Raw genomic sequence first — 55052 nt, 5'->3', positions numbered from 1 at the left:
ATTCGGGCGCCAGCGCGTCCTACTCCGGTAACGTTACAGTCGGGGGCACGCTCGGCGTTACTGGACAGGCGACATTCACCCTGCGCCCAGTGTTTGGCGCGAATACTCCGTGGGATAGTGGGAATTTCAATCCCTCGACTAAGGCGAATCTTTCGGGCGCGAATGCGTTTGATACACGCCCGACATTTGCCGGAAAAACTCCATGGGATAGCGGAAATCTTCCAAGCCCACAAGCGGCCCTTGGCTACACACCTATCAACAAGGCGGGCGATAGCGGAATTGGAGCGCTGAACGTCAATTCAATAACCACCGCTAACTACATAGTCGGCGGTGGCGGTGTGCTGCTTATGTACGATAACGGCGGCACAGGGTCAATTGGGTTCCGTACAGGTGGCCCGTACAAGTACTTTTCGCTTGACGCAGGCGGCAACGGTACCGCGCTGAACGGTTCGTGGGTAAATGGCTCAGATGCGCGCCTGAAGACCAATATCGAAACTATTGACGACGCGCTTTCCAAGGTGTGTTCGATGCGTGGGGTGTACTACGAAAAAAAGGACGCTCCCGGCGTCCGTTGTGTGGGTGTCATCGCACAGGAAGTCCAGGCGGAATTCCCTGAGGCTGTGCATTCCATAAAAAGTACTAGACCCAACACCGAAGGTCCGGTACAGCCTGTGGAGGATTATTTGGGCGTCTCATACGGAAACCTGGTTGGACCGTTGATTGAGGCGGTCAAAATTCTCACGAGCCGCGTCGAGGAACTTGAAGCAAGGGGGCGCACGTGACGATCTCCGCGGATGTTCAACAGCTCGAGCCCGGCTTTCTCATCGAGCTATTCGAGGTGGACTGCACGGGTATAGGCGGGGATATGCTTCGCTTCCATGGCCACCTGCAATCGACGTCGATCTGGTGGCAGGGAAACGAGTACAAGCCTTGGCCGATTCAGGCATCGGGCTTCAAGAGAACGACGGATTCTCAGCAGCCGACGCCGACGCTCACGGTGGGCGACATCAACGGCACGATCTCGGCACTTTGCGTTTATCTGGCCGATCTAGTAGGCGCGACGGTGCGCCGCCGGCGCACGCTCGCGAAGTACCTCGACGCGGTCAACTTTCCGGACGGCAACCCGACGGCGGATCCGACTGCCGAGATGCCGGCGGAAATCTGGCGCGTGGAGCAAAAGACCAACGAGCAACCCGGCCTGCAGGTCGAATTCACGGTTGCGTCGCCGCTCGACTTCGGCGGCCAGCAGCTCCCAGCTCGCCAGATCGTTAGCATCTGCCAGTGGAAGTATCGAGACGCGAACTGCGGCTATACGGGCACCGCGTGTTTCGACGCGAACGACCAACTAGTGACCGATCCGGCGCTCGACCGCTGCAGCATGAGAACGAGCGGCTGCCAGTGCCGCTTCGGCGCGAACAATCCGCTGCCGTTCGGCGGCTTCCTTAGCGACACTCTTTCCTGAATGAACGAAACGACGAAGGCCGCGATCGCCGCGCACGCGATTGCGGAGTACCCGCGCGAATGCGTCGGGCTGGTGGTGCTCGTCCGGTGCGAGGAAACGTACATGCCGTGCGCGAACTGGGCGGCCACGCCGAGCGAGCAATTCGTTCTGGCTGGCGACGACTATGCGCGTGCCGAAGAGGCGGGCGAGATCCTCGCGCTAGTGCACTCGCATCCGGGCGCGCCAGCGCGTCCGAGCGCTGCCGACCGGGCGATGTGCGAGCAGGGCGGTATTGCGCGCTGGGTGATCGTCTCGCTTGGCGTGCAGGTCGACGGCTCGATCGCTGTCGATGACTGGTGCGAGTTTGGCCCGAGCGGCTATGTCGCGCCGCTCATCGGGCGCGAGTTCGCGCACGGCGTGCACGACTGCTACGCGATCGTGCGCGACTGGTATCGCTTCGAGCTCGGCGTCGAGCTGCCCGACTTCGAGCGTCGCGACGACTGGTGGGACGACGGTCACTCGTCGCTCTACGTCGACAACTATCGGACCGCGGGCTTCGAGGACGTCGGTGCTGACGCCGAGCTGCAGCCCGGCGATGTGCTGCTGATGCAGATCCGAAGCCGCAATGGCGTGCCGAATCACGCGGGTGTCTATCTCGGCGACGGGCAGTTTTTGCACCACATGCACGGTCGCCTTTCCGGCCGCGCCGTGTGGGGCGGCATGTGGGCGCAGTGCCTTCGCACGGTGCTGCGATACAGGGGGAGTGAATGAGCGAGCAACTGCGCACGATCAGGCTGTACGGCGTGCTCGGCGCGCGCTTCGGGCGCGTGCACCGGCTTGCGGTCAAGTCGACGTCGGAGGCGATGCGCGCGCTCGGCGTCGTGCTACCGGGCTTCCGTCAATACATGGCGCGCTCGCGCGAGCAGGGGCTGACCTTCGCCGTGTTCGTCGGCAAGCAGAACCTCACACGTGACGAGCTCGAGTATCCGGTCGGCGCTGATGAAATCCGCGTCGCGCCGGTGCTGCTCGGCAGCAAGCGCGGCGGACTGTTCCAGACCATTTTCGGCGCTGCTCTGGTTGTGGTTGGTGCAGTTGCGTCGGCATATGGCCAGGCATGGGGCGCGCAGCTGATCGGGCTTGGCGTGTCGATGGCACTCGGCGGCGTCGTGCAGATGCTCAGCCCGCAGACGGGCGGCCTCGCTGGCGTCACGGATAACGGCACCTCGTACTACTTCAACGGGCCTGTGAACAGCTCTGCGCAGGGTGAGCCCGTGCCGATCGTGTACGGGCGCATGGTGGTTGGTTCGAAGGTGATCAGTTCTGGCATTTACGCCGAGGATCAAAGCTGATGCGAATTTCAGGTGCAAAGGGCAGCAGTAGCGGCGGCTCGCCGTCGGAGTCGCCGGATAGCCTGCATTCGATCGCCTATGCGAAGGTGCTCGACCTCATCTCGGAAGGGCCGATTGTCGGCTTGGTCAACGGACTGCAATCCGTCTTTCTCGACGGCACACCGATCCAGAATAGCGATGGCTCGACCAACTTCTCGAACTATTCGGTCGACACGCGCGTTGGCACGCAGGATCAGGATTTCCTGAGTGGCTTCCCGTCGGTCGAGAACGAGACGTCAATCGGCGTCGCGCTCACGAGCGACGCGCCCTGGGTGCGCCAGGTCGAGAACACGCAACTCACCGCGGTGCGCATCCGCTTCGGCGTGCCCGCGCTTGAGCAGACGAATACCTCGACGGGCGACGTGACCGGATACCGCATCGAGTATGCGATCGACATTGCGGTAGATGGCGGGTCGTATGCTCAGGTCCTGTCCGGCGCCTTCGACGGCAAGACGACGTCGCTGTACGAGCGCAGCGCGCGCATTGAGCTGCCGGCTGCGACGACGGGATGGCTGGTGCGCGTGCGGCGTCTCACTGCGAACGCGCACAACACCTATATTCAGGACACGGTCAACGTCGAGGCGATCACCGAAATCATCGATCGCAAGCTGCGCTATCCGATGAGCGCTCTCGTCGGCATGCAGTTCGACGCGCAGTCGTTCAGTTCGGTGCCGACGCGCTCGTTCGACGTGAAGGGCCGCATTATCAGCGTGCCGTCGAACTACGATCCGGAGAGGCGCACGTATTCGGGCACGTGGGACGGCACTTTCAAACAGGCGTGGACGAACTGCCCGCCGTGGGTGTTCTACGACCTCGTGCAGAACGATCGATACGGCGCCGGCAAGTTCGTCGACGCGTCCTCGCTCGACAAGTGGTCGCTGTATGAGATCGCGCAATATTGCGACGTCATGGTGTCGGACGGCAAGGGTGGTCAGGAGCCGCGCTTCACGTGTAATTGCGTTATCCAGTCGCAGTCAGATGCATTCAAGGTTCTGCAGGACATTGCCGGCATCTTTCGCGGACAGGCGTACTGGGGCGCAGGCAACGTCGTCGCGACGGCCGATATGCCGTCCGATCCGGTGCACGTGTACACGCAGGCGAACGTCGTTGGCGGCCAGTTTTCATACGTCGGATCTGAGCGCAAGTCGCGCTACACGGTCGCGCAGGTGAGCTGGAACGACCCGGCAAACCAGTATCGGCAAGCCGTCGAATATGTGCCTGACGACGACGGTCTCGCGCGCTACGGCGTCGTCAAGGCGCAGATCACAGCCTTCGGGACGACGTCGCAGGCGCAGGCGCATCGCCTTGGCCTCTGGACGTTGCTCACGAGCCGCTTTGAGACGAACACCGTGTCGTTTCAGGTCGGTCTCGACGGCACGCTGTGCACGCCAGGGGAAGTGATCGCTGTCGCCGATTCGAACAAGGCGGGACGCCGTATCGGTGGCCGCATCCGCTCGATGAGCGGCCGCACGGTTGTGCTCGACAAGGCGCCGACGGCGGCGGCCGGCGACACGCTGACGGTCATCATGCCAGACGGCATAGCGCAGGCGCGCAGCGTGCAGTCTGTGAACGGCGATACGTTCACGATGACGGCGGCGTTCGACGAGGATGCTGTGCCGGGTGCCGTGTGGATGCTGGAGAGCTCTGACCTCGTGTCGCAGCTTTTCCGAGTGACGGGCGTCGAAGAGGTCGACGACAACGGCCAGATCACCTACACGATCAGCGCAGCCCAGCACGAGCCGGGGAAGTACGCGGCGATCGACAACGGCGCGCAGATCCAGCAGCGTCCGACGACGGTCATTCCGCCGTCGGCGCAAGTGCCGCCGGCGAACGTGCGCATCTCGACGTATTCGTTCACCGATCAGGGTATCGCCAAGACGAACATGGTGATCGCATGGGATGCTGCCGACAAGGCGGTGAGCTACATCCCTGAATGGCAGAAGGACAACGGCGAGTGGGTGGCGGCTAACCAGACGGGCGGCCTGCAAGTCGAGGTGTCGGGCATCTACCAGGGCGACTACATCGCCCGCGTGCGTGCGCGGAATGCGTTGGGCGTGACGTCTATCCCGGCGTACAGCGTCCAGACGGCACTCACGGGCAAGACGAGCCCGCCGCCGGCGGTGACATCGCTAACGACGACGACGCAGGTTTTTGCGATCCAGCTCGATTGGACGTTTCCAGCGAATGGGTCGGCCAACGATACGCAACGCACCGAGATCTGGTACAGCAAGACGCCCGCACGCAGCGACGCCGTGAAGCTGTCCGATTACGCGTATCCGCAGGCGCGCGCGAACTTGATGGGACTTGCCGCGGGGCAGTCGTTCTACTTCTGGGCGCGCCTGATCGATACGTCGGGCAACATCGGGCCGTGGTATCCAGACGGTGCGGGCGTGAACGGGCAGAGCAGCAGCGACGCGGACGAGATCCTGTCGTACCTCACTGGCCAGATCACTAGGACGCAGCTCGCGCCCGAAGTACTCGGTCCGATCGACGAGATTCCCGGCCTGCAGCAGGACGTAGAAGCGACCGCCGCGGCGATCACGAACGAGCAGCAGGCGCGCATCGATGGCGATACGGCGCTTTCTACGCGGCTCGACCAGGTGAGCGCGCAGGTGCTCATACCGGATATGGCCGGCGACGATGGAGGCTATGCAGGCTCGACTCAGGTGTACGCGGGCGTCTGGTCTGAGCAGTCGGCGCGCGCGGCGGCCGATGTGGCGCTAGCGCAGGACATCCAGACGACCACGGCGCAAATGACGTCGACTAGCGCGACGCTTCTCGCTGCGGTGCAGACGGAAACGCAAGCGCGGACGGATGCGGATAGCGCACAAGCCCGGCAGATTACGACCGTGCAAGCGCAAGCCAATGACAACGCGGCAGCGGTGCAAACTGTTGCGCAGTCGTACGCGAACCTCAACGGCCAGTTGTCGGCGTCGTACACGATCAAAACGCAGATCACGACGGGCGGCCGCACGTACGTTGCCGGGATCGGCATCGGCATTGACAACAGCAGTGGCGTCGTCGAGTCGCAGGTGCTCGTCGCGGCGCAGCGCTTCGCGATCCTCGACAACACCGGGTCGGCAGTGTCGTCGCCGTTCATCGTGCAGGGCGGTCAGGTGTTCATCAGCCAGGCCTTCATTGGCACGGGCTGGATCCAGAACGCCATGATCGGCGACGTGATCCAGTCGACGGCCGTTGGTGCGAACGGGCAACCGCGCTGGAAGCTCGACAAGAACGGCACGCTGACGCTGAACGGCGCGAACGGTGGGAATGGCTATATGACACTGAACGATTCCACGTTGCAGGTCTACGACAACAACGGCACGCTGCGCGTGCGCCTGGGGCTCTGGTAATGGCTGCTGGTCTTCAAATCTTCGACGCGAACGGCAACATCGTTCTCGATGCGACCTATCGCGTGATGCGCATTATCGGCGCACAAAACCTAAGCCTTGGGCAGGCAGGGAGTGTGACGGACGATCGGTTCTTGCAAGGCGGCTGGGCTTCGTTTCAGCCGTCTGTAATGACCGGTCAAGGCTATCTGTCAGGTGGGGTGATCGCGCCGCGCTTTTCCATCTCGGGCAATGTGCTCTCCTGGTCGTATGCGGCGAAGAACAACAGCACATATGACATTTACCAAGATGGCATCTTGTTTTATGGAGCATCTTGATGACGGCCGGATTTCAGGCATGGACCGATAGTGGTCTTGTGCAGATAGATGGCGTGACACAGAACTACGCCCTGCGTCAGTCGTTCAACGTGACAACGGGGGCCGGCAGCCTGAACGCAGGGAAGTCGAACGCTGGCACGCAGTACACGTTCACGGCAAACGTGGCGACGTTCACGTTCTCAGCGAACCAGCCGCTCATCGCGCTCTATAGTCCGAGCGCCTACGTGACGATCCTCCAGTGCATCAACAGCAATGGGACGTGGACTGTTCAGATATGGTCGAACACGGCAACAACGGTAACGGTGTATGTGTTTGATCAGTCGCTTGCCGCTGCTCCGTCGGGCGCGGGCTACGGCCTTCAGGTATTTGATGCAGGCGGAAGGCTGGTCGCCGATGGGCGCCAACGCTTGGCCCGCATTCTTGACACGCAGAGCGGCAACATCCAGGGCGCCGGCCCAGGGTGGGGGCAATTCAATCAGGTCGACACTCGCACTTACTCATGGTCCTACACCGGGGTGAGCAAGGTCGGCGTGGCCGCCATCGGCACGGCTTGGGTGTCGTCACCAACCGGCGGCAATAACAACGGCTGGTACGACATCAGCGGTCTGCAGACATCCGGCAATACCGTCAATTTCTTGTGGCAGTACTACTCCGTCGGGAACACCTCGCATCCCGGCAACAACAATTGTTTTGGATCGCAGTATGACTGGCGGTTCATGGCGGTCGATCTGAGCAACATCTAACTGGAGGGCATTCGATGCCGATCAAGAAGGACTACGAAACGCCGTCGACTGGCGCCATCGCGAGCTACCACGTGGCGCAGATGGTCACGCTCGACAAGATCTCGAAGGGGACGTCGGTCGCGCTGTATTCGTATCTCAGCGCGGACGCGTGCGCAGCCGGAAAGGCACCCATGTATCAGCAGCAGATCATGATTACTGCGCTTCCCGATTCCGGTGCCGATGCGTTCGCCTTCGCTGAGCAGGAGATTGTCGCAGTGCCACCGACCGATGAAGCAGCATCGCTGAACCTGTCTCGATACGCGTTCGCTGGAGCCGAGATCGTCGCCTGATCGACGCCAAGAAAAGATGCACCTGCCGCCCTTGAGGCGGCTTTTTTATTTCCGGGGGAAATGGATGCGAGTCAGTGCAAGCGAGGCAACGAGTTATGCGGGGAGCGCTGTGTCGCTGGGCTCCGCGCTGACGCTGACAGACATTGGCGTGATCGTCGGTATCGGCACAGCGATTCTGACGTTCGGGCTCAACGCCTACTTCATGTGGCGCAAGGATCAACGCGAGCAGCGCGAGTCGGATGCACGCTTGCACGAGATGGAGGAACACGATGGCTAGTGCTTCGAGGAAAACACTGGTGGGTGTCGTAGGGGCCGCGTCTGCGGCCCTTTTGCTTTCTGTGGTGCCGCGCTTCGAGGGCGTCGTCTATCAGGGCTATCGCGATCCGGTCGGCATCCCGACGAAGTGCATGGGCGACACACACGATGTCGTGGTCGGGAAGCGCTACAGCGAGGCCGAATGCCGCGAGTCACTCGAAACGCAGCTCATTGCGCACGCAGAGCCGGTGCTTACGTGCACGCCGACTCTCGCGGGCCACGCGTACCAGCTCGCGGCCGCGGTGAGCTTCGCCTACAACATCGGCGCCAGCGCGTATTGCGGCAGCTCGACGGCGCGTCGCTTCAATGCGGGCGACTGGCGCGGCGCGTGCCGGGCAATCAATGAATCGGACGCAGGGCGTCCGCAGTGGGTTACCTCGGGCGGCAGGGTGCTGCCCGGTCTAGTGAAACGGCGCGCCGACGAGCGCGCGTTATGCGAAAGGGGGCTGTGATGCTGAAGGCTTTGATTCCGTACTTGATCGCTGCGCTGCTGGGCGCGGCGGCCGGCGCCGAGGTGGCTCACCTCATCGGCGCGCGGCAACTCGCTGCCGAGCAGGCCGCTCGAGCGAAGGACAACGAGCGGCACGCGAACGACATGCTGAACGTGTCGCGGGCGGCGCTGGAGGGCGAGGAACGCGCGATCGACGCGCACAACGTGGCGCAGGACGCGCTAGCCGCGGCGGATGCCGCAATTACACAGGAGAAAGATGCTCATGAAGCTGACAACCGCAACTATCGCAACGCTCTCGCTGCTGGCACTGAGCGCGTGCGCGTCGCAGTGCGAAACTGCGCTGCAACCGGTGACAACGCCGTCGCCGGATCTCCCGGCGCCGCCGGCGTGGGCGATGGTGGCGCCGCCGTCGCAGACCTCGACCCAGCGGTTGCAGAGCGCGTTTTCCGGGTGGCCGGAGACGACCAGCATGAAATCGACAAAGTGAAAGCGCTGCAGGCATACGTCTGCGCGGTGCGTCCGAAGACGCCCGGCTGTTCGTAAGAAATGCGTAAACATGTGTAAACTTTAGGGGCGCCTTGAGAGGGCCGCTTCTACAAGAATCCGAACCGGGGAACACAAGAATGAAAAAAGCACTTGCGGCAGCTCTTCTTTTCGCAGTCGGCCTGGCTGCTTGTGGTGGCGGAGGAGGCAGCGGCGACAGCTCGAAGCCGGCGGCCAAGGCGCTCACGATCTCAATGTACGGCAAGCCGATCGTGTCCAGCTCGACGAGCACGGTCGCGCACGCGCGGTTCAGTCTGATCTCATCTGCAATGGCCGCCGACACGCCGAGTGCCGCATCGGATGCACAGACAACCGTCAAGTCGCTGACGGATGCACTCGCCGAGCGGGGCGTGACGGCGAACATCACGACGCAGGTGATCGACGGCACTGCGCTGCACCAGATCGTCACGACCGAGTACAACGGCAAGTCGCCGACGCCCGATCAGTTCAAGACTGATCCCGGCGAATGGATGATCGTCAACTTCCAGCTCGACGACATGGTGACGCCAGCGACGGATCCGGCGCAACAGGCGGCGACGGCACAGTTCACGGCTGACCTTCTCGTGTTCTCGCAATGGGCGGCGGTGGCCGGCAAGGCGGTTTTCGTCGTGATGCCCATTCAGACATGCGACACACACTATTCGGCGTCGAACGGGCTATATACGGCAATTCTGAATGCGTTCAACAGTGGCGCGCCGATCCGCTTTACCGGCGCAGTGCCAACTGGGTTTGGCTTTGACACAAACGGGAAGGCCGTCCCCACCGTCGGCACTGACCTCGCGCACTACGGCGCTGATTGCCGCACGCCGGACGCCTACCTGCAGAATGCACAGCTCGACTCGATCGCTGGCGACATCGCAAGCGCATACAAGGAAACGGGCAGCGCGGGCGGCGCGAGTGACGCATTTGCCGCGTCGGCCGCTTCTGCAGCACGGTAATCGAAGAAAAGAGGCCGCCGATTCTGAGCGAAAGCGGCGGCCTTAAGCATTGTCCAGCTTGGGAGGCGCTGGAGGTTGCGGGGTCTGGATGCAACCTTCATGTAAGGTATCAGTAATGTATTCCGCCGTCTATATCGTGCAACGCTTCAATAGCAGGACACACCGATAGCCCCAAATACCGTACCTATGACAAATAGGGCGAGTGCGCCGACTGCGCAGACAACTGACCAGTCGGGGCCTCGGCGAATCTCCTGATTCCAGTCAGCTATAGCTGCTGCCATGTCGACCGGACCAGCGCCTTTCCAGCCTTTCTCGAGCGCGCGCTGGAACGATTGGAAATGAGAGTCGAGCGTTAGATAGCGCAGAAGATAGGCGATCGCTGTAGACACATTCGCGATCATGAATGCTGCAAATGCTGCCAAGAGCCAAGGCGAATGCGATCTGGTTGCACCAATGAATCCCAGCGTTGCCGCAACCCCGCCAAGATTTAACAAGCCGAGGAACTTGAGTCCCTCGGTTGCCGCCTCGGCGATGAGTCGATTGAGGTGGTACGTGTGCTTGTCGGCAAACTCTCTCCAGAGCTTCACTTGCTCGGCGAGATCGGCTGCTCTTTGAGGATCGTTCACGGATGGCCCTCCAGGTGCGGATCGCCGCGATTGTACCCCCAACAGGCGGTCAGCTTTCGCGCGGCCGATTCAGCACTTTGTCGACCATGGCCTGCTGCCGTTGAGTCGGCTTGTCACTCAAGCACGGCTCCGCATCAAGCTCCCGCATGAAGCACCCCCACACCGACGATGGCACGACACCGTGCCCATTGGCCCCGAGGAAGTGGCGAATCTGATTCGCGCGCGAAATCGTCGCGCGCAGCCGGTGGATCTCCCAGAGCAGCTCTAGCACGATGGGTTCCGGATACTCGTCCCATATCTGGGCGAGGCGCTTGGCGGTGAGTGGAGGGCGGTGCGGCATGCTAGTTCACTTACTGTATAAACGTACAGTAGTCTAGCGTGGCTTTCGCGCCATGCGGGCCGCCGAAACAAAAAAGGCCCCGCTTAGCGGAGCCAATTTCGGTGCTGCAAACGTACGACCGCGAAGCTCAAGTAGCACACTATGGGGCGCTTCTGATCGAGCTGACGTTGCCAATTTGTCCCGACGCTGCAGCCTGATGCGCAAAGTTTGCCAATCGACCACTAAATGTCTTGGCATTCGCTAGCGCTTGTTTCGCGTCGTTCGCAGTAACCGTTTGGTGTATATCGTAGTCTGCACGATGTCTTGCACCTTTCATCGATTCGAGCACGTAGCCGATCGCCTGTGCGTCCTTATCTGGCGATGCGCGGAAACGCTTGCTCAGGCGATCGTGGTCACCCATTCGGACATTCGCATTCGGGTCGGGGCAATGGGCTACTGCAACGGGGAGTGCCGCATGATACACGCCATAATATGCGCGACTGACACAATTGCGGAAATTGATCTCAGTACCGCCGCCATTACAGGTGGTCGCAAACGCCAAAAAATCAGCAGAAGATACGCTCATGCGTGAACCTCGCTCCATATGTCTGTCGAGCGAGGTGCGCCAGCATACGCGTGCACGGACATCGTCACAAAATCTACCGCAGTGTCGTCAAACTTCTGCACCAAAGCGTCTGCAACGACAAAATTCAACTCGGCGCAGGCCTCGATGTCTGCGCCAACATGAAATTCAAGCGCAAGACTACTTGGTTGCGTTCCCTTCAGTTGAATCACAAAGACATTCTGCTTCGCGTCTCGAAGCGCATCGATCGCGCACTGCGCGCGCGCTCGGAGTGCGCTTGCGGAGTACCCCATATCCTTTGCGTGTGCGGCGAGACTACGAAGGCGATCCCCGCGGATGGAAATCATTTCACGCTCGGCTGCATCGGTGACGAGTTTGAGCATAGTTTCCTGACAGTCTGCAGAAGCATCGAAATCGAGCGCGTCGACCAATACGCTACTCACTTGTTCGAGCACTTCGACGTGGGAATGGAACCGCTTGGCTACGGCTAAAGCGTGACTGTGCGCGAGGTCAAGCTCGCCCATATTGCTAAACAAGATCACCGCATTCGCCGCAACGAACTCTGCGTAGCCGCCAATTTGTAGGGCATTGCAGGCGTAACGTTTTGCCTCAGCGTGATCGCCAAGTCCGAAGTTGATCATCGCCAAGCCCATTTGACATGCTGCGTAGTCAATGTTGCCAGACTTGCCGTTGTAGATCGCGTCGAGCTCGGCATGCAGTTGCGCGAGGGCAGAATCCACATTCTCCTCGCGCTGCCGTAGCAAAAGAGCGACGACGTCGTTGAAGATGCGACCTTCGGCAGTAGTCTGTTCCGCCAGGAGTGCTGTCATTTTTTTGCTTGTTTCCGCCAATCATTCATGCCATCGACGATCGCAACGGGCATTCCTATTGTCGGCAATGTACAGCACAACTTTAGGAGACGCACGGAATGCGTCTGTGCGGTGGCATACGAACCTAGGCCGAGGCACGGGATAGGTCGTGGTGAATCGTCCGGCCGATTATAAGGTATCGATCGCGGGGCGGAATTGAATTTGCCTATCAGTTTGATCCGCAGCGTTGCGTCGCACAAACGACGATGCAGGAGCAATCAACTGAGGCCAAAGAAAAAGCCCGCAACGGTGTGCGGGCTTCATTCCGAAATTCTCAATTTCGTTCCGAATTTTGCAATGTGCAATTTGCGGTAGCGACTAAGCGCTTGATCTTGCTGAATTCTTTGGGGTGGCTGATGGGACTCGAACCCACGACGACAGGAATCACAATCCTGGACTCTACCAACTGAGCTACAGCCACCGCTGTTTTCCTCAACTAACGCTGCTTCGAAAGCGGCGTCAATCGAGAAGCAAGATTATATACATACCAAAGCTGGCTTGCCTAGCCCTTTATTCAAGAATTTCGTCCGGAATGCGCAGATATTCGCGGGCCTCGTCGAAGATCGCGAGATCTGCCTTCGCGAGCTTGCGGCTGTCCGAGAGGATGCGGCGCCAGCCGCGCGCGCCGGCCACGCCGCGATAGAGGCCCAGCGCATGGCGCACGATCGCGCCCAGGTAAGTGCCGCGCGCGATTTCGCTTGCGCAGTACTCGATGAGCCTCGCTTCCACTTCCTCGCGCGTGAGCGCAGCATCGGTTGCGCCATAGAAGCGCGCATCGACGTCGGCGAGCACATAGGGGTTGTGGTAAGCCTCGCGGCCGAGCATCACGCCATCGACATGCTGTAGATGCTGCTCGACTTCGTCGAGCGTCTTGATGCCGCCGTTGATGATGATCTCGAGCTGCGGGAAGTCGCGCTTGAGCTGGTACGCGTAGTCGTACTTGAGCGGCGGGATCTCGCGGTTTTCCTTCGGGCTCAAGCCCTTCAGGATCGCGTTGCGCGCATGGACGATGAAAACCTCGCAGCCCGCTTCGGCAATTGTGCCGACGAAGTCGCGCACGAACGCATAGTCCTCCACCGTATCGACGCCGATGCGGTGCTTGACCGTCACGGGCACCGATACGACGTCGCGCATCGCCTTCACACAGTCCGCTACCAGTTGCGGTTCGTTCATCAGACACGCACCGAATGCGCCGCGCTGCACGCGCTCGGATGGGCAGCCGCAGTTCAGGTTGACCTCGTCGTAGCCCCATTGTTCACCGAGCTTCGCGGCGCGCGCGAGGTCGTCGGGTTCGCTGCCGCCCAGCTGAAGCGCAACCGGCGCCTCGGCCGGCGTGAACGCGAGATGGCGCGGCACGTCGCCGTGGATCAGGGCGCCCGTCGTCACCATCTCCGTATACAGCCACGTGTGCCGGGAGATGAAGCGATGCAGCGAACGGCAGTGGCGATCGGTCCAGTCCATCATCGGCGCGACGGATACGCGGCGGGGGCTGGCTTGACGGTTGGCGGACATGGCAATGGGAAACCGATGAGTAACGGCTGGCGTGGAACAACCTTGCATTTTAACGCATACGGGCCTGGCTCTTCGTACCCTTTGCGCACTGCGTCAATTTGCCGGATACACAAGCAGGAAGTGCGCCCGATGGCCATTTTCGGCCGAAAAACCCTACGCACGTTATGTAATCCGCCTGCAATTTGCTGCAGCGCGCAAATTTTTTTGAGCGCACTTTTAGGGTCTGTTCGTCGCTGAGTCCCGCCAGAACTGCCTGACAGGATTGTTGTGAAACGGAGAATAGTAAATTCGGATTATCGCGATTATTTTCCGATAGTAGGTGTATACACTGAGTTTCGTTGACGCAGCTCGTGGGCACTGACCTCCCAGGCGCGGCGCCTTCCCGATCCGCAACTGAACCTGATATTGGAGTCCACCATGAAGACCAAACTCATCGCAGCGCTGCTGGTCGCAGCTACCGCTTCTGTTGCCGCTCCGGCGTTCGCCAGCGGCTACGGCCCGGCACCGTTCTATCGCCCGGACGTCGGCGCGCCCGCTTCGCAGCGTGGCCAGAGCGTCCAGACCGTGGCCGCCGAACGCGTCCAGGAACAAGGCGCCCAAACGGCTTACGGTGGTGTCGCCGGCTCGGCTTCGCAGTCGGGCAGCCACGCGAAGGCCACGGGCCCGCAATCGGTTTTCTTCGGCCAGTAAGTCGCGCCGAAGTTTCCGATTCGTTGCTGAGCCGCCCGCGAGTCGGGCGGCCTGAAAGCCGGATGTCGTTGCGACGTCCGGCTTTTTGCATTTCTGCGCCCGATCTAATTTGGGCCTCGGGCGACGCTCAGGACGCGGCGCGCACGCGCTTGTCGATCGCTTCGCGAATGCGATCGAAGGCCGCGTCGAAGGCGTTGTCCTGGGTCGGAAAGCGGCCAGCGGCGATGCCGTCGACCGGCACGTTGGCGTTTTCGGCGTCCGTGAGGCTCTGGATGATCTGCGTCGAGACGAAAAAACCGGCTTCGTGATCGCCGTCCACGCCGGCTGTCATGTCAAAGCCCATATATTCGTAGCTGCGTCGGTTTTCCATGCCGATTTCTCCTCGTAGGCGCATGTGCGGATTCTGGCACGTCTGTCGCCGAGCGGCGCCGCGACCGCCGCGGCGCATTGCGCCACTTGCGGAAGAAAGCGGCCGTATTCTGCAACTCCTGAAAAAATTCCCGCGCCGTGGTAGTTTCGGCGCTCCCCAACCGAACTGATGGACGACGTTTCCATGGAATACCGCACACTCGGCGATACCGACGTCAAGGTGAGCCTGATCGGGCTCGGCACGATGACGTGGGGCGAGCAGAACACGGAGCGCGAGGCGCACGCGCAGATCGACTACGCGCTCGACCAGGGCGTCACGCTGATCGATGCCGCTGAAATGTACCCCGTGCCGCCGCGGCCGCAGACACAGGGACAGACCGAGCGCTTCATCGGAACGTGGCTCGCGCAGCATCGCGCGGCGCGCGAGCGGATCGTGCTCGCCACCAAAATTGCGGGCCCGGCGCGCCAGCCGCACAATCCGCAGCACATTCGCGGGCCGCAGAACCAGTTCGACCGCAAGAATCTGACCGAAGCGCTCGACGGCAGCCTGAAGCGACTGCAGACCGACTACGTCGACCTGTACCAGCTGCACTGGCCCGATCGCAGCACGATGACGTTCGGCCGCAGCATGTATCCGTATCTCGACGATGCGTACACGGTGCCGATCGAGGAAACGCTAAGCGTGCTCGCCGATTTCGTGAAGGCGGGCAAGATCCGCCATATCGGCGTGTCGAACGAAACGCCGTGGGGCGTCGCGCAGTTCTTGCGCGCCGCTGAAAAGCTCGGGCTTCCGCGCATCGTCAGCATCCAGAATCCGTACAGCCTGCTCAACCGGACGTTCGAAAGCGGCCTGTCCGAATTCGCGCACCGGGAAGCCGTGGGCCTACTCGCGTATTCGCCGCTCGCGTTCGGCTGGCTTTCGGGCAAGTACGAGGGCGGGGCGCGTCCGGAAGGCGCGCGCATCACGCGGTTCGAGCGCTTCAAGCGCTACAGCAAGCCGGAATCGGTGGCCGCGACGACGCGTTATGTGGAACTCGCCCGCACCCATGGCTACACGCCCGCGCAGTTCGCGCTCGCGTTCGTCAACAGCCGCCCGTTCCTGACCAGCAACCTGATCGGCGCGACCTCGCTCGAGCAGTTAAAGGAAAATATCGCCAGCGCCGACGTCAAGCTCACCCCCGAACTGCTCGCGCAGATCGACGCGCTGCACGAGCAGCAGCCTAATCCGGCCCCTTAAAGGTAAAGCGGGATACCCCGCGGTCCCTTGCCGGGCCGCGCGGCGCCGCGCGAGGCATCAACGCAGCAAAATCGTTGGCGATTCGCAAGGCATACACTACGATCCAGCATGCGCCGCCCGGGGCGCCATCACGCCTCGCGTGAGGGCGCCGCGTCGGCCGTCCATACGCTCAATCCCGGAGAATTTTTACAATGACGAGCGCACGTCCAGCGCCATCGCCCCCGTCTTACGGCTGGCCCATTTTCATTTTGCTGGCGGTGGCCGGCCTCTTCTACGTGAAGTGGTTCCCGTACTATCACCGCGCGTTCACCGCCGAGGAAACCCACTCGATCGGCAAATCGATCTTGATGGGCGGCTCGGCAACGGCCCCCGATCCCTCGCTCTCCGCCGCGCTCGATTACGCCTATGCCTACGGCAAGGCCATCTGGCAGGCCATGGTGCTCGGCCTGCTGCTCGGCTCCGGCGTGCAGGCGCTCCTGCCCGTGCAATGGGTCGCGCGCGTGCTCGGCCGGCGCGGCTTCGGCAGCGTGGCGGCGGGCGGCCTGCTCGCGGTGCCCGGCATGATGTGCACCTGCTGCGCCGCGCCCGTGGTCGTGGGCCTGCGTGCACGCAATGCGTCGGCGGGCGGCGCAATTGCGTTCTGGCTCGGCAACTCCGTGCTCAATCCCGCCACGCTCGTGTTCATGGGCTTCGTGCTCGGCTGGCAGTGGAGTGCGCTGCGTCTCGCGCTGGGCCTGCTGATGGTGTTCGGCCTCGGCTGGGTCTGCAACTGGCTCGTGACACCCGAGGAATCGCGCGCCGCCGACGACCGCCTGGCACAACTCGCCCAGCAGCAGGCCGAAGGCGGCAACGTCTTCGTGCGCTGGGCGCGCATCTTTGCGCGCATGGCCGTGCGGCTGGTGCCGGAATACATCGTGCTGGTGCTGTTGCTCGGCGCGGCGCGCGCGTGGCTGTTCCCGCATATCGGGCCGGAAGTCACGAGCAGCCTTGGCTGGATCGTGACGTTTGCGGTGGTCGGCATGCTGTTCGTGATCCCCACGGCCGGCGAGGTGCCCATCATCCAGGCGATGCTCGCGCTCGGCATGGGTGTGGGTCCTGCGGGCGCGCTGCTGATGACGCTGCCGCCCGTGAGCGTGCCTTCGTTCGCGATGCTGGCGGGCTCGTTCCGGCCGCGCATGCTCGCCGTCGTGGGCACGACGGTGGTGTTCTTCGGCATCGCCGCCGGGCTCGCGGCGGTGGCCCTGGGCTTCTAGGGACGCCGGGACGAGGCAGGCGCCATGCGCTCAGCGTTGGCGTTCTTGTAATACGCGGGCGGTTCGCCGTCCGCCACGGAGCGGGCCGCGGCCCGAAAACCAGCATGGCAAAGCAAAAAACCAATCCGAAACTCGAGCAGGCGCTCACGCGCGGCGATCTCGCCATTCGCCAGGCCAATTCGGCCCGCGCCACGGCGGTGCTGCGCGCCCTCGGCAAGATGATCGTCGAGGCTTCGGCCACCATCGGCGTCGAGGCGGATACCTCGATTCCCGACGGCGATCGCATCTACGACCCGGCCGATGGTCTCTGGCCGCAGTCTTTGCTGGTCTCGCTCGATGGCCCGGTGGAGGAGTCGGATCCCGAAGAGATCCGCACGGTGCGTTTGCTCGCCCAGACCCAATCGACGATGTTCCGCGTGGAATGGCATCGCGCCGACGGCAAAGTCGGCCGCCAGGAAGGCGGCCCGTTCGCGACGGTCGCGTTCATTTCGGACGTCGATATTCCCTGGGGCGACGACGAGGACTGAACGCCTCGCGTGCGGTTTCAGCGCATCATGCGCCGGCGAAACAGCACGGACGCGATCGCGAACGGCACCACCACGTAGATCGCGAGCACCAGCAGGTGCAGGCCGGCCTGCTCGACAGGCCGGTCGAGCAGGGCGGGGCGGATCAAGGCAACGGCATGCGCGAGCGGCAGCATCAGCGTGATATGCTGCGCGGCGGCAGGCAACTGCGCGATCGGAAAGAACACGCCGGAGAGCAGCAGCATCGGCGTGAGCACGAGCGTCTGATAAAACATGAAGAAGTCGTAGGACGGCGCGAGCGCCGTGACGATCATCGCGCAGCTCGCGAATGCGAGGCCCGCAAGTGCGATTACGGGCAGCGCGAGCAGCATGGAAGGAAAGCTCGCGTAGCCGAGCAGGCCCGCCACCACCATGATCGCCACGCCCGAGAGCATCGACTTGCTCGCGGCCCACATCACTTCGCCGAGCACGACGTCGCCGAGCGTGAGCGGCGTGTGCATGATCGCTTCCCACGTGCGCTGCACGTGCATGCGCGAGAAGCCCGAGTACATCGACTCGAAGCTCGCCGACATCATCACCGATGACGACACCGTGCCCGCCGCGAGAAACGCGATGTACGAGACGCCGTCGACGTGCCCGACCATCAGCCCGAGCCCGAAGCCGAGACCGAACAGATAAATCATCGGGTCGGCGAGATTGCCGAACATCGACGCGAGGGCGAGCTTGCGCCAGACCAGATAATTGCGCCGCCACACGGCCATCCAGTGCGTCGCGTTTGAAGGCAGCGCGGCGCGCGGCTCGCGCACGCTCGCATGCTCGGAGCGCGAGGGCGTCGGGTTGTTGGTGCGTGTCTGCATGGTGTCCTTGGCGATTCGTACGCCGCCGTTAGTCTTGCCCCAGTTAATCCTGCATTTCGCGGCCCGTGAGCCGCAGGAACATGTCTTCGAGATTCGCGGGCCGGTGCAAATAGCGCAAATCAGAGCGATGGCGCAGCTTCGCATGCACCGGCGCGGGGTCGTCGACATAGCAGAACAGCGTCTCGCCGCTGATCTCCGTGCGCTTCGCATCGCCCGCGAGCTGGTCACGCAACGCGACCGGGTCCGGTCCGTACACCTCGATCACATCGCAGCCAATCTCCGATTCGATCAGCGCCTTGGGTGCGCCCTCGGCGATCTTGCGGCCTTCTTCGATCACGCAGACACGATTGCAAAGCCGTTCGGCCTCCTCCATGAAATGCGTGGTGAGGAGAATCGTCTTGCCGCGCGCGAGCAGCGAGCGCAGCCGCTCCCAGATCAGATGCCGCGCCTGCGGATCGAGGCCGGTGGTGGGCTCGTCCATCACGAGCACGTCGGGGTCGTTCACGAGCGCGCGTGCGAGCGTGAGACGGCGGCGCATGCCGCCGGAGAGTTCGCCCACGCGCGCGTCGGCCTTGCTTTCGAGGCGCGCGAATTCCAGTAGCGGCGCGACGAGATCGCGCGTTTCGCGTGCGGACAAACCGAAGTAGCGGCCGAACACGAGCAGGTTCTCGCGCACGGTGAAGTCAGGGTCGAGATTGTCGAACTGCGGCACCACTCCCACGCGCTGGCGGGCGTGGCGCGCGCGCGCCGGCACCGGCTCGCCGCACAGGCTGATGCGGCCTGCATCGGGCGAAACGATGCCGAGCAGCATGCGCAGCGTCGTGGTTTTTCCCGCGCCGTTCGGGCCGAGCAGTCCGAAGCACTCGCCGGGAAGGACGTCGAACGACAGGCCGTCGACGACCGCCCTGTCTCCATAATGTTTGATGACCTGCTCGAATTCGATGGCGGGTGCGGGCATGGATCGGTTGAACGTGAGTCGAACGGGCATCGCGCGAGTCGCTCGAAGTACCGAACGGAAAATCGCACGAAACAAGGCGGCCCATTTTAGTGCATTGCTGCGTGGCGGGTCGGGCATCGCTTCGGAGCGGTTTGTCGATACGCGAGGCAAATGCATGTCGCGGCAAGCACCCAGCAGTGCGCACGATGCGTGCGCCGTTCGGGGCGAATCTGGCGGTTTTCGATCCACACCTGGCGTTTTCCAGCCCTTGCGTGTGGAATTGCGGCGCAGCATCATGAGAATCGCACAGCCTGCAAACCACGCGGGCGGGGAGAAGCGATCATGGCGAGCTATAAAAAAATTCTGCTCTGTTACGACGGCTCGCGCGAAGGCCGCAAGGCACTGCGCTGCGGTGCTGATCTTGCGCTCGATCTTCAGGCGGAAACGCACTTGCTCTCCGTCGTCGACATGCGTTCGACGATCGCCCAGAGCGCCGGCCTGTTGACCGACGTGGCCTGCGGCCGCTTCGAGGAGACGGCGCGCGAGATTCTTCAGGAAGGCGTGGACTGGCTAACCGAGCGCGGCGTGCGCGCTCAGGGGCACTTCGCGTTCGGACATCCGATCGACGAAATCGCGAATCTGGCCAACGAGCTGAATGCCGACCTCGTGGTGGTGGGCCACCGCTGCCGCACGGGGCTCTCGCGCTGGTGGATGGGCGCGGGCAACACGCCGCTGCTCGACCGCGTATCGTGCAGCATTCTCGTGGCGTGTTCGTCGGCGGCTGAGGAAAAGCAGCAGCAAGCCGCCGCGTAGGAAGTCAAACGGGCCGGCTCGCACTGAACCGGCCTGTTCGCGCATTCACTGCCGATCTGTCTCAGTTCGAGACGTTTCCTTCGTTTAGCTCGACTGCCGAGAGCTTCCACGAGAAGAGGCCGTGACGCTGCAGGATCGCGGCGTAGTGCTCGCCCGTATTGCCGCGGTCCCACGTGAGCGCGAATTCATTGAGGCCGCGATAGCCGGCCGTAGTCACCGGCCGAGCCTCGGGCGCGGAGTTGCCGGCTGCCGCCGGGGGGAGCGCAGCGGAGGCGGGCGCCGATTGCGCCGGTTCTGCCGATTGCGCCGATGGCGCACCGGATTCCGCCGGCGGCGGCGCATGCGGCCGGTCGCCGGGCTTGCCCGTCGGCGGCATGCCGTCGAGCAGGGCGGCCACCCCTTCCGGCGTGGCGTAGGCATCGACGAGCGGACTGATCAGCGCCGCGCCAATCACGGCGCCGAGGATAAGCAACGGATTGCTGCTGTGCTGCCCCTCGACGCGCCGCTGCAGCATCTCGCCCACCTCTTGTTTCAGGCTCAGGCGCAGCGCAGGGTAATCGACGTACTCATTGAGCGCGACGGCGTCACGCGCGTCGGCCGCGGCTTTCATGTGTTTCACCGCGATATAGGGCGACGCATAGGCGTAGCCGATCGCGGCAACGACCATTGCGACGGCAACCGTGATAGCAACGGGCTTTTTCCAGCCTGGGTTCTTACGCGGGATAGGGAGAGTTTCCGTCATCGGCATAGGGCAAATCGTTCAAACACGGTGTTGACCGCAAACCAGGCCAAACGATCCCGCCCGTAACCTCTTCTCACATTTGAGCAACGTTGCCGCCTACTTCGCAAGCGCTGCGGGCAGGTCGCTGTGCTGCTCGGCGATGCAGCGGTCGATCGCGCGGCAAACCGCGTCGACCGTGCCGACGAGGATCAGCCGCGACGGGCCCTGATAGACGCGCACGGGCGCACGGCGCATGGGCTGTTCGGTGTTGAGCGTGCTGTTGAGCGACACGCGCGCAAACGCAGGCTGGGCCGAGGGCAGCACCGGCAGGTCGGCCGTGCTGGCCGCCACCATCTCGGGTGAGTCTTCGAAGAGCGAGCCGCTCAGCGCGGCAGCCGAACCGCGGACTTCGCGGACCGCGCACGAGGCGATTCCGCGGAGATGGCGAAGACGGCCGAATTGGCGGAAGGGCAGCAGGCGGGCAAGGCGTTCCATGACTCTCTCCAGGTGGTGCGCAGATGGTGCGCAAACAATGTGCAAACCGCGCTCAGACGGATTCCTTAGAATTCGGTGGGGCGGATCAGGCCGACCGCGATGCCTTCGAGCGCGAATTCCGCGCTACCGGCCTCGACGAAGATATTGTCGTAATCGGGGTTCTCGGCGATCAGCTCGAGCCCATGCGGACGGCGCTTCAGGCGCTTCACGGTGACGTCGTCGCCAAGGCGCGCCACGATGATCTGGCCGTCTTTCGCTTCGGCCTTTTTCTGCACGGCGAGCAGGTCGCCGTCGAGGATGCCGGCGTCGCGCATGGAAAGGCCGCGCACTTTCAACAGGTAGTCGGGGCGGCTCGAGAAGAGCGCTGGGTCGCACATGTAGTTCTGCGAGATGTGCTCCTGCGCGAGGATCGGGCTACCCGCAGCGACACGGCCGACGAGCGGCAGCGAGAGCTGCATGATGCTCGGGTGCGGGAGCGTGAACTGGTGCGGCAGGTCGTCGGGCCCCGGCATGAGTCGGATGCCGCGCGAGGCGCCCGCAGCCAGTTCGATCACGCCCTTGCGCGCCAGCGCACGCAGATGCTCCTCCGCCGAATTGGCCGAGCTGAAGCCGAGTTCCGCCGCGATCTCGGCGCGTGTGGGCGGGAAGCCCGTGCGCTCGATGGCCCGGCGAACCAGATCGAAAACCTGCTGCTGTCGTGCGGTGAGTTTGGTCATGGCGCCACTGTATGTTTGAACAGGTAACTGTATTTTTATACAGTACTCGCCACTTTTCAAGTGTTACTTGAAGTTCATCGATTGAGCGTTGTCATCACGCCGCTTTTCCGTGTTTGCGCGGATGAAACCGCGCTCCAGCAGCGACTTCCTCTGTCCTTACCACTTTTGCGTATTAAAAAATGAGAAAACATCATTTTTAATAATGTAAGCAGATCGCTAGACTGGCCTCCATCGTTAGCGCAGTTCATCAACGAGCGCAAACGAGCACATACGAGAACGGAGAACAGATAGATGGGCACGACACATACGGGGCGCGCGGGCTGGCTGAAAACACTGGCGGCGAAACTGGTAATCGGCGTTGCGCCGCTCGTCGGCGTCACGGCGATGGCGGCCATGGCGCCGGTGGCCGCTCACGCGGATACTTCGCTGCTCAACGTCTCGTACGATCCGACGCGCGAGCTGTACCAGGACATCAACGAAGCCTTCATCAAGCAGTGGAAGGCGAAGACGGGCGAAACGCTCACCATCAAGCAGTCCCATGGCGGCTCGGGGGCACAGGCGCGCTCGGTCCTCGACGGCCTGCAGGCCGACGTCGTGACGCTCGCGCTGGCATGGGACATCGACGCGCTCGCCAACAAGGGCATCGTCGCGAAGGACTGGAAAAAGCGCCTGCCCGACAACGCCGCGCCGTACACGTCGACCATCGTGTTCCTCGTGCGCAAGGGCAACCCGAAGCACATCAAGGACTGGGACGATCTGACCAAGCCTGGCGTCTCGATCGTCACGCCGAATCCGAAGACCTCGGGCGGCGCACGCTGGAACTATCTCGCGGCGTGGGCGTATGCGCTGCACCAGCCGGGCGGCAACGACCAGAAGGCGAAAGACTTCGTCGCGAAGCTCTACAAGAACGCGGGTGTGCTCGATTCGGGCGCGCGAGGCGCGACGACCAGCTTCGTGCAGCGCGACATCGGCGATGTGCTGATTGCATGGGAGAACGAAGCATTTCTCTCGCTCAAGGAATTCGGTCCGGACAAGTTCGAAATCGTGGTGCCTTCCGTGAGCATTTTGGCTGAGCCGCCGATTGCCGTGGTGGACAAGGTCGTAGACAAGAAGGGCACGCGCAAGGAGGCCGACGCCTACCTGCAGTTCCTTTATAGCGAAGAGGGCCAGGAGATCGCCGCGAAGAACTTCTACCGTCCGCGTTCGGACAAGGTCCCGGCGGCGCTCACGGCGAAGTTTCCGAAACTCAAGCTCTATACGGTCGACGATACCTTCGGCGGCTGGCCCAATGCGCAGAAGACGCACTTCGCGGACGGCGGCGTATTCGATTCGATCTATCAACCGCAGTAAAGCTGTCACGCAGTCAAGCAGTAAGCGGTCCGCATAGCGACGTGACCGCATAACAACGAAGCGCGCCTACGGGCGCGCTTTTCGGCGCGAATCAGCAACGCACGAATCGCGCAACCCATGTCTGGACGATGAGCATGACAACGTTTCGATTGCGCAAGCCCAGTGCGCTGCCTGGCTTCGGCTTGACGCTCGGCATCACGGTGGCCTACCTGAGCCTCGTGGTGCTCATCCCCCTTGCCGCCACGTTTCTAAAGACGGCGACACTCGACTGGAGCCAGTTCGTGCGCGCCGTGTGGTCGCCGCGCGTGCTCGCGTCGTACCGGCTCACGTTTACCGCCGCGCTCGGCGCGGCGCTGATCAATGCGGGATTCGGCTTCCTGCTCGCGTGGGTGCTCGTGCGCTATACGTTCCCGTTCAAACGGGTGATCGATGCGCTCGTCGATCTACCGTTCGCGCTGCCGACTTCCGTGGCGGGCATTTCGCTCGCCGCCGTGTATGCGGGCAATGGCTGGATCGGCCAGTTCCTGCAGCCGCTCGGTCTCAAGATCGCCTTCACGCCGCTCGGCGTGCTCGTCGCGCTGACCTTCATCGGCTTGCCGTTTGTCGTGCGCACGGTGCAGCCGGTGCTCGAGGACTTCGAGCGCGAACAGGAAGAGGCCGCCGCGTGCCTCGGCGCCACGCGCTGGCTCACGTTCCGCCGCGTCGTGCTGCCCGCGGTGCTGCCGGCGCTCCTCACCGGCTTCGCGCTCGCGTTCGCGCGCGCGCTGGGCGAGTACGGCTCGGTCATCTTCATCGCCGGCAACGTGCCAATGAAGTCGGAGATCACGTCGCTGCTCATCATCACGAAGCTCGAGCAATACGACTACGCGGGCGCGACGGCGCTCGCCGTGATGATGCTCTGCGTGTCGTTCGTCATGCTGCTGCTCATCAATTCGCTGCAGTGGTATTTGCAGCGCCGCACGAGCCGGGGTGTAACGGCCGGCAGCGCGCCGAATGCCGTGCTCGGCGCAACCCTCGCGGGAGGGGCGCAATGAGCACGCTGCCGCAACAACGAAGCACGCGCCGGCCGGACCCGGTCACCGAATCACCGTGGGTACGCTGGCTCCTGACCGGCATCGCGCTCGCGTTTCTCGCTTTGTTTCTCGTGGTGCCGCTCGTCGCCGTGTTCTGGCAGGCGCTGTCGAAGGGCATTCGTTTCTACTTCACGTCGCTCGTCGATCCCGACGCGCTCGCCGCGATCAAGCTCACGCTCATCACCGCGGCGATCGCGGTCCCGTTGAATCTGGCCTTCGGGCTCGCGGCCTCGTGGGCGATCGCGAAGTTCGAGTTTCGCGGCAAGGCGCTGCTCACCACGCTGATCGACCTGCCGTTTTCCGTTTCGCCCGTGATTTCGGGGCTCATCTACGTGCTGTTGTTCGGCGCGCAGGGCTGGCTCGGGCCGTGGCTCGAAGACCACAACGTGCAGATCATCTTCGCGGTGCCGGGCATCGTGCTCGCCACGATCTTCGTGACGTTCCCGTTCGTCGCACGCGAACTGATTCCGCTGATGCAGGCGCAGGGCAACGACGAAGAAGAGGCCGCCCACGTGCTGGGCGCCTCGGGCTGGCAGATGTTCCGCCGCGTGACCCTGCCCAATATCCGCTGGGGCCTGCTGTACGGCGTGATTCTCTGCAATGCGCGCGCGATGGGCGAGTTCGGCGCGGTTTCGGTGGTGTCGGGCCATATTCGCGGCCAGACCGACACGATGCCGCTGCACGTCGAGATCCTTTACAACGAGTACAACTTCGCGGCGGCGTTTGCCGTGGCATCGCTGCTCGCGCTGCTCGCGCTCGTCACGCTCGGCCTGAAGCTGCTCGCGGAGCGCCGCCTTTCGTCGGAACTGCGCGGCGCGGATGAGATTCCCGCCTACGCGGGCCCGCAACCCGCGGCCGTGCAACATGTTTCACAACACGCAGCGCCTCGCGCCGTGCGCCAACCGATTCAAGTAGGGGAGCAGTAAACATGGGCATCACCGTCAGCAATCTGCACAAGCGCTTCGGCGACTTCACCGCCCTCGACAACGTCTCGCTCGACTTTCCGCCGGGCGAACTGGTTGCGCTGCTCGGACCTTCCGGTTGTGGCAAGACCACGCTCCTGCGTGTGATCGCGGGCCTCGAATACGCGGACGCGGGCCAGGTCGTGCTGCAAGGCCAGGACGTGGGCGAGGTGGGCGCGCGCGAGCGTCAGGTGGGCTTCGTGTTCCAGCATTACGCGCTGTTCCGCCATATGACGGTGTTCGAGAACGTGGCCTTTGGCCTGCGCGTGAAGCCGCGCAGCGAGCGGCCCTCGGAGGCCGTGATTCGGGAAAAGGTGCATGAGCTGCTCAAGCTCGTGCAGCTTGACTGGCTCGCGCAGCGCTTTCCGTCCGAGCTGTCGGGCGGCCAGCGTCAGCGCATCGCGCTGGCGCGCGCTCTCGCCGTCGAGCCGAAGGTGCTGCTGCTCGACGAACCGTTCGGCGCGCTCGACGCCAAGGTGCGCAAGGAGTTGCGCTCGTGGCTGCGTCGCCTGCACGACGACCTGCACATCTCGACGATCTTCGTCACGCACGACCAGGAGGAAGCGCTCGAGGTGGCCGATCGCATCGTCGTGATGAATCATGGGCATGTGGAGCAGGTGGGCAGCCCGCAGGACGTCTATGATCATCCGCAGACGGCCTTCGTGTACGAATTCCTCGGCGCCGCGAACCGGCTGCCCGGCAGCGTGGATGCACGCGGTTTCGTCGCAGATGGCGCAGCGCAGCCGATCTCCGTGCACGCGAGCTTCGAAGGCCCGGCGCTCGCCTACGTGCGGCCGCACGACCTCGTGCTGCACCGCGAAGCGAGCGATCATCGCGACGGCATCGTCGTCGACGTGCGCCGGGTGGTGACGCTGGGCGGCTCGGTGCGCGTGGAGCTGGAAAGCCGCACGGGCGGCGCGCTCGAAGCGGAACTCGACCGCGAGTCGTGGCGCGCGCTGGGCCTTTCGGTCGGCGAGGGCGTGACGGCGGTGCCGCGCGGGCTGCGCGTATTTCCGGCGCAATGAGCGTTACAGTGCTTATATCGACAAAAACGAATAATCGGTCAGCAGTCCCGGAGAGAAGACCATGAATTTTCAGCAGTTGCGTTTCGTGCGCGAAGCCGTGCGGCAGAACATGAACCTCACCGAAGTGGCGAACGTGCTGTATACGTCGCAATCGGGCGTCTCCAAACAGATCAAGGATCTCGAAGACGAACTTGGCGTGGACATTTTCATTCGCCGCGGCAAGCGCCTGACCGGCCTCACGGAGCCGGGCAAGGCCGTGCATCAGCTGATCGAGCGCATGCTGCTCGACGCCGAGAACCTGCGCCGCGTGGCGCGCCAGTTCGCGGACCAGGACAGCGGTCACCTCGTGGTCGCGACGACGCACACGCAGGCACGTTACGCGCTGCCGAAGGTCGTGCACCAGTTCCGCGAAGTGTTTCCGAAGGTCCACCTCGCGCTGCGCCAGGGCAATCCGCAGCAGATCGCGCAGATGATCATCAACGGCGAGGCCGATCTCGGCATCTCGACCGAGGCGCTCGACCGCTTCCCCGACATCGTCACGTTTCCGTGCTACTCGTGGCATCACGTGGTGGTCGTGCCGAAGACGCATCCGCTCGTGGGCCGCGAAAATCTCACGCTCGAAGACGTGGCCGAGTATCCGGTCATCACGTACGACCAGGACTTCACGGGCCGCTCGCATATCGACCAGGCGTTCGCGAAAGCGAGCGTCGTGCCCGACGTGGTGCTGACCGCCATCGACGCGGACGTGATCAAGACCTACGTCGAACTCGGCATGGGCGTGGGCATCGTCGCGGCGATGGCCTACGACCCGAAGCGCGACAGCGAACTCGTCGCGCTCGATACTGAGCATCTGTTCGATGCGAGCACGACGCGAGTGGGCCTGCGCAAGGGCGCGTTCCTGCGCCAGTACGCATACCGGCTCATCGAAATGTTCGCGCCGCAACTGACCGAGCAGCAGATCGCGAGCCAGTTGCGCGAGGCAAGCTGAAAAGCGCGCTGATTTTCTCGGCGGCCGGCGGATCGCTTAAAATCGCCGCCATGAATACTTCCACTTCCTCTTCCGCGGCGGCGCCCAGGGCGCTGCCGCGCATCGCCGTGCTCGCCACGGGCGGCACGATTGCGGGGTCCGCCGCAGACGCCGCGAACACCGCCGGCTACCAGGCCGGCGTGATCGGTGTCGCGCAACTGCTCGCAGCCGTGCCGGGCCTCGACGCCATCGCCCGGATCCATGCCGAGCAGGTCGCGAGCATCGACAGCAAGGACATGTCGCTTGCGTTGTGGTCCACGCTCGCGCAGCGCGTGAACGAACTGCTGGCCAGCGACGAGGTCGACGGCGTGGTGATCACGCACGGCACGGATACGCTCGAAGAAACCGCGTACCTGCTGCATCTCACGGTGAAGAGCGCGAAGCCATGCATCTTGACGGCCGCCATGCGGCCCGCCACGGCGCTTTCCGCCGACGGCCCGCTCAATCTGCTCAATGCCGTCACGCTCGCGGCGGGCGAGGCGGCGGCGGGACAGGGCGTGCTGGTGGCGTTCAATAACCGCGTTCATTGCGCACGCGACGTCGCGAAGATCAGCACCTATGCGGTGGATGCCTTCCAGTCGCCGGAAATCGGCGCGCTGGGCTGGGTGCAGGACGGGCGCGTGGAATTCCAGCGCCGCGCGCTGCGCCCGCATACCGTCGATGCGCCGTTCACGGCATCGGCGCAATGGCCGCAGGTCGAGATCGTGATGAGCTACGCGGGCGTGTCGCGCGCGGCGGTCGAAGCGCTCGTTGCCGCCGGCGTGGACGGGCTCGTCGTGGCAGGCACCGGCAACGGCTCGATTCATGGCGCGTTGCAGCAGTCGCTCGCCGAGGCGGCCGGCAAGGGCGTGGCCGTCGTGCGCGCCTCGCGCGTCGGCTCGGGGCACGTGATGCACAACGGCGCGGCCAAGGACGATACGCTCGGCTTCGTGTCTTCGGGCACGCTCAGCCCGTACAAGGCGCGTGTGCTGCTGCTGCTCGCGCTGGCAGCGGGCACGACCGACAAGGCGGGGCTGCAGGACGTGTTCGACACGTACTGAGGCTGGCCGCGCACAAAGTAAGACGGGCCTGACGGATCGCTTCGTCAGGCCCGTTGCGTTTCTGGCCCTGCCAGCGTGCTGCCGCGCTACTGCAGCGGTGGAATCACGAGCACCTGACCGGGATAGATCTTGTCCGGGCTCTTGAGCATCGGCGTGTTCGCCTCGAAGATCGCGTCGTTCTTCGCGCCGCTGCCGTAGTACTTTTCGGCGATCTTCCAGAGGTTGTCGCCGGCAACGACCGTGTGATGCTGCGCTTCGGGCGCGGGGTTCGTCACCGTCATCTGGTCGTCGACCTTGTCGACGTTCTGCACGTTGCCGGCCGCGACGAGGATCTTCTCCTTCGTCGGCTGGTCGGCGGCGTTGCCGGTGACCGTTACGGTGTGCGAGACGCCGTCGTAAGTCACGCCGAGGCTGTCGGCGTCGAGGCCCTGCGAGCGGATATAGGCTGCGATCGCGTCGCCGGCCTTCTGGTTCAGCTCGGCGAGATTCGCGGCGGGGTCTGCCGGTGCGGCAGCGGGTTGCGCGGCGGCGGCAGGCGCTGCAGCCGTGCCGAACAGCTTTTCGCCTGCTTCCTTGATGAAATTGATAATGCCCATCGATCACACTCCTCACGTGCTGGAAATGACTGGGTGGTCACGCGCCGTGTCCACCTTGACCCGTCTGCGTGACAGCCCGATGAAAGCACGATTCTAGAAACGCGGCCGCGACGGCGTCTATCGGGACAGCGTCAGAGAGTGTGAAATCGGGCAGAGAAAAGAGAGAGCAAAGAAAAACGGGCATCCGACACGCGGACACCCGATGACGACGTCTGACCGACCAAGGCTTCCCCGTCGTCACCGGGCGCCGCTTTCGGACCCCACTGGCCGCCCTCAGCCCAGAGCGGCACCGATTTGCCTCGCGGCGATTGCCGCCGCCGCGAAGCGCCCCACGGGAGGCTGATGCACACGCTCGAATGCCTGCGCACCAGCCGGTATGCGTGATCTGGTTCTACAGGCGGTCCGCACGTTGCGTCGCGCGAACCGCCGTTCTGCTACCTGCTACCTGCTACCTGCTACCTGCTACCTGCTACCGCTGAAACTCAAGCCACCTTCACCTGCGCTTGCGGCTCGGCGATCTCGAAGTTCGCCATGATCTCGAGTGCTCGGATCATGGCCGAGTGGTCCCATGCCTTGCCGCCGTTCGCGGCGCACACGCTGAAGAGCTGCTGCGCGCTCGCGGTATGCGGCAGCGCGATGCCCAGCTTGCGCGCGCCGTCGATCGCGAGGTTCAGGTCCTTCTGGTGCAGCTCGATGCGGAAGCCCGGATTGAACGTACGCCTGGTCATGCGCTCGCCGTGCACTTCGAGAATGCGCGACGAAGCGAAGCCGCCCATGAGGGCCTTGCGCACGCGCTCGGGGTCCGCACCCGAACGTGCTGCGAACAGCAGCGCTTCGGCCACGGCCTCGATGTTCAGCGCCACGATGATCTGATTCGCCACCTTGCAGGTCTGGCCCGCGCCGTTATCGCCGATGAGCGAAATGTTCTTGCCCATCAAGTCGAACAGCGGCTTGGCAAGATCGAACGACTTCTGCGGGCCGCCCACCATGATCGTGAGCGTGGCTTCGCGTGCGCCGACTTCGCCACCCGAGACCGGCGCGTCGAGATAGTCGCAGCCGAGCGCGTTGATCTGCGTGGCGAACTGTTGCGTTTCGAGCGGCGAGATCGAGCTCATGTCGATCACGAGCTTGCCGGCCGAGAGACCCTTGGCGACGCCGTCGTCGGCGAACAGGACGTTGGCGACATCAGGCGTGTCCGGCACCATCACGATGACGATGTCCGAGACCTTCGCGACAGCCGTCGAATCCGCGACGACTTCGGTTTGCGTGCGCAGGTCCTCGGGCACCGGGTACTTGCCGTTCACGGCGAGCGTGTGGCCGCCCTTGATGAGGTTGCGCGCCATGTGCGCGCCCATGATGCCGAGTCCGATAAAGCCAATCTTTGCCATCTTGTGTCTCCGTTAAAGCGAATGCGTGAATGTGCGCAGTTGCGTCCGAGTGCGTGCTCAGGCGAGTTCGGCGGTCCGCTGCTTCGCGCTGCGCAGCCAGCCGAGGCCTTCGACGGTCGTCGTGCGCGGCTTGTACTCGCAGCCGATGTGGCCTTCGTAGCCGAGCGAGTCGAGCAGATCGAACAGGAACGGGTAGTTGATTTCGCCCGTGCCGGGCTCGTTGCGGCCCGGATTGTCGGCGAGCTGGATGTGGGCGATCTTCGCGAAGTGCTTCTTGATCGTCGCGGAGAGTTCGCCTTCCATGCGCTGCATGTGATAGATGTCGTACTGCAGGAAGAGGTTGTCCGAGCCGGTCTTTTCAATCACGTCGAGCGCTTCGCCCGAGCGGTTCAGCGCGAAGCCGGGGATGTCGTACGAATTGCACGGCTCGACCAGCAGGCGAACACCTTCGCGTTTGAGTTCACCCGCGGCGTAGCGCAGGTTCTCGACGATGGTGGCGAGTGCAGTGTCGCGATCGACGCCTGCCGTCGGAATACCGACGAGGCAGTTCAGTTGCGGCACCTGGAGCGCCTTCGCATATTCGATCGCGCGGCCCACGCCTTCCTGGAATTCGCCGCGGCGCTCTGGGAAGCAGGCAATGCCGCGCTCGCCCGCTTCCCAGTTGCCGGCGGGCAGGTTGTGGAGGACCAGCTTCAGCCCGTTGACCTCAAGACGCTCGGCCAGGTCGGCGGCCTTGTACGGATACGGGAACAGGAACTCCACGGCGTCGAAGCCAGCTTGTGCGGCCGCTGCGAAGCGGTCGAGGAAGGGCACTTCGTTGAACAGCATGGTGAGGTTCGCGGCGAATTTTGGCATGGTGCTGGGTCTCGCTGGTCGGTCAGTAAAAGAAGTCACGCGGGAAGTCAGGCGATAAATCGCGCAGTAAATCACTCAGTAATCACTCAGGCAGCGCGCCGATGCCGTGCGCGCTGCCCGTGCTGCGTTGATGCGGGCTCGAGTGCGCTCAGTCGAGGGCATTGATCGCGCTGATGGCAGTCGGCGCGTGCTCGGGCTTTTCGGCCAGTTCCTCGAACTCGTTGATGGCGTCGATCTCGGTGCCCATCGCGATGTTGGTGACGCGCTCGAGAATCACTTCGACGACGACCGGCACGCTGTGCTCGGCGGCGAGCGCCTGGGCCTCTTTGAGCGCCGGGGCGATCTCTTCGGGCTTGAACACGCGCAGCGCCTTGCAGCCGAGGCCTTCGGCGACCGTGACGTGATCGACGCCATAGCCGTTCACTTCAGGCGCGTTGATGTTCTCGAACGCGAGCTGCACGCAGAAGTCCATGTCGAACGCGCGCTGCGCCTGGCGGATCAGGCCGAGATACGAGTTATTCACGACGACGTGCACGTACGGCAGCTTGAACTGCGCGCCCACGGCCAGCTCCTCGACCATGAACTGGAAGTCATAGTCGCCCGAGAGCGCCACGATGGGACGCGTCGGATCGGCTGCGCGCACGCCGAGCGCCGCGGGAATCGTCCAGCCGAGCGGGCCCGCCTGGCCGCAGTTGATCCAGTTGCGCGCCTTGTACACGTGCAGGAACTGCGCGCCGGCGATCTGCGACAGGCCGATGGTGCTCACGTAGCAGGTGTCGCGGCCAAACGCCTTGTTCATCTCTTCGTACACGCGCTGCGGCTTGATCGGCGTGTTCTCGAAGTGCGTCTTGCGAAGCATCGTGCGCTTGCGTTGCTGGCAATCGGCCACCCACGCGCTGCGATCCTTCAGCTTGCCCGCGGCCTTCCATTCCTTTGCGATCTCGACGAACAGTTCGAGCGCGGCCTTCGCGTCCGAGACAATGCCGAGATCGGGGCCGAACACGCGGCCGATCTGCGTCGGTTCGATATCGACGTGCACGAATTTGCGGCCCTTCGTGTACACCTCGACGCTGCCCGTATGGCGGTTCGCCCAGCGGTTGCCGATGCCGAGCACGAAGTCGGAGGCGAGCATCGTGGCGTTGCCGTAGCGGTGCGAGGTCTGCAGACCGACCATGCCGGCCATGAGCGGATGGTCGTCGGCAATCGCGCCCCACGACATGAGCGTCGGGATCACGGGCACGCCGAGCGTTTCGGCGAACTGCACGAGCAGGTCTTCGGCTGCCGCGTTGAGTACGCCGCCGCCCGAGACGATCAGCGGCTTGTCGCTCGCGTTGAGCAGTTCGAGCGCGGCTTCGATCTGCTTGCGCGTCGCGCGCGGCTTGTAGACCGGCAGCGGCTCGTACGTGTCGATGTCGAATTCGATTTCGGCGAGCTGCACGTCGATCGGCAGATCGACCAGCACCGGACCAGGACGGCCCGAGCGCATCAGATGGAACGCCTGCTGGAACACACGCGGCACGAGCGCCGGCTCGCGCACGGTGACGGCCCACTTGGTGACGGGCTTGGCGATCGACTCGATGTCGACGGCCTGGAAGTCTTCCTTGTAGAGGCGCGCGCGCGGCGCCTGGCCCGTGATCGCGAGGATCGGAATCGAATCGGCCTGGGCCGAGTAGAGGCCCGTGATCATGTCGGTGCCCGCGGGGCCCGAGGTGCCGATACACACGCCGATATTGCCCGGCGTGGCGCGCGTGTAGCCTTCGGCCATGTGCGAGGCGCCTTCGACGTGGCGCGCCAGCACGTGCGTGATGCCGCCGGCCTTTTTCATCGCCGAATAGAACGGATTGATGGCTGCGCCCGGCACGCCGAAAGCGGTATCGATGCCTTCTTTTTCGAGCACCAGAACGGCTGCGTCGACGGCTCTCATTTTGGCCATGATTGTCTCCAGAATGTCTCGTAGGCGAGGAATGACGTTGTGTTGAGGCCCACTTTAGGGGCGCAGGAAAGGTTTGATAAGATCAGTCCAGGTCGTTTATTCCGAAACAAAAAGTATGGAATGCCGCGGAGACACGCAATGGACCGCTTCAAGCAGATCGAAACCTTCGTGCGCGTCGCAGACGCGGGCAGCCTCGCGGCGGCGGCGCTCGAGGAAGGCGTTTCGCCGGTGATCCTCGGGCGGCGTATCGACGCGCTCGAAAAGCGCCTCGGTGTGAAGCTCATCTACCGTTCCACGCGGCGGCTGGTGGTGAGCGAGGAGGGCGCGGCCTTTCTCGAACGCTGCCGCGGGCTGCTGGCCGACTGGGATCAAGCCGAAAACGAGCTGTCGGCCGGGCGCCAGGTGGTGAGCGGCCATCTGATCGTTTCGGCGCCGGCGGCGTTCGGGCGCAAGCACGTCGCGCCGCTCGCGCCCGAGTTTCTCGCCGACAAGCCGGAACTGCAGGTGTCGTTCAACCTCACCGACCGCGTGGTCGATCTGGTGCGCGAGGGCTACGACCTGTCGATTCGCATCGGCGGCGCGGTGGACCCGAACTTCGTCGCCGTGAAGCTCGCTACGAACCGGCGCGTGGTGTGCGGCACGCCCGAGTATTTCCGCAAGCACGGGCGGCCGAAAACGCTCGAAGACCTGCCAAACCACAATTGTCTGGCGTTCAACCTGCAGGGCGGCCAGAACCGCGGCTGGTACTTCAGCCGCGGCGGCAAGCTCGTCACCGTGCGCGTGGGCGGCACGCTCGACTGCAACGACGGCGAGCTGCTGCATCGCTGGGTGACCGAGAGCCTCGGCCTCGGCTGGCGTTCGACCTGGGAGATCGACGCCCAGCTCGCGCGCGGCGAACTCGAAACGGTGCTCGACGAATACGCGCTGCCCGATTACGACATCCTCGCGGTCTATCCGCAGCAGCGCTACGTACCGGCGCGCGTGCGCTACTTCATCGACTATCTCAAGGAGGTCTACGCGCGGCCGGGGTACTGGGCCGGCGCGTAGTCGCGCGCTTCGCATTTATTTTTCGTTTTCGTGCGCACGCAGCGGGAATAAACTGGCCCGAGCTTCGGTAGTGCCTGTATGCGGCCACGGTCGCGCAAGCCAAACGAAGAGGCGAGGGGACGACGTGGGAGAAACCGCGTACGAGCAGGATGAGGCCGCACGCAGCCGCCGCTTTCAGGCGCTGGCGCTGCCGCATCTCGATGCGGCCTACAACCTCGCGCGCTGGCTCTCGCGCAACCCGGGCGACGCGGAAGATATCGTCCAGGAGGCGTTTCTGCGCGCGTTCCGCTTCTTCGATGCGTTTCGCGGCGACGAGGCCCGCCCCTGGCTGCTCGCGATCGTGCGGCGCGTCTGGTACGACGAATGGCGGCGGCGCGCGGGCGCGGAAGAGGTCGCGCCGTTCGACGAGCTACGCGACGACGCGCCGCTCGAAGGCTGGGAAACGGGCGCCGTCGATCCCGAGACGCTCGCGATCCGCGCCGAAGACACCCGTCACGTGCAGGATGCGCTCAGGCGCCTGCCGGTGGAGTATCGGGAAGTGCTGGTGCTGCGCGAGCTGGAGGAGCTGGGCTACCGCGAAATCGCGGCGATCGCCGATCTGCCGCTCGGCACAGTGATGTCGCGGCTCGCACGGGGCCGCAGGCGGTTGGCGAAGATGCTGGCGGCGTACCGCGGCGGCGAGCGAGATACGCCCACCGCAGGTAGTGCAGTCGATGAGACTGTGAACGATTCGGTTGTCCGCACCCACGGCTGCGCGGACGACCGGGCAGGAGTCGGGGGAAGCAGTCAAGCCAGGAGACCATCCGGCCGGGGCAGCGGCGGTCGGTTCCGCGAGGAGCCGGCCGCCGACGGCGGAGCGCCGTTGCGCACTCGCTCTCAAACCGAAGGCCGAACGACGGAGGCGCCCGATGAACTGTAACGAAGCGCGCCCGCTCGTCGACGCGAGCGTCGACCGCGAACTCTCCGCCGCCGACGAATGGCGTGTGCGCGAGCATCTCGCAGGCTGCGAGCAATGCCGCCGCGTCGCTGACGATGCGCAGGCCATCTCTCGAATGATCCGAACCGCGCCGTACCACCGAGCGCCGGCTGGGCTGGCTGCGCGCATCGTCGCGGCTTTGCCGGCGACGGACCTGCCTCCCGCGAAGGCGATGTCTTCGCCAACCCCCGCGCGCGCTTCGGGCGGCTGGCGCGCCTGGCTGCGCAACTGGTGGCCGGGCGGCGGCGGGGCGCGTGGCAATGCGGGCGGTCGTGGCTGGGGCGCTGCGTCCGTCAACGCGGGGCCGCGCGCGGCCACGCTCGCGTGGTTCGGCTGCGCGGTGTTGATCCTTTGCGCGCTGGCAGTGATTGCCACGCTGCAACTGCGCCGCCCGGCCGCTGAGATGGCCTTCGTCGACGATCTCGTGTCCAGCCACGTGCGGGCCCAGATTTCGGGCCGCGATATCGACGTGATCTCGACCGACCGCCATACCGTGAAGCCGTGGTTCAATGGCCGGATCGACTACGCGCCGCCTGTCTTCGATCTGGCGCAGCAGGGCTTTGCGCTCGCGGGCGGACGTCTCGATTATGTGGGGCGCGAACGCGTCGCCGTGCTCGTCTATCACCATGGCAAGCACGTGATCGATGTCTATGTGTTTCCGCCAGGCGCGAACGGGCCGGCCGTCTCGGGCGCCGTGCCGCAGAGTTCGAGCGAAGGCTACGCACTCCTGCGCTGGCAGGCGGCGGGCATGACCTTGTGGGCGGTGTCGGACGCCGGTGCGGACGCGCTCGACGGCCTGCGCGCGGCGCTCGACGCCCGTCTCGCGGGCGGCGCGAGCGAGGCGGCCGGCAGCTAGGCTGTCGCTTCACACGGCCGCACAGGGGCGCCTTCATGGCGCTCCCCGCCGCGCAAGTCATTGAAAACACGCCCGATTCATCGCGCAAACGCACGATCTGGCTTGCGTGCGTAGCCCATCCGCGCTACAATCTTCGGCTTCTCACTTGCCGCACCGGTTCCGACGCCCGGGTGGCTTAAATCCACAAGGAGTGATACATGCGTCATTACGAAATCGTCTTTATCGTGCACCCGGATCAGAGCGAGCAGGTGCCCGCCATGATCGAGCGCTACAAGAGCACGATCACCTCGCACGGTGGCCAGATCCACCGCATCGAAGACTGGGGCCGTCGTCAACTGGCCTACATGATCGAGAAACTCGCGAAGGCTCACTACGTCTGCATGAACATCGAATGCGACCAGACCACGCTCGACGAACTGGAACACGCGTTCAAGTTCAACGACGCCGTTCTGCGTCACCTCATCGTCAAGATGAAGAAGGCCGAAACCGGCCCGTCGCCGATGATGAAGGAAGTGCAGCGCGAAGAAGCCAAGAAGGCGGCTGCCCAGCCGACCGAAGCGCAGGCTTAAGTACACAAGCCATCAGGATTCAAGCTCATTTGCCTGAACTAGCCCCGTGAACAGGCTGCAGCTTACGGCTAGCGTCGTCGAACGCGAACCGGTGCGGTACACCCCCGCCGGCGTTCCGATCGCAAGCGTCACGTTGCAGCACCGCACAGAGGTCGTCGAAGCCGGCATTCCCCGCTTCGTCGAGCTCACGATGCCCGCGGTGGCGGCCGGCAAGGCCTGCGGTCTCGTGGAAAGCTGTGCGATGGGCGTGGAAGCGCTCTTCACCGGTTTTCTGGCGAAAAAGCACCGCAATGCGCGAACCCTGGTGTTTCACATCACCGAAATGCAAGGCACAGGAAAGGACTAATCATGCCCCGCCCGACTGGTAAGAAATTCGACAAGCGTCGTCAGCAACAAAACCCGCTCTTCAAGCGCAAGAAGTTCTGCCGCTTCACGGCTGCAAACGTCGAACAAATCGACTACAAGGACCTCGACACGCTGAAGGACTTCATCGGCGAAAACGGCAAGATCACGCCGGCTCGTCTGACGGGTACGAAGGCCCACTATCAGCGTCAGCTGGACACGGCTATCAAGCGCGCGCGTTTCCTCGCGCTGATGCCGTACACCGACCAGCACAAGGCCTAATAAGACGACGCGATAAGGAGCAATAGAATGCAGATCATTCTTCTGGAAAAAGTCGTCAACCTGGGTAACCTCGGCGACATCGTCAAGGTGAAGGACGGTTACGCACGTAACTTCCTGATCCCGAACAAGAAGGCACGCCGTGCTACGAAGGACGCAATCGCTGAATTCGAAGTCCGCCGCGCAGAACTCGAAAAGGTCGCCGCTGAAAAGCTGGCAGCCGCGCAAGCCGAAGGCGAAAAGCTGAACGGCCTGACCGTCCAGATCGGCCAGAAGGCCGGCGTGGACGGCCGCCTGTTCGGTTCGGTCACGAACGCGGACATCGCCGTTGCGCTCACGAAGCAAGGCTTCGCAGTGGAAAAGGCGCAAGTGCGTCTGCCGGAAGGCCCGCTGAAGATGGTGGGCGACCACCCGGTGCAGGTTGCGCTGCACACCGACGTCGTCGTCGACGTCACGGTGTCGGTGCTGGGCGAGCACGCCTAAGTACCCACGTGCGGCCCTCGCGGGCCGCGCGGTTTGACGCAAGACTCAGGAAGGGCAGGAGCCGCAGGGCTTCTGCCTTTTTTGTTGTGCGCTGTCTGGACGCTGCGCTCGTTGCAAGTTTTCAAGCTTGTTCGAGGCACCCCCATGTCCGATAATTGCCCTCCATGAACGCTCCGAAAGATCCCCAACTCGACTCGCTGAAAGTCCCTCCGCATTCGATCGAAGCCGAGCAATCGGTGCTCGGCGGCCTGCTGCTGGATAACGCGGCCTGGGACCGGATTGCAGACTTCCTCTCGCAAAGCGACTTCTATCGCTACGACCACCGCATCATCTTCGAGCACATTGGCCGGCTGATCGCCGCCACGCGCCCGGCCGACGTCGTGACGGTGTACGAAGCGCTCGGCACCTCGGGCAAAGCGGATGACGTGGGCGGCCTCGCGTACCTGAACGCGCTCGCGCAGAACACGCCGAGCGCCGCGAACATTCGCCGCTATGCGGAAATCGTGCGTGACCGTGCGGTGCTGCGCCGGCTCGTTTCCGTCGCCGACGAAATTTCCGCCGACGCGTTCAACCCGCAGGGCAAGGAAGTGCGCCAACTGCTCGACGAGGCCGAGTCGAAGGTGTTCTCGATCGCCGAAGACGGCGCGCGCGGCACCCAGGGCTTTCTCGAGATCGGGCCGCTGCTCACCCAGGTCGTGGAGCGCATCGACACGCTCTATCACACGGCCAACCCGAGCGACGTGACGGGCACGCCCACGGGCTTCATGGACCTCGACCGCATGACGTCGGGCATGCATGGCGGCGAGCTGATCATCGTGGCCGGGCGCCCCTCGATGGGTAAGACTGCGTTCTCGATGAACATCGGCGAGTACGTGGCCGTGGAGTATGGCCTGCCGGTGGCGGTGTTCTCCATGGAAATGCCGGGCACGCAGCTCATCATGCGTATGCTCGGGTCCGTGGGCCGTCTGGATCAGCACCGCATGCGTACGGGCCGCCTCACCGACGAAGATTGGCCGAAGCTCACGCATGCTGTGCAGAAAATGAGCGAGGCGCAGATCTTCATCGACGAAACCGGCGGCCTGAACCCGATGGAACTGCGCTCGCGCGCGCGGCGTCTGTCGCGTCAGTGCGGCAAGCTCGGGCTCATCATCATCGACTACCTGCAGCTCATGAGCGGCTCGTCGTCGGGCGAGAACCGCGCGACCGAAATTTCGGAAATCTCGCGCTCGCTCAAGAGCCTGGCGAAGGAGCTGGACGTGCCGGTGATCGCGCTCTCGCAGCTGAACCGCGGTCTGGAGCAGCGGCCGAACAAGCGGCCGGTGATGTCGGACCTGCGCGAATCGGGCGCAATCGAACAGGACGCGGACGTCATCCTGTTCATCTATCGCGACGAAGTCTACAACCCCGACAGTCCCGACAAAGGCACGGCCGAAATCATCATCGGCAAGCAGCGTAACGGTCCGATCGGACCCGTTCGGCTCACGTTCCACGGGCAATACACGAAGTTCGATAATTTTGCCGGGGCGCAAACCTTCTACGGCGAATAACGCAAAGCGTTGCGCGGCTTGCGCCAAAGTGGCGCAAATGCCGCGTTGGCGGCTGCCAACCGATGCGGCAGCTCTCGCCTGACGATACAATATTGCCGTTTTATGACAGTCATCTCTGTCGCTTATTTTGCCGCCTGATGGCCGCGAAGTGACCGCGAAGTCACCGCTTCGTGACGGCAATCCGAGACCAATTTCCGGGATACCAATGTTCGGTCGATTCATGCCCACCGAGGGCAAGTTCTTCGAAATTTTCAATGCGCATGCGAAATGCATCGTTTCCGCGAGCCGCGAACTCGAACTCCTGATCGATAACCTCGCTGACGCCGAGGTTCACAAGCAGAATGTGCAGGCCTCCGAAAAGGCCGCCGACAAGCTCACGCACGAGGCGATCGACCTCCTGCACAAGACCTTCATCACGCCGCTCGACCGCGACGAAATCCATAAGCTGATCACGACGATGGACGACTGCCTCGACCTGATGGAAGACGTCGCCACGGCTATTTCGCTCTACGACGTGCAAGCCGTGACCGCCGAGGCGAGCCAGCTGGCGCACGTGGTGACCGCCACGGCCGAGCGCGTTCAGCTGGCGGTCGGCCTGCTCTCGGACATGAAGCAGGCGCGCGAGATTCTGAAGGCCTGCGAGGACATCGACCGCCTCGAATCCGACGCCGACCGCTTGCTGCGCGGGGCCATCTCGAAGCTCTTCCGCGAGGAAGACGACGTCAAGAACCTGATCAAGCTGAAGGCGATCTACGAACTGCTCGAAGCGATCACGGACAAGTGCGAGGATGTGGCGAACATCATCGAAGGCATCGTGCTAGAGAACGCCTGAGCACACTGCGATGCAATCGATCCAACTCGCTCTCTGGGCGGTCGCGACGCTGGTCGCCATCGCTCTCGTCTTCGACTTCATGAACGGTTTTCACGACGCGGCGAATTCCATCGCCACGGTCGTGTCCACGGGTGTTCTGAAGCCGCAGCAGGCGGTGGCCTTCGCCGCCATGTTCAACGTGATCGCCTATTTCGTGTTCCACCTGAAGGTGGCGCAGACAGTAGGCAAGGGCACCATCGACCCCGATATCGTCGACCACTACGTGGTGTTCGGCGCGCTGATGGGCGCGATCGGCTGGAACGTGCTCACCTGGTACTACGGCATTCCGTCGAGTTCGTCGCACGCGCTGATCGGCGGTCTCGTGGGCGCGGCGCTCGCGAAGTCGGGCTGGGCCTCGCTCAACTTCGACGGCCTCATGAAGACCGTGGCGTTCATTTTCATCTCGCCGCTGCTCGGTTTCGTGCTGGGCTCGTTCTTCATGCTCACGGTGTCGTGGCTGTACTTCCGCACGCCGCCCAGCAAGGTCGACCGGCGCTTCAGGCGCCTGCAGCTGCTTTCCGCGAGCCTCTATAGCCTCGGCCACGGCGGCAACGACGCGCAGAAGACCATTGGCATCATCTGGATGCTGCTGATTGCAACGGGCTACTCGGCGATCGGCTCGGACGCGCCGCCCATCTGGGTGATCGGCGGCTGCTATCTGTCGATGGGTCTGGGCACGCTGTTCGGCGGCTGGCGCATCGTGCGCACGATGGGCCAGAAGATCACCAAGCTCAAGCCGGTGGGTGGTTTCTGCGCGGAGGCGGGCGGGGCGCTGACGCTCTTCACGGCTTCGTCGCTGGGCATTCCCGTGTCGACCACGCACACGATCACGGGCGCGATCGTCGGCGTCGGCGCGACGCAGAAGCTCAGCGCGGTGCGCTGGGGCGTGGCGGGCAACATCGTCTGGGCCTGGGTGCTGACCATACCGGCCTCGGCCACGCTGGCCGCGGCCGCGTGGTGGCTCGGTCACCGCTTCATGTAAAACCTGCGGCGCCTTCGGGCGCCGCGTGCGTTTGAGACCTCCTCCGCACGCCGGCGGGCGCTTCAGATCAGCGGTGTGCTGGCCCCATCCATCGGAATAAGAGCGCCGGTGACGTAGCTCGCGCGGCGGCTCGCGAGGAAGAGCGCGACATCGGCAATTTCCTCGGGCTTCGCGTAGCGCCCGAGCGGCACCTTCGATTCGCCGCTCGCCAACGCCTCCTGCGCGCCGACGCCGGTGCGTTGCGCTTCCAGCTGAACGGCTTCCTGCAGCCGCTCCGTGAGCGTGGCGCCGGGGTTGATCGCGTTGATGCGGATGCCGTAGCGCGCGTGGTAGTGCGCGAGGCCCACGGTCGCGAGCATCAACGCCGCGTTGGCCGCGCCGCCGGCGATATGGATGTCGCTCGCGAACTTGCCGCCCATGCCGATGATATTGACGATCGACCCGGGCTCCAGGCTCTCGCCCGACTTGATCCGCTGCACCATGCGGCGCAGCACCTCCTGCTGCGCGTAGATGTAGGGGAAATATTTCGCCTCCATCGTCGCCCTGAACGCGTCCGCATCGAGCGTTTCCGGATCGTAGCGGCGTGCGGCGCCCGCGCTGTTGATGAGGATATCGATGGGGCCGACCGCGGTGGAGACTTCTTCGACGACGTCGGCCGCGCTATGCGCTTCGTGCAGGTCCGCGCGCGTGAGATGCACGTGCAGGCCAACGCTTGCCAGCTGCTCGCGCGCGCGCGCGAGATTGGCGGGGTCGCGCGAGACGATCGCCACGCGGGCGCCTTCCTGCGCAAAGGCGCGCGCGCAGGCAAGGCCAATGCCCTTGCTGCCGCCCGTCACGAGTACCACCTTCTTGCTGAGTCCAAGATCCATCGTCGCCTCGCTGCGCGAAAGTATGAAAAACGGTCCCAAAACGATAGCAGAGGCGCGGGGCGCCGCAAACCGCCGCAAGCATGCTTGGCCGTCCGGCCAGGGGCACGTGCCGCTGAGCGGCGCGGCGCGGGGTCGCTTCAGTCGCCGCCGTTGGCAAAGCGCGCGATCGGGTCGTCGCTGGACTGGGTCGGGGCGGGCGAGGCCGGGCCGGCCGTCGAGGCGCGCATGATCTGCGCGCCTCCCGCGGCCGGCGACGTCGCCTGGATCGGCGTGGAGCCCACTTGGCCGGCCTGGCGCGCCGCGGCGCTTGCCGTGGGCGGCGGGGGCTCGAAGGCGTCGGCGGCGGCGTCGATGGCGTCGCGCGGGGCGGTGGTAGCGGGGTTTGCAGCGGGGTTTGCACTGTAGGCAGGCGCGTTGTTGCCGGGCGCAACCGCCGGTGCGAGCGCGCCGGCGTCGCGTGCCTGCGTCTGCGCCGCGCCGAGCGAGGCGGGCGGTGGCTCGAACGCGTCGGCCGGGGCGGCGGCCGTGGAAGCCGTCGGCGTGGTGGCCGGCGTTGCCGCGTAGGCCGGCTGCGGTGCGGCGACGCTGCGGTTCTGGCTCGCGGCCGCGGCTCGCGGCGCGGGCTGCGCCGCCGCAGCCGGCGCGACGCTCGCCATTGCGACAGCCGGTGGCGCGGCGCTCGCGCCAGGCACGCGGTCAGGAGGCGGCGCAGACGCTTGCCAGGTCGGTGTCTCGAAAGGCGTGCGTTTGGGCGGCGCCATGCGGCGAATGCCGTCGAAGCGCTTCGCCCAATAGGGGTTGGTCAAATAGTCGAGTCGCACCGTGCCGCCGGTCGAAGGCGCGTTGACGAAACGCAGGTTGCCGACATAGATCCCGACGTGCGAATGCGGGCGCCCCGTCGTATTGAAGAAGACGAGGTCGCCCGCGGCAATCTCGTCGGGCTCGATCGTTTCGCCGCGCATGCTCATGTCAGCCGTGGTGCGGGGCAAGTCCACCGAGGCCGAACGCGCAAGGACGTACTTGACGAGACCGCTGCAATCGAAGCCGCTGTCGGGCGTATTGCCGCCCCAGCGATACGGAATGCCGACGAGTCCCATCGCCTGGATCGAGATTTCCTCGCGGCCCACGCTGTGATCGACAAAATCGGGAAAGCCCGGGGGCCTCGTGCGCCACGCGTTTTCGCTGCCAGACGAACCGCTGCGCGATACCCTTTGCGGCGCGCTGGAGCACGCGGCAAGCAGGACTGCGATTAGAAGCGGAAGCCAGAGTCGACGCATGAAGCGGATGTGGCGCGCGCGACGCGTGCGCCATCGGGAAAACGGATCATGGGCGGATGGTAGCCCGCCCGTCAGAGCTTTCGCAAGAATTCTTCACAACTTACTTGAAGTTCATGCGCCAACTGTTGTGCTGGGGGGACGCCCTGGCAATAAAAAAGGACCGTATCCGGTTCCCCGGATACGGTCCTCGCCGCCTGCACGGGCGCCCGCGAAAGGCGGCGCCCAGCGAATGAATTACAGGATATCGGACGCGTAATCGGCAAGCCGCGAGCGTTCGCCGCGTGCGAGCGTCACGTGGCCGCTGTGCGCCCAGCCCTTGAAGCGGTCCACCACGTAGGTGAGGCCGGAGCTGCCTTCGGTCAGATACGGCGTGTCGATCTGCGCGATGTTGCCGAGACACACGATCTTCGTGCCCGGACCCGCGCGCGTGACGAGCGTCTTCATCTGCTTCGGCGTCAGGTTCTGCGCCTCGTCGATGATCAGATACTTGTCCACGAACGTGCGGCCGCGCATGAAGTTCATGCTCTTGACCTTCAGGCGCGAGCGAATCAGTTCCTGCGTCGCGGCGCGGCCCCATTCGCCGGCGGCGTCATCGGTCTTCTGGAGGACTTCGAGGTTGTCGTCGAAGGCGCCCATCCACGGCTGCATCTTTTCCTCTTCGGTGCCCGGCAGGAAACCGATGTCCTCGCCAACCGGCACGGTCGCGCGTGTGACGATGATCTCGTTGTAGCGCTTCTCGTCGAGCACTTGCGCAAGGCCCGCCGCGAGCGCAACGAGCGTCTTGCCCGTGCCGGCCTGGCCGAGCAGCGTAACGAAGTCGATCTCCGGGTTCATCAGCAGGTTCAGCGCGAAGTTCTGCTCGCGGTTGCGCGCCGTGATACCCCACACGTTGTTCTTGTGGTGGCCATAGTCGCGCAGCGTCTGCAGGAGCGCGGTTTTGCCGTTGAGCTCGCGCACGATCGCGTGGAACGCCGGTTCGCCGTTCTGCGGTTCGAGATAGACGAACTCGTTCACGAGCATCGAGAGGCACTCGGGACCCGTCACGCGGTAATACGTGGTGCCGGTCTTGGTGTCCTGCCAGGACTCCATGCCCTTGGCGTGCTTCGACCAGAAGTCCTGCTGGAGCGCGCGCACGCCCGAGTAGAGCAGGTCCTTGTCTTCGAGAACCTGGTCGTTGAAGTAGTCTTCCGCAGGCAGGCCGAGCGCATGAGCCTTGATGCGCATGTTGATGTCTTTCGACACCAGCACGACGAGGCGGTCCGGCCGGTCGCGCTGCAGCGCGCGCACGACGCCGAGGATCTGGTTATCGGCTTTGCCCTGGGGCAGGCCGTCGACCGGATCGATATGCGTGAGCGTGGTCTGGAAGTACAGGCGCCCAAGCGCCTCGCGGCTGCCGAGGCGGCCGAGCGAAATGCCTTCCGAGATCGGGCCCGCATTGGCAACCAGCTGGTCGAGCGTGCGGCTCACCTGGCGCGCGTTGCGCGCGACTTCCGACATGCCCTTCTTGTGGTTGTCGAGTTCCTCCAACGTCATCATCGGCAGATAGACGTCGTGTTCCTCGAAACGGAACAGGCAGGTCGGGTCGTGCATCAGCACGTTGGTGTCCAGCACGAAGAGCTTCTGGACTTCAGTGCTTTCTTCGGGATGCAGGCGTTTTTTCGCGCCGGCGCGCGTGGCAGGGGCTGCGGCGCCGCCGGAGGCTTTGGCCGAGGCGGGTTTGCCACCGCGCGCAACGGGCGTGTCGTCGGCTTCCGTGCGGGCCTCGAGAGGCTGCAGCAGCGCGGCCGCGACTTGCTTGCTATTGTTGCGCTTGTTGCGTGCGGGCGCCGGTGCGACCGGTTCGAGCGCAGCCAGTTCGGCGCTGGCGCTCGAAAGCGGCACCGTGCGCAACGTAGTCGCGGCGTTGGCGGCCTGCGTCATCGGCTCGGCGACACTGCCGGGGCCGTATTCGGCAACGTCGGCCGCGTCGTTCTCGCTCGCGGCCTTGCGTGTGCTGCGTGTCGTGCGGGCACGCGCCTTGTATTCTTCGGGCGGCAGCAAGTTGCCGAGCTTGCTGGGGGGAGTAGGCAAAGGCATGGTGTCCCTCGAAAAAATCGGGTCGAGTGGTCGCGGGGTTACCCAGTAAGGCGCGCTTTCGGGCGGTGCGTGCGGGTGCCGGGTAGGCCTCCGCCGTTACTGCGCAAGGTGCGCGCTCAGGTCAGAAAATGCCGGTTCGCCTGGTTTTCGATCAGCTCCTTGACGTTTGCGCGTGCCGGGTCGCAAGGCCGGCACGAACGGGGAGAAAAGCGGGAGAAAACGGAATCGAACAAACAAAAAAGCCGCCGCCCCGGATGACGAGGCAAGCGGCTTCACTTCGGTGTTGTCCCGTTGCCTCGGATACGCACTGCCGGTCATTCCATGACCGGCTGCGAAACCGCCGCAACGCGACGTAAAAAGGGTTGGACAGGCACTCATTGCAGCCCAATATAACGCTCCTCAAAGCGCTTGTACAGCCTCCAGAACTTCCTCGACATGGCCCGGGACCTTGATGCCGCGCCACTCCTGGCGCAGCACGCCGGTCGCGTCGATGAGGAAGGTCGAGCGTTCGATGCCTCGGACCTGTTTGCCATACATTTTCTTCAATTTGATGACGTCGAAGAGCGTGCACAGCGCTTCGTCGGCATCCGATACCAAGGTAAACGGCAGTTCGAGCTTGGCCTTGAAGTTATCGTGCGAGCGCACGCTGTCGCGCGACACGCCCACGATCTGCGCGCCGGCCTTTTTGAACTTTGGATAGAGGTCGCGGAACTGCAGGCCTTCGGTCGTGCAGCCCGGCGTGTTGTCTTTGGGATAGAAGTACAGCACCACCTTGCTGCCCTTCAGGCTCGACAGCGTGAAGTCGCCGCCGGTAGCGGGGGCGGTGAAGGTGGGAACGGGTTGGTCGACTGCGATGGTCACGTCAGGCACGTGGCTCTCCCTTTGTTATTGGCTGGCGTTGCCGCAGCGCGCGGCGCCGTTTCGCCGGGACGGCGAGCCGCCCGCGGCGGGGGGTGATGCACGGGCGCGGGTCCTGGCAGACACTGATTGGCGCGCGGGCGGCGGATTCAGTCGGGCTGCACGATCAGCTGGCCGGAGCGGCCGGCGATCTCGCCCCAGGTGACAGGGTACGATGGCAGCGAATCCGGGTCCAGCGTCGCATGGTAGTCGCCCATCGTGGCAAACGTGTGGCCTTGCGCGCGCCAGCCGGCCAGCAGCTGCTCGAACACCGGTGCGAGCTTCTGGCCTTCGAGTTCGGCGTGCAGCGTGAAGACCTGGTCGTGCGGGTTGTTTTCGGTGCGCTTGAGCAGCGATGCGGCGACCGTATCGGTATCGACGCCGTCGACGCCGAGCAGCTCGTCGAGCGTGGGCAGCGTGGTGGGCATTTGCACGTGGTTCAGCGTGCGGCCCGCCACCACCGGACGGTAGGGCGAATGACCGCGCCCGTCGGAGGCGTAGCGCATTCCCCACGTGTCGATCTGCTCGAAGGCGGCCTCGTTCATCTGCCAGCCCGCCGCGCCGTGCGTGACGGGCGGCGTTCCGAAGATACGCGTGAAGCGGTCGTGGCTCTTCTGCATCTGGCGCGCGGTCCATTTCGAGTCACGCTTGCGCACGTTGTCTTGCCAGTACACGTGATCCCACGTATGGATGCCGCACTCGAAGCCGGCTTCGTGAATCGCGCGCATCTCAGCCGCGGCTTCCACGCCGATGTCCGGACCCGGCAGCAGCACGCCGTACATCAGCTGCTTGACGCCGTAGTGTTCGACCACCGACGTGCGCGAGACCTTCTTGAGAAAGCCCGGCCGCAACACGCGGCGCAGCGCCCAGCCCGTGTGATCGGGGCCGAGGCTGAACAGGAACGTGGCGCGCGCCTTGTAGCGGTCGAAGATGCGCGCGAGGTTCGGCACGCCTTCGCGCGTTCCGCGCAGCGTGTCGACGTCGATTTTGAGGACGATGCGGGCCAAGTGGCGAGGACCTTTCTATGACGCTCAGTGTTGCTCGACGAGCGCACGCGCTTCGGCCACGTGGCCGCGGTACGCTTCGAAGATCTTGCGCAGCGCTTCGTCGAATGTCGACTTCGGCGCCCAGCCGAGTTCCTGCTTCGTGTTGTCGATCTTCGGCACGCGGTTCTGCACGTCCTGGTAGCCAGCGCCGTAGTACGCGCCCGATGACGTTTCGACGAGCTGCACCTTCTTCGCCATTTCCGCGTATTCCGGGAATTCGGCGGCGAGCGCCAGCATCTTGTGCGCGAGTTCGCGCACCGAGAAGTTGTTGGTCGGGTTGCCGATGTTGTAGATCTTGCCCGTGGCGACGCCGTCCTTGTTCTCGATGATCTTCATCAGCGCTTCGATGCCGTCGTCGATGTCGGTGAACGCGCGTTTTTGCGCGCCGCCATCCACGAGGCTGATGTTCTCGCCGCGCACGATGTGGCCGAGGAACTGCGTCACGACGCGCGACGAACCTTCCTTCGGCGTGTAGATCGAGTCGAGGCCCGGGCCGATCCAGTTGAACGGACGGAACAGCGTGAAATTCAGGCCTTCCATGCCGTAGCCCCAGATCACGCGGTCCATGAGCTGCTTCGAGCACGCGTAGATCCAGCGCGGCTTGTTGATCGGGCCGTAGGTCAGCGCCGACGCGTCCGGGTCGAACTGCTCGTCCGAGCACATGCCATAGACTTCCGACGTCGACGGGAAGACGAGGTGCTTGCGGTACTTCACGGCCGAACGCACGATCGGCAGGTTCGCTTCGAAGTCGAGCTCGAACACCCGCAGCGGCTGCTGTACGTAGGTGGCGGGCGTCGCGATGGCGACCAGCGGCAGGATCACGTCGCACTTCTTGACGTGGTACTCGACCCACTCCTTGTTGATCGTGATGTCGCCTTCGAAGAAGTGCATCCGCTCATGCTTGACGAGGTCGCCCAGGCGATCCGTCTGCATGTCCATGCCGAACACTTCCCAGTTCGTGGATTCGAGGATGCGTTTGGAGAGGTGGTGGCCGATAAAGCCGTTCACACCCAGGATCAGAACTTTTTTGGTCATGGACGGGGGACAGATGAAATGAGTTCGGAGAACGCGGCCGGGCCAATGACGGTCTCCTGACCGTCATGCGCATGCCGCAGTTCGTGGATCGCGATGGCGCGTGCGTCGCCGCAGACGGCGAAAAGCGCATTATCGCTTACGTGGATGCCGGCGGGCAATCCGGCGAGGGCGCGGACCCTTTCGGCGTCTTGCGAGCCGGGCCGCACGAGACGCGCGCGAGCAATCACGAAACGCTCGTTGCCGATGTCGGTGAACGCGCCCGGATAGGGCGGCGCGACGGCGCGGATCAGGTTGTACACGTGCTGCGCGCTCTCGCCGAAATCGATGCGGCCGTCCTCCGGCTTGCGCCCGCCGTAGTAGCTGCCCCGGGTGAGATCGTTCGGCAGATGCGGCGCTTCGCCCGCGATCAGCGCGGGCAGCACGCGCCACAGCGTCTGCTCGGCGGCGACCGTCACCTTGTCGAAGACCTGCGCCGCGGTGTCGTCGGGCAGGATCGGCACCGGCGTTTGCGCGACGATCGCGCCCGCGTCGGGCTTCGCGGCCATTTCGTGCAGCGTGGCGCCGGTTTCGGTTTCGCCGTTGAGCACCGCCCAGTTCGTGGGCACGCGGCCGCGGTATTTCGGCAGCAGCGAGCCGTGCACGTTGTACGCGCCGCGCCCGGCGAGGGCGAGCAGGTCCACGGGCAGCATGTGCCGGTAGTAGAACGAGAAGATGAAGTCCGGGCGCGCCGCGGCAACGGCCGCGCGCAACTCGGCGCTCTTCGGGTCGGCGGGCGTGACGACCTCGATGCCATGCTCCTCGGCCACCGACTTCACGCTGCCGAACCAGATGTTTTCGGTCGGGCTGTCTTCATGCGTGACGACGAGCGCAACATCGACGCCGCCCGCGAGCAACACCTGCAAACAGCGCACGCCCACGTTGTGATACGCGAAGACAACGGCGCGCGGTTTCATTGGCCGGCTCCTTCGTTGGCCGCGTTCGTGGTGGCCGGCCGTGCGGCAGCGCCTGCCGCTCGCGCGGGTTCAGCCGGCTGCGCGAAGGCGGCGGCCTGCATGAAATCCTGGCGCGGCGTATCGACGACGGCGCGGCCATTGCGCTCCTCGAGGATCGTCTGGATCAGGTACCGCGGACGCGCGCGCACCTGCTGGTAGATGCGGCCGATGTACTCGCCGAGCAGACCGAGCGCGAAGATGATCACGCCGAGCAGGAAGAACGTGATGGCGAAGAGCGTGAACACGCCTTGCACTTCCGCGCCGAGGATGAAGCGGCGAATCAGCAGCAGCAGGAAGAGGCCTGCCGAGCCGAGCGAGAGGATCACGCCGATGAACGAGAGCCACTGCAGCGGTACGACGGAGAAGCCCGTCACGAGGTCGAAATTCAGGCGAATGAGGCTGTAGAGCGAGTACTTCGATTCGCCCGCGAAGCGCTCCTCGTGCGCCACTTCCACTTCGACCGGGTTCTGCGAGAACGTGTAGGCGAGCGCGGGAATGAAGGTGTTGATTTCGCCGCAGCGGTTGATCGTGTCGATGATGCGGCGGTTGTAAGCGCGCAGCATGCAGCCCTGGTCAGTCATCTTGATACGCGTAATGCGCTCGCGCAGACGGTTCATCGCCTGCGAGGCCTTGCGCCGCCAGAGGCTGTCCTGGCGCTGCTTGCGGATGGTGCCGACGTAGTCGTAGCCCTCGCGCATTTTCTCGACGAGCTTGCCGATTTCCTCGGGCGGATTCTGCAGATCGGCGTCGAGCGTGATGACGATCTCGCCGCGGGCCTGCTCGAAGCCCGCGAGAATCGCCATGTGCTGGCCGTAGTTGCCGTTGAGCAGGATCGCGCGCGTGGTATCGGGCCGCGCGCGGAACTGCTCCGCGAGCATCGCGGCCGAACGGTCGCGGCTGCCGTCGTTGATGAAGATCACTTCGTACGAGGTGCCGAGCTTGTCGAGCGCCGGATACAGGCGTGCGAACAGCGCGGGAAGGCCAGCTTCCTCGTTGTAGACCGGAATGATGACCGAGACTTCCGGCGTGTCCGGGGTCAAGGTGCCTTGTTCCGTTTGACTCATGTGTGCGTCGATTCCGTTATTGGATGCTTCGGGTTGCTGCATGCGCAAATCGGCGGCGCGTGCGCTGCGCCGTCCGCGTGCGTTTCCCCTGTATCGACCCGAGTTGGTGCTTTGGCGCTGACTCGGGTCCCATGCCCGTCGGGGCGGCGTTATCCCGTCCCCGACTTCCGTTACTGCCTGTTATGCCAGCTACTTCGCAAACTTCGCGCAAATCTCGTTTACCGCGCTGCACACGCGCGCCACGTCGGCTTCGGTCATCTGCGTGAAGAGCGGCAGCGTAACCGTGCTCGCGCCGAAGCGCTCCGCGTGCGGGAACATGCCCGCCTTGAAACCACGCTCGCGGTAGAGCGTGAAGAGGTGGATGGCCGGGTAATGCACGCCCGAGCCAATGCCGCGCTCCTTGAGTTCGCCCATGAAACCGGCGCGGTCGATCGCGAGCTGCTCCAGAGGCAGCGTGATCTGGAACATGTGCCAGTTGCTGTTGGCAAAATCCGCGAGCGGCAGGCCGACGCCGAGCTTAACCGCCGCGCCGCCTTCGAAGCCCGCGAAGTAAGCCCGCGCAAGCTCGCGACGCTGCCGGATGAAGCGCTCGATGTGCTTGAGCTGGCCGAGCCCGACGCGCGCCGCCACATCCGTGAGATTGTACTTGCCGCCGAGCACGTCGCAGTCCATGCCGTCGAAGCCTGTGCGTGTAATGCCCTGGAGGCGGTATTTCTGCGCGAGCACGGCCTCGGCTTCGTCGTTGAGGACGAGCGCGCCGCCTTCGATCGACGTGAGGTTCTTGTTGGCGTGGAAGCTGAACGAGACGATGTCGCCGATCGCGCCGATGCGCTTGCCGTTCCAGCTCGAGCCGAACGCCTGCGCGGCGTCCTCGATCACGCGCAGCTTGTGCTGGCGGGCGATCGCGTAGAGGCGGTCCATGTCGACGGGCAGGCCCGAGAGAAAGACCGGGATCATGGCTTTCGTCTTCGGCGTGATGGCGGCTTCGAGCTTGTCGAGGTCGATGTTGCGCGTAACGGGATCGATGTCGGCGAACACCGGCGTCGCGCCCACCTCGTAGATTACGTTGCTCGTGGAAACCCACGACGCAGGCGTAGTGATGACCTCGTCGCCGGGACCCACGCCGGCAAGGCGCAAACCGATCTCGAGCGTCGCCGTGCCCGAGTTGAAGGTGCGCACGGGACGGCCGCCGCAGTATTCGGAGAGCGCCGCCTCGAACGCCTGGTTCTGCGGGCCGGTCGTGATCCAGCCCGAGCGCAGCACGTCGGCGACGCCCTGGATGGTTTCCTCGTCGATTTCGGGGCGCACGAACGGCAGGAACGGAAGGGTCGACTGCGGGGATGACTGGGACATGAGTGCTTCGCTCTTTGCTCGTCAGAAAGTGGGGTCGGGCGGCAACGCCGCTGCGGCGCATCTTACGAAATGCTTATATGGGCGCAATATGCTGCGCTGCAAGCGGTCTCGCCGCGCGCGCCAGAAGCGCGTGCGGCGGCGCGTCAGCTGCGCGCCAGCACGAACACGCCGATCAGGATGATGCCGATGCCCACGAGCCGCTGCAGGCTCAGCACCTCGCCGAACAAATACCACGCCGCGAACGCGTTGACCACGTAGCCGAGCGAGAGCATCGGATAGGCGATCGAGACGTCCACGCGCGAGAGCCCGACGATCCACACGACCACGCTGAACACGTAGCAGGTGAGGCCGCCGAGAATCGGCACTTGCGTTGCGAGTTTCAGGCCAATGGGCAAGATGTTCGCACGGCTGAATTCGAAGTGTCCAACGGCATTGACACCCGCTTTCAGCAGCAGTTGCGCACACGCGTTGAGGCCGACGCCGGCAAGGATGCAGATGAGGGAAATCGGATTCATCGGAAAGGGTGGTTCAACGGGTTGTCAGGTTGTGGCGGGGCTGGGCCGCGCCGCGCGGGCCCAGCCGCGCAGGCCGCGTCTGCGCGGCCCGCGCAATTATCGCCCATGCGTTGATCGGGGCCAGGAAGCGCTCAGGATTGGGGCTTTTCAACGATCACCCGCCGCGCGTCGCGGGCGATCACCTGCATCGGCAGACCCTGCGCGGCCAGTCCTTCGTAGCGCTTCACTGGCATCAGCGCGAGCGCATAGCGCTCGGACTGCCAGCGCGCCTCCCAGTCGGCAATGGTGGGCACCCATTTTTGCGGCTCCTCGGAGATGCCGAAGGCCAGCTCGTCGGTGACCTCGACCATCGTCATCGTATGGCGCACGTAGAAAGGCATGGTGTGGTCGAGCACGCCCACCGAGTAGAACGGCGTGTCGGGCGGCAGCTTCGCAATGGCGGCGCGCACCGCGGGCGCGAGCGGCGCGCCGGAACTCAGCGTGCCGAACACGTCGTGGCCCGTGCCCGCAATGGTCGCGAGCAGCAGCCACGCGGTGCCGAGCGCCACCGCCGGCGCGCGCGCGCCGCTTTCGGGCGTGCGCTTCGCGCGGTTCAGGCGCAGGCCGACCATCGTGACGACGAAGGCCACCGCGGCCGCGCCGAACACCCAGACCTGGAACTCCCGGTAGAGCGCGTTGGGATTGCGCGCGTCGCCAAGCCGCGTGAGCACGAACGAGCCCGCCATCAGCGCCACGGCGAACACCGCGTAGCCCGCGAGATGCTTGTTCCACTGGGCGCGCGTCACGACCGGCAGATACATGCCGATGACGAGCGCCACGGGCGGCGCGATTGGCAGGACGTAGGAGACGAGCTTGGAGTGCGAGGCGCTGAAGAACAGGAAAATGAACAGGGTCCATACGAGCATCAGCATGACGGGCGAGAACCCGTTGGGCTGGCGCGGCACGCGCAGCGCATGACGCACGCTTTGCACGCTCACCGAAAGCCACGGCAGGAAGCCCACCAGCATGACCGGCACGAAGTAGTAGAACGGGCCGGGGCGGTTCTGCGCGGGCGTGAGGTAGCGCTGGAACTGCTGCACGATGAAGAAGAAGTTGGAGAACTCGGGGTTGCGCTGCTGCACGAGGATGAACCATGGCGAAACGATCGCGAAGAACACGATCAGGCCGCTCCCGAGATAGAGGCGCTTCCAGAGCCCCCAGTCGCGCGAAACTGCCGTATACAGCACGAGCACGGCGCCTGGCAGGATCAGGCCGACGAGGCCCTTGGACAGCACCGCCATCGCCATGGCGCCCCAGCACACCCACATCCACAGTCGGGCGTTCGCTTTGGGCAGGTTCGGCCGCTGCGCGAGCAGCAGCGCGCACAGCGTGAGCTGCATCCAGAACGACAGGCCCATGTCGAGCGTGTTGAAGTGGCCCATCAGGTTCCAGTACGGCGCGCAGGCGAGCACGACCGCGGCGAAGAAGCCCGTGGCGGCGTTGAACACGCGTGCGCCGGTGAAGCCGATCAGCAGCACGCCGGCGAAGCCGGTCAGGGCCGTGTAGAGGCGCGCCTGCCACTCGCCGATGCCGAACCACGCGAACGTGAGCGCGTTCATCCAGGTTTGCAGCGGGGGCTTTTCGAAGTACTTGTAGCCGTTGTAGCGCGGCGTGATCCAGTCGCCGCTCGCGAGCATTTCGCGCGCCATTTCGGCGTAGCGGCCCTCGTCGCTCGGCAGCAGGTGGCGCCAGCCGAGCGGCAGGAACCAGATCACGGCGAGGGCGAGGATCAGGAGCAGGATCGCGCTGCGGTTGAGCGGTAGCCTCGATGGCGTATCGTTCATGGGTTTCAGCCTGTTCTTGTTGCAGTCGTTGCGGTCGGGGTGCGAAGCGCGCGCTGGCCGCGCGCGGTGTGCGGGCCAGGTCCGGACGCGCTACGCACGCGGCGCGCAAGTGTACTACGCCGCCGCGCGGCGACCTGATGGCACGCTTAAGGCGCGTCAGCTTTCGATCAGCAGCGCGGCCGCCACACGGCGGCCTTCGGCCATGAGGATGTTGTAGGTGCGGCAGGCGGCCTTGAAGTCCATCGCCTCGACGCCAATGCGCTTCGCGGCGAGCGCCGCGGTGAGGCGCGGATGCGGGAAGCGCAACCGCTCCCCGCTGCCGAATACGACCACTTCGGGGTTCAGCGGGAGAAGCCGCTCGAAGAGTTCGGGCGTGAGGGCGTCGAACGACTGCACCGGCCAGGGGGTGACCGGTGATTCGGGCATCACAATGATGCTGCCCGTATGGCGTTCGAGGTTCACTTCGACGTAGTCGGCGCCGTAACCGGTCACGGTGTTCAGCGCGGCGCTGGAGTCCTGGTGTAGTTTCAAAACGGGGTTCCGGGTAAGGGCAGGTCGGGTGCGCAAG

60 protein-coding genes and 1 tRNA gene (1 of these 61 only partly in view) are annotated in these 55052 nt (G+C 64.2%); 33 read left to right on the top strand and 28 right to left on the bottom strand.

The genetic code is table 11. The features are described 5' to 3' along the window. From M3I53_RS38375 to M3I53_RS00995, 12 genes are all read left to right on the top strand, one after another. On the top strand, positions 1–782 hold the 3' portion of the coding sequence (locus M3I53_RS38375; RefSeq protein WP_254314132.1) for a tail fiber domain-containing protein. 550 nt of this gene lie to the left of the window's left edge; only the last 782 of its 1332 coding nucleotides appear in the window; its start codon lies off the left edge, out of view; its stop codon occupies positions 780–782. Further along, positions 779–1462 (top strand): phage minor tail protein L, encoded by a 684-nt coding sequence (locus tag M3I53_RS01045; protein ID WP_254314131.1) that lies wholly within the window; start codon positions 779–781, stop codon positions 1460–1462. Before M3I53_RS38375 ends, M3I53_RS01045 begins: the two co-directional genes overlap by 4 nt. After that, positions 1463–2212 (top strand): C40 family peptidase, encoded by a 750-nt coding sequence (locus tag M3I53_RS01040; RefSeq protein WP_254314130.1) that lies wholly within the window; start codon positions 1463–1465, stop codon positions 2210–2212. It begins immediately after the preceding gene. After that, positions 2209–2790 carry a tail assembly protein gene (locus tag M3I53_RS01035; RefSeq protein ID WP_254314129.1) on the top strand — a complete coding sequence of 194 codons (582 nt, stop codon included), beginning with the start codon at positions 2209–2211 and terminating at the stop codon, positions 2788–2790. Before M3I53_RS01040 ends, M3I53_RS01035 begins: the two co-directional genes overlap by 4 nt. Beyond that, complete coding sequence (locus tag M3I53_RS01030; protein WP_254314128.1) at positions 2790–6182, top strand: host specificity protein J; 3393 nt, start codon at positions 2790–2792, stop codon at positions 6180–6182. The genes M3I53_RS01035 and M3I53_RS01030 overlap by 1 nt, the downstream gene beginning before the upstream one ends. After that, positions 6182–6496 (top strand): hypothetical protein, encoded by a 315-nt coding sequence (locus M3I53_RS01025; RefSeq protein WP_254314127.1) that lies wholly within the window; start codon positions 6182–6184, stop codon positions 6494–6496. Before M3I53_RS01030 ends, M3I53_RS01025 begins: the two co-directional genes overlap by 1 nt. Continuing rightward, positions 6496–7239, top strand: a complete 744-nt coding sequence (locus M3I53_RS01020; protein WP_254314126.1) for a hypothetical protein — start codon at positions 6496–6498, stop codon at positions 7237–7239. The genes M3I53_RS01025 and M3I53_RS01020 overlap by 1 nt, the downstream gene beginning before the upstream one ends. A gap of 14 nt (positions 7240–7253) precedes the next feature. Beyond that, positions 7254–7568, top strand: a complete 315-nt coding sequence (locus M3I53_RS01015; RefSeq protein WP_254314125.1) for a hypothetical protein — start codon at positions 7254–7256, stop codon at positions 7566–7568. Positions 7569–7632: 64 nt separating this feature from the next. Then, positions 7633–7845: an HP1 family phage holin gene (locus tag M3I53_RS01010; RefSeq protein WP_254314124.1), complete on the top strand. Its 213-nt coding sequence runs from the start codon at positions 7633–7635 to the stop codon at positions 7843–7845. Then, positions 7838–8335 (top strand): lysozyme, encoded by a 498-nt coding sequence (locus M3I53_RS01005; RefSeq protein WP_254314123.1) that lies wholly within the window; start codon positions 7838–7840, stop codon positions 8333–8335. Before M3I53_RS01010 ends, M3I53_RS01005 begins: the two co-directional genes overlap by 8 nt. Further along, the gene (locus M3I53_RS01000; protein ID WP_254314122.1) at positions 8335–8877 is read left to right on the top strand and encodes a lysis system i-spanin subunit Rz; all 543 of its coding nucleotides are present in this window, start codon (positions 8335–8337) and stop codon (positions 8875–8877) included. The genes M3I53_RS01005 and M3I53_RS01000 overlap by 1 nt, the downstream gene beginning before the upstream one ends. A gap of 35 nt (positions 8878–8912) precedes the next feature. Next, positions 8913–9815 carry a hypothetical protein gene (locus tag M3I53_RS00995; protein WP_254314121.1) on the top strand — a complete coding sequence of 301 codons (903 nt, stop codon included), beginning with the start codon at positions 8913–8915 and terminating at the stop codon, positions 9813–9815. A gap of 146 nt (positions 9816–9961) precedes the next feature. Here the strand turns inward: M3I53_RS00995 and M3I53_RS00990 are convergent, their stop codons facing one another. From M3I53_RS00990 to dusA, 6 genes are all read right to left on the bottom strand, one after another. Further along, positions 9962–10441, bottom strand: a complete 480-nt coding sequence (locus M3I53_RS00990; protein WP_254314120.1) for a hypothetical protein — start codon at positions 10439–10441, stop codon at positions 9962–9964. Between the two features lie 49 nt (positions 10442–10490). Next, entirely contained in the window at positions 10491–10712 is a 222-nt protein-coding gene (locus M3I53_RS00985) for a hypothetical protein (RefSeq protein WP_254314119.1), read from the bottom strand. Between the two features lie 208 nt (positions 10713–10920). Further along, complete coding sequence (locus tag M3I53_RS00980; RefSeq protein ID WP_254314118.1) at positions 10921–11346, bottom strand: hypothetical protein; 426 nt, start codon at positions 11344–11346, stop codon at positions 10921–10923. After that, on the bottom strand, positions 11343–12173 hold the full coding sequence (locus tag M3I53_RS00975; protein ID WP_254314117.1) for a hypothetical protein: 831 nt from the start codon (positions 12171–12173) through the stop codon (positions 11343–11345). Before M3I53_RS00975 ends, M3I53_RS00980 begins: the two co-directional genes overlap by 4 nt. Before the next feature lie 384 nt (positions 12174–12557). After that, positions 12558–12633: transfer RNA gene (locus tag M3I53_RS00970), tRNA-His, on the bottom strand. An 89-nt stretch (positions 12634–12722) separates the two neighbouring features. Further along, a complete protein-coding gene (gene dusA, locus M3I53_RS00965) occupies positions 12723–13724 on the bottom strand; it encodes a tRNA dihydrouridine(20/20a) synthase DusA (RefSeq protein WP_254314116.1) in 1002 nt (333 codons plus the stop codon). A gap of 417 nt (positions 13725–14141) precedes the next feature. Here dusA and M3I53_RS00960 point away from each other — a divergent pair, with 417 nt between their 5' ends. After that, positions 14142–14414 (top strand): hypothetical protein, encoded by a 273-nt coding sequence (locus M3I53_RS00960; RefSeq protein WP_028204875.1) that lies wholly within the window; start codon positions 14142–14144, stop codon positions 14412–14414. Between the two features lie 127 nt (positions 14415–14541). Here the strand turns inward: M3I53_RS00960 and M3I53_RS00955 are convergent, their stop codons facing one another. Next, positions 14542–14784 (bottom strand): hypothetical protein, encoded by a 243-nt coding sequence (locus tag M3I53_RS00955; protein WP_254314115.1) that lies wholly within the window; start codon positions 14782–14784, stop codon positions 14542–14544. Positions 14785–14967: 183 nt separating this feature from the next. On the opposite strand from M3I53_RS00955, the gene M3I53_RS00950 reads away from it, so the two are divergent. The 3 genes from M3I53_RS00950 (at position 14968) to M3I53_RS00940 (ending at position 17800) form a co-directional block, all read left to right on the top strand. Beyond that, positions 14968–16020 carry an NADP(H)-dependent aldo-keto reductase gene (locus M3I53_RS00950; RefSeq protein ID WP_254314114.1) on the top strand — a complete coding sequence of 351 codons (1053 nt, stop codon included), beginning with the start codon at positions 14968–14970 and terminating at the stop codon, positions 16018–16020. Between the two features lie 191 nt (positions 16021–16211). Continuing rightward, positions 16212–17273, top strand: coding sequence for a permease (locus M3I53_RS00945; protein WP_254314113.1), 1062 nt, complete (start codon positions 16212–16214; stop codon positions 17271–17273). 104 nt (positions 17274–17377) lie between these two features. Continuing rightward, a complete protein-coding gene (locus M3I53_RS00940; RefSeq protein WP_042268617.1) occupies positions 17378–17800 on the top strand; it encodes a hypothetical protein in 423 nt (140 codons plus the stop codon). A 17-nt stretch (positions 17801–17817) separates the two neighbouring features. On the opposite strand, the gene M3I53_RS00935 is transcribed toward M3I53_RS00940, so the two are convergent. After that, entirely contained in the window at positions 17818–18654 is an 837-nt protein-coding gene (locus M3I53_RS00935) for an ABC transporter permease (protein WP_302057510.1), read from the bottom strand. Between the two features lie 43 nt (positions 18655–18697). After that, positions 18698–19612: a nodulation factor ABC transporter ATP-binding protein NodI gene (nodI, locus tag M3I53_RS00930; RefSeq protein WP_254314112.1), complete on the bottom strand. Its 915-nt coding sequence runs from the start codon at positions 19610–19612 to the stop codon at positions 18698–18700. A 321-nt stretch (positions 19613–19933) separates the two neighbouring features. Between nodI and M3I53_RS00925 the strand changes: the two genes are divergently transcribed. After that, a complete protein-coding gene (locus M3I53_RS00925) occupies positions 19934–20404 on the top strand; it encodes a universal stress protein (protein WP_069267551.1) in 471 nt (156 codons plus the stop codon). Between the two features lie 61 nt (positions 20405–20465). Here the strand turns inward: M3I53_RS00925 and M3I53_RS00920 are convergent, their stop codons facing one another. The 3 genes from M3I53_RS00920 to lexA form a co-directional block, all read right to left on the bottom strand. Next, the gene (locus tag M3I53_RS00920; protein ID WP_254314111.1) at positions 20466–21146 is read right to left on the bottom strand and encodes a DUF2939 domain-containing protein; all 681 of its coding nucleotides are present in this window, start codon (positions 21144–21146) and stop codon (positions 20466–20468) included. Positions 21147–21242: 96 nt separating this feature from the next. Then, the gene (locus M3I53_RS00915; RefSeq protein WP_133184263.1) at positions 21243–21620 is read right to left on the bottom strand and encodes a hypothetical protein; all 378 of its coding nucleotides are present in this window, start codon (positions 21618–21620) and stop codon (positions 21243–21245) included. 65 nt (positions 21621–21685) lie between these two features. Next, positions 21686–22336, bottom strand: coding sequence for a transcriptional repressor LexA (gene lexA / locus M3I53_RS00910; protein ID WP_254314110.1), 651 nt, complete (start codon positions 22334–22336; stop codon positions 21686–21688). A 291-nt stretch (positions 22337–22627) separates the two neighbouring features. Between lexA and M3I53_RS00905 the strand changes: the two genes are divergently transcribed. The 6 genes from M3I53_RS00905 (at position 22628) to M3I53_RS00880 (ending at position 28813) form a co-directional block, all read left to right on the top strand. After that, positions 22628–23686 (top strand): sulfate ABC transporter substrate-binding protein, encoded by a 1059-nt coding sequence (locus M3I53_RS00905; protein ID WP_302057509.1) that lies wholly within the window; start codon positions 22628–22630, stop codon positions 23684–23686. Positions 23687–23820: 134 nt separating this feature from the next. Further along, entirely contained in the window at positions 23821–24720 is a 900-nt protein-coding gene (gene cysT, locus M3I53_RS00900; RefSeq protein ID WP_254314109.1) for a sulfate ABC transporter permease subunit CysT, read from the top strand. Continuing rightward, positions 24717–25685, top strand: coding sequence for a sulfate ABC transporter permease subunit CysW (gene cysW / locus M3I53_RS00895; RefSeq protein WP_254314108.1), 969 nt, complete (start codon positions 24717–24719; stop codon positions 25683–25685). The genes cysT and cysW overlap by 4 nt, the downstream gene beginning before the upstream one ends. Positions 25686–25687: 2 nt before the next feature. Continuing rightward, a complete protein-coding gene (locus tag M3I53_RS00890; protein WP_254314107.1) occupies positions 25688–26746 on the top strand; it encodes a sulfate/molybdate ABC transporter ATP-binding protein in 1059 nt (352 codons plus the stop codon). A gap of 61 nt (positions 26747–26807) precedes the next feature. Next, complete coding sequence (locus M3I53_RS00885) at positions 26808–27734, top strand: CysB family HTH-type transcriptional regulator (RefSeq protein WP_254314106.1); 927 nt, start codon at positions 26808–26810, stop codon at positions 27732–27734. A 50-nt stretch (positions 27735–27784) separates the two neighbouring features. Then, positions 27785–28813 (top strand): asparaginase, encoded by a 1029-nt coding sequence (locus tag M3I53_RS00880; protein ID WP_254314105.1) that lies wholly within the window; start codon positions 27785–27787, stop codon positions 28811–28813. 86 nt (positions 28814–28899) lie between these two features. On the opposite strand, the gene lysM is transcribed toward M3I53_RS00880, so the two are convergent. The 4 genes from lysM to gcl form a co-directional block, all read right to left on the bottom strand. Further along, positions 28900–29409, bottom strand: a complete 510-nt coding sequence (gene lysM, locus M3I53_RS00875; protein WP_254314104.1) for a peptidoglycan-binding protein LysM — start codon at positions 29407–29409, stop codon at positions 28900–28902. A 482-nt stretch (positions 29410–29891) separates the two neighbouring features. Continuing rightward, the gene (locus M3I53_RS00870; RefSeq protein WP_254314103.1) at positions 29892–30797 is read right to left on the bottom strand and encodes a 2-hydroxy-3-oxopropionate reductase; all 906 of its coding nucleotides are present in this window, start codon (positions 30795–30797) and stop codon (positions 29892–29894) included. Between the two features lie 57 nt (positions 30798–30854). Continuing rightward, positions 30855–31652 (bottom strand): hydroxypyruvate isomerase, encoded by a 798-nt coding sequence (hyi, locus tag M3I53_RS00865; RefSeq protein ID WP_254314102.1) that lies wholly within the window; start codon positions 31650–31652, stop codon positions 30855–30857. Between the two features lie 148 nt (positions 31653–31800). Continuing rightward, positions 31801–33585: a glyoxylate carboligase gene (gcl, locus tag M3I53_RS00860; RefSeq protein ID WP_254314101.1), complete on the bottom strand. Its 1785-nt coding sequence runs from the start codon at positions 33583–33585 to the stop codon at positions 31801–31803. A gap of 138 nt (positions 33586–33723) precedes the next feature. Here gcl and M3I53_RS00855 point away from each other — a divergent pair, with 138 nt between their 5' ends. From M3I53_RS00855 to M3I53_RS00810, 10 genes are all read left to right on the top strand, one after another. Then, entirely contained in the window at positions 33724–34632 is a 909-nt protein-coding gene (locus tag M3I53_RS00855) for a LysR substrate-binding domain-containing protein (RefSeq protein ID WP_254314100.1), read from the top strand. Positions 34633–34756: 124 nt separating this feature from the next. Further along, positions 34757–35551, top strand: a complete 795-nt coding sequence (locus M3I53_RS00850; protein ID WP_254314099.1) for an RNA polymerase sigma factor — start codon at positions 34757–34759, stop codon at positions 35549–35551. Beyond that, a complete protein-coding gene (locus M3I53_RS00845; protein WP_254314098.1) occupies positions 35541–36464 on the top strand; it encodes an anti-sigma factor in 924 nt (307 codons plus the stop codon). The genes M3I53_RS00850 and M3I53_RS00845 overlap by 11 nt, the downstream gene beginning before the upstream one ends. 197 nt (positions 36465–36661) lie before the next feature. Then, positions 36662–37033: a 30S ribosomal protein S6 gene (gene rpsF, locus M3I53_RS00840; RefSeq protein WP_027818337.1), complete on the top strand. Its 372-nt coding sequence runs from the start codon at positions 36662–36664 to the stop codon at positions 37031–37033. Positions 37034–37079: 46 nt separating this feature from the next. Next, complete coding sequence (gene priB / locus M3I53_RS00835) at positions 37080–37379, top strand: primosomal replication protein N (protein ID WP_254314097.1); 300 nt, start codon at positions 37080–37082, stop codon at positions 37377–37379. A gap of 2 nt (positions 37380–37381) precedes the next feature. Next, positions 37382–37657: a 30S ribosomal protein S18 gene (rpsR, locus tag M3I53_RS00830; protein ID WP_027797225.1), complete on the top strand. Its 276-nt coding sequence runs from the start codon at positions 37382–37384 to the stop codon at positions 37655–37657. A gap of 27 nt (positions 37658–37684) precedes the next feature. Then, on the top strand, positions 37685–38137 hold the full coding sequence (gene rplI / locus M3I53_RS00825) for a 50S ribosomal protein L9 (protein WP_254314096.1): 453 nt from the start codon (positions 37685–37687) through the stop codon (positions 38135–38137). Positions 38138–38301: 164 nt separating this feature from the next. Continuing rightward, positions 38302–39684 (top strand): replicative DNA helicase, encoded by a 1383-nt coding sequence (locus M3I53_RS00820; RefSeq protein ID WP_158757915.1) that lies wholly within the window; start codon positions 38302–38304, stop codon positions 39682–39684. Positions 39685–39889: 205 nt separating this feature from the next. Further along, positions 39890–40516, top strand: coding sequence for a DUF47 domain-containing protein (locus tag M3I53_RS00815; protein ID WP_254314095.1), 627 nt, complete (start codon positions 39890–39892; stop codon positions 40514–40516). A gap of 10 nt (positions 40517–40526) precedes the next feature. Then, positions 40527–41537 (top strand): inorganic phosphate transporter, encoded by a 1011-nt coding sequence (locus tag M3I53_RS00810; RefSeq protein ID WP_254314094.1) that lies wholly within the window; start codon positions 40527–40529, stop codon positions 41535–41537. A gap of 62 nt (positions 41538–41599) precedes the next feature. Here the strand turns inward: M3I53_RS00810 and M3I53_RS00805 are convergent, their stop codons facing one another. The 12 genes from M3I53_RS00805 to M3I53_RS00750 all read right to left on the bottom strand — a co-directional run bounded on the left by M3I53_RS00805 (position 41600) and on the right by M3I53_RS00750 (position 55015). Then, positions 41600–42406: an SDR family oxidoreductase gene (locus M3I53_RS00805; RefSeq protein WP_254314093.1), complete on the bottom strand. Its 807-nt coding sequence runs from the start codon at positions 42404–42406 to the stop codon at positions 41600–41602. A 137-nt stretch (positions 42407–42543) separates the two neighbouring features. Then, positions 42544–43683, bottom strand: coding sequence for a C40 family peptidase (locus M3I53_RS00800; RefSeq protein ID WP_254314092.1), 1140 nt, complete (start codon positions 43681–43683; stop codon positions 42544–42546). Between the two features lie 234 nt (positions 43684–43917). After that, on the bottom strand, positions 43918–45759 hold the full coding sequence (locus M3I53_RS00795; RefSeq protein ID WP_254314091.1) for a PhoH family protein: 1842 nt from the start codon (positions 45757–45759) through the stop codon (positions 43918–43920). 399 nt (positions 45760–46158) lie between these two features. Continuing rightward, entirely contained in the window at positions 46159–46620 is a 462-nt protein-coding gene (locus tag M3I53_RS00790; protein WP_254314373.1) for a peroxiredoxin, read from the bottom strand. Positions 46621–46766: 146 nt separating this feature from the next. Further along, positions 46767–47663: a polysaccharide deacetylase family protein gene (locus M3I53_RS00785; RefSeq protein ID WP_254314090.1), complete on the bottom strand. Its 897-nt coding sequence runs from the start codon at positions 47661–47663 to the stop codon at positions 46767–46769. Between the two features lie 24 nt (positions 47664–47687). Continuing rightward, positions 47688–48737, bottom strand: coding sequence for a bifunctional UDP-4-keto-pentose/UDP-xylose synthase (locus M3I53_RS00780; protein ID WP_254314089.1), 1050 nt, complete (start codon positions 48735–48737; stop codon positions 47688–47690). Continuing rightward, positions 48734–49690: a formyltransferase gene (locus tag M3I53_RS00775; RefSeq protein ID WP_254314088.1), complete on the bottom strand. Its 957-nt coding sequence runs from the start codon at positions 49688–49690 to the stop codon at positions 48734–48736. Before M3I53_RS00775 ends, M3I53_RS00780 begins: the two co-directional genes overlap by 4 nt. Continuing rightward, the gene (locus M3I53_RS00770; RefSeq protein WP_254314087.1) at positions 49687–50793 is read right to left on the bottom strand and encodes a glycosyltransferase; all 1107 of its coding nucleotides are present in this window, start codon (positions 50791–50793) and stop codon (positions 49687–49689) included. The genes M3I53_RS00775 and M3I53_RS00770 overlap by 4 nt, the downstream gene beginning before the upstream one ends. Before the next feature lie 189 nt (positions 50794–50982). After that, on the bottom strand, positions 50983–52146 hold the full coding sequence (locus M3I53_RS00765; protein WP_254314086.1) for a DegT/DnrJ/EryC1/StrS aminotransferase family protein: 1164 nt from the start codon (positions 52144–52146) through the stop codon (positions 50983–50985). Between the two features lie 143 nt (positions 52147–52289). Further along, positions 52290–52661 (bottom strand): SMR family transporter, encoded by a 372-nt coding sequence (locus tag M3I53_RS00760; RefSeq protein ID WP_254314085.1) that lies wholly within the window; start codon positions 52659–52661, stop codon positions 52290–52292. 131 nt (positions 52662–52792) lie between these two features. Then, positions 52793–54484: a glycosyltransferase family 39 protein gene (locus M3I53_RS00755; RefSeq protein WP_254314084.1), complete on the bottom strand. Its 1692-nt coding sequence runs from the start codon at positions 54482–54484 to the stop codon at positions 52793–52795. Positions 54485–54640: 156 nt separating this feature from the next. Then, positions 54641–55015: an Mth938-like domain-containing protein gene (locus M3I53_RS00750; RefSeq protein ID WP_254314083.1), complete on the bottom strand. Its 375-nt coding sequence runs from the start codon at positions 55013–55015 to the stop codon at positions 54641–54643. Positions 55016–55052: the final 37 nt, after the last annotated feature.

It is taken from the genome of Paraburkholderia sp. CNPSo 3272 (genome assembly GCF_024206495.1).
GTDB lineage: Bacteria > Pseudomonadota > Gammaproteobacteria > Burkholderiales > Burkholderiaceae > Paraburkholderia.
Note: the sequence above shows the minus strand (reverse complement) of the source record. Positions and strands in the feature narration are given on the sequence as shown.

Bases quoted from the DNA above. Each gene is read 5' to 3' on its own strand.
- M3I53_RS01040 (WP_254314130.1), top strand. From the start codon at position 1,463: ATGAACGAAACGACGAAGGCCGCGATCGCCGCGCACGCGATTGCGGAG.
- M3I53_RS01035 (WP_254314129.1), top strand. From the start codon at position 2,209: ATGAGCGAGCAACTGCGCACGATCAGGCTGTACGGCGTGCTCGGCGCG.
- M3I53_RS01030 (WP_254314128.1), top strand. From the start codon at position 2,790: ATGCGAATTTCAGGTGCAAAGGGCAGCAGTAGCGGCGGCTCGCCGTCG.
- M3I53_RS01025 (WP_254314127.1), top strand. From the start codon at position 6,182: ATGGCTGCTGGTCTTCAAATCTTCGACGCGAACGGCAACATCGTTCTC.
- M3I53_RS01020 (WP_254314126.1), top strand. From the start codon at position 6,496: ATGACGGCCGGATTTCAGGCATGGACCGATAGTGGTCTTGTGCAGATA.
- M3I53_RS01015 (WP_254314125.1), top strand. From the start codon at position 7,254: ATGCCGATCAAGAAGGACTACGAAACGCCGTCGACTGGCGCCATCGCG.
- M3I53_RS01010 (WP_254314124.1), top strand. From the start codon at position 7,633: ATGCGAGTCAGTGCAAGCGAGGCAACGAGTTATGCGGGGAGCGCTGTG.
- M3I53_RS01005 (WP_254314123.1), top strand. From the start codon at position 7,838: ATGGCTAGTGCTTCGAGGAAAACACTGGTGGGTGTCGTAGGGGCCGCG.
- M3I53_RS01000 (WP_254314122.1), top strand. From the start codon at position 8,335: ATGCTGAAGGCTTTGATTCCGTACTTGATCGCTGCGCTGCTGGGCGCG.
- M3I53_RS00980 (WP_254314118.1), bottom strand. From the start codon at position 11,346: ATGAGCGTATCTTCTGCTGATTTTTTGGCGTTTGCGACCACCTGTAAT.
- M3I53_RS00975 (WP_254314117.1), bottom strand. From the start codon at position 12,173: ATGACAGCACTCCTGGCGGAACAGACTACTGCCGAAGGTCGCATCTTC.
- dusA (WP_254314116.1), bottom strand. From the start codon at position 13,724: ATGTCCGCCAACCGTCAAGCCAGCCCCCGCCGCGTATCCGTCGCGCCG.
- M3I53_RS00960 (WP_028204875.1), top strand. From the start codon at position 14,142: ATGAAGACCAAACTCATCGCAGCGCTGCTGGTCGCAGCTACCGCTTCT.
- M3I53_RS00955 (WP_254314115.1), bottom strand. From the start codon at position 14,784: ATGGAAAACCGACGCAGCTACGAATATATGGGCTTTGACATGACAGCC.
- M3I53_RS00950 (WP_254314114.1), top strand. From the start codon at position 14,968: ATGGAATACCGCACACTCGGCGATACCGACGTCAAGGTGAGCCTGATC.
- M3I53_RS00945 (WP_254314113.1), top strand. From the start codon at position 16,212: ATGACGAGCGCACGTCCAGCGCCATCGCCCCCGTCTTACGGCTGGCCC.
- M3I53_RS00940 (WP_042268617.1), top strand. From the start codon at position 17,378: ATGGCAAAGCAAAAAACCAATCCGAAACTCGAGCAGGCGCTCACGCGC.
- M3I53_RS00935 (WP_302057510.1), bottom strand. From the start codon at position 18,654: ATGCAGACACGCACCAACAACCCGACGCCCTCGCGCTCCGAGCATGCG.
- nodI (WP_254314112.1), bottom strand. From the start codon at position 19,612: ATGCCCGCACCCGCCATCGAATTCGAGCAGGTCATCAAACATTATGGA.
- M3I53_RS00925 (WP_069267551.1), top strand. From the start codon at position 19,934: ATGGCGAGCTATAAAAAAATTCTGCTCTGTTACGACGGCTCGCGCGAA.
- M3I53_RS00920 (WP_254314111.1), bottom strand. From the start codon at position 21,146: ATGACGGAAACTCTCCCTATCCCGCGTAAGAACCCAGGCTGGAAAAAG.
- M3I53_RS00915 (WP_133184263.1), bottom strand. From the start codon at position 21,620: ATGGAACGCCTTGCCCGCCTGCTGCCCTTCCGCCAATTCGGCCGTCTT.
- lexA (WP_254314110.1), bottom strand. From the start codon at position 22,336: ATGACCAAACTCACCGCACGACAGCAGCAGGTTTTCGATCTGGTTCGC.
- M3I53_RS00905 (WP_302057509.1), top strand. From the start codon at position 22,628: ATGGGCACGACACATACGGGGCGCGCGGGCTGGCTGAAAACACTGGCG.
- cysT (WP_254314109.1), top strand. From the start codon at position 23,821: ATGACAACGTTTCGATTGCGCAAGCCCAGTGCGCTGCCTGGCTTCGGC.
- cysW (WP_254314108.1), top strand. From the start codon at position 24,717: ATGAGCACGCTGCCGCAACAACGAAGCACGCGCCGGCCGGACCCGGTC.
- M3I53_RS00890 (WP_254314107.1), top strand. From the start codon at position 25,688: ATGGGCATCACCGTCAGCAATCTGCACAAGCGCTTCGGCGACTTCACC.
- M3I53_RS00885 (WP_254314106.1), top strand. From the start codon at position 26,808: ATGAATTTTCAGCAGTTGCGTTTCGTGCGCGAAGCCGTGCGGCAGAAC.
- M3I53_RS00880 (WP_254314105.1), top strand. From the start codon at position 27,785: ATGAATACTTCCACTTCCTCTTCCGCGGCGGCGCCCAGGGCGCTGCCG.
- lysM (WP_254314104.1), bottom strand. From the start codon at position 29,409: ATGGGCATTATCAATTTCATCAAGGAAGCAGGCGAAAAGCTGTTCGGC.
- M3I53_RS00870 (WP_254314103.1), bottom strand. From the start codon at position 30,797: ATGGCAAAGATTGGCTTTATCGGACTCGGCATCATGGGCGCGCACATG.
- hyi (WP_254314102.1), bottom strand. From the start codon at position 31,652: ATGCCAAAATTCGCCGCGAACCTCACCATGCTGTTCAACGAAGTGCCC.
- gcl (WP_254314101.1), bottom strand. From the start codon at position 33,585: ATGGCCAAAATGAGAGCCGTCGACGCAGCCGTTCTGGTGCTCGAAAAA.
- M3I53_RS00855 (WP_254314100.1), top strand. From the start codon at position 33,724: ATGGACCGCTTCAAGCAGATCGAAACCTTCGTGCGCGTCGCAGACGCG.
- M3I53_RS00845 (WP_254314098.1), top strand. From the start codon at position 35,541: ATGAACTGTAACGAAGCGCGCCCGCTCGTCGACGCGAGCGTCGACCGC.
- rpsF (WP_027818337.1), top strand. From the start codon at position 36,662: ATGCGTCATTACGAAATCGTCTTTATCGTGCACCCGGATCAGAGCGAG.
- rpsR (WP_027797225.1), top strand. From the start codon at position 37,382: ATGCCCCGCCCGACTGGTAAGAAATTCGACAAGCGTCGTCAGCAACAA.
- rplI (WP_254314096.1), top strand. From the start codon at position 37,685: ATGCAGATCATTCTTCTGGAAAAAGTCGTCAACCTGGGTAACCTCGGC.
- M3I53_RS00820 (WP_158757915.1), top strand. From the start codon at position 38,302: ATGAACGCTCCGAAAGATCCCCAACTCGACTCGCTGAAAGTCCCTCCG.
- M3I53_RS00815 (WP_254314095.1), top strand. From the start codon at position 39,890: ATGTTCGGTCGATTCATGCCCACCGAGGGCAAGTTCTTCGAAATTTTC.
- M3I53_RS00810 (WP_254314094.1), top strand. From the start codon at position 40,527: ATGCAATCGATCCAACTCGCTCTCTGGGCGGTCGCGACGCTGGTCGCC.
- M3I53_RS00805 (WP_254314093.1), bottom strand. From the start codon at position 42,406: ATGGATCTTGGACTCAGCAAGAAGGTGGTACTCGTGACGGGCGGCAGC.
- M3I53_RS00800 (WP_254314092.1), bottom strand. From the start codon at position 43,683: ATGCGTCGACTCTGGCTTCCGCTTCTAATCGCAGTCCTGCTTGCCGCG.
- M3I53_RS00795 (WP_254314091.1), bottom strand. From the start codon at position 45,759: ATGCCTTTGCCTACTCCCCCCAGCAAGCTCGGCAACTTGCTGCCGCCC.
- M3I53_RS00780 (WP_254314089.1), bottom strand. From the start codon at position 48,737: ATGACCAAAAAAGTTCTGATCCTGGGTGTGAACGGCTTTATCGGCCAC.
- M3I53_RS00775 (WP_254314088.1), bottom strand. From the start codon at position 49,690: ATGAAACCGCGCGCCGTTGTCTTCGCGTATCACAACGTGGGCGTGCGC.
- M3I53_RS00770 (WP_254314087.1), bottom strand. From the start codon at position 50,793: ATGAGTCAAACGGAACAAGGCACCTTGACCCCGGACACGCCGGAAGTC.
- M3I53_RS00765 (WP_254314086.1), bottom strand. From the start codon at position 52,146: ATGTCCCAGTCATCCCCGCAGTCGACCCTTCCGTTCCTGCCGTTCGTG.
- M3I53_RS00760 (WP_254314085.1), bottom strand. From the start codon at position 52,661: ATGAATCCGATTTCCCTCATCTGCATCCTTGCCGGCGTCGGCCTCAAC.
- M3I53_RS00755 (WP_254314084.1), bottom strand. From the start codon at position 54,484: ATGAACGATACGCCATCGAGGCTACCGCTCAACCGCAGCGCGATCCTG.